The organism is Halosimplex rubrum (genome assembly GCF_013415885.1).
In the GTDB taxonomy this organism is placed as follows: Archaea; Halobacteriota; Halobacteria; order Halobacteriales; family Haloarculaceae; genus Halosimplex; species Halosimplex rubrum.
Window position 1 is genome coordinate 4403554 of the sequence record NZ_CP058910.1, and the last position, 57671, is coordinate 4461224.

The window sequence follows — 57671 nt, forward strand, 5'->3', positions numbered from 1 at the left end:
ACCTCGTCATGAACGGGCTCGTCCTGGGGGCTGGCGCATTCCTGCTATCCGAGCGCCTGTTCACACGTGCGTGGGCTTCACGGCTGTCGTATCGGCTAATTTTCACAGGCTCCTCGTTTCTGTCGTATCTCGTGTTGGTGTCCAATATCGGTGGCAACACCGTCGTTTTCTTCGGAGCATTCCCGATCGTGGTCCAGTGGATCGTGAACTACGTCATCAGTGTCTTCGGTCCCTATTGCGCTTTCGCGGTGTTATTCTCGAGATGTACCACTCTTGGCTCCCCCACAACTCGGGTTGCTACACTCCGGCTCTCTGCCGTTGTCCTCTCCGCCACGATGCTCTTCGGGACGTCATTCTTCGTTCTCGGAAATTTCCTGCCGGTCTTCGAACTGGTCACGGCGATCGGACTGCTCCTCGAGAGCCGGTACGGGAACAGCATCGCCGTCCTGGGGACTGTCCACCGGTTGGAGCAGTCCATCGCAACGATCACCCAGCATGCGACGACGAACATCCAATCGTATACCGATGCGGTCCTCGTCTATGCTGCGCTGTTCACGAGTTCGCTGGTCTTCACCCCGACCATTCTCGATTGGGACGTCCTCACCGTCTTCTTTCTGGGCGCAGTCGAGGCGATCGCGACCTGGCAACTCACGCTTGCAGCCTATCTCCTCTTGGGCGGGGTGAGTATCGTCGGTGCGGTCGTCGGCTCGGTCTACTTGCTCTGGTACTGGGGCCGTGTGCTGATTCGGCTGCCATCGCTTGGGGGCCTGATTTCGATCGACGAAACGCCAGTACGGCCACGGGTGGGGGTCGTACCGGGCGTGGTATTGATCAGCGGGGCGACGATCTGGCGGGATGCACAGGACGTGGGTGTGTATCGTGGGCGGTTGGGCATCGCGACACCAGCAGGTATTTCGGAGCTCAATCTGTTCGCGCTTGGTTTGATCGTGGGCCTTCTTGTCTGCATGCTGTACTGGTGTGTCGCCAATTACCGGGCAACGATGCAGTACCGGCCAACAGCCGACCGCGGTACCTTTGCGATCCCGCTCAGAGCTGTCGAGCACGAACGGGCGATGATCGCGTTGAGTTTCCTGTTTCAGCTCGTCGTGATTTCGACCTTTGTTCTCGAACCGACGATCGTCACGCTCACTATGCTCGGTCCGTTCTGGCTGTTTCTTGGCTGTTATCTCGTTGTGCAGGTTAGCGCCATGATCGACGACCGACCGTTCGCGCACGCGCTCCTCGTCGTCGGGCCGGTCGTCTTGGTCGGCCTGTTCCTCCGGTTCGGGATTCTCCCCTTTCAGACGCTTCCGATCATCTCGGTCACGATCGGCTCGACCGTGCTGTTGGGGCTCAGTTCTCGACAGAATCGGTGAATGGTGACAGTCCTCGGCGGGCTCGAGTGACTGCGACCGCACTCGACAGCACGCGGTGAAAGCCCTCGGCGCGCTCGCTGTCTCCGAAACTTGGAAAGCACCCTTATATCTCCAGACAGGCCCTGTAACCTACAATATACAGAAATAATCAATATGGAGTTCCAACTACAAACGAAACGTGAGTAATATCACAGTCCCTTCACTCCTCTTGAGGCTACTTTCAGAGCCAGAAGTCTCTGAGCAACGCTTGACCAGAATGCCCGCCTCAATGGTTCCAAAGGCGAGTTCTTTCGAGGAGTACCGATAGCTTCTGATATCCAGTATGGCCGGTGGCTCTTCAGCGGTGAACCTCAAAGAGATCGCTCCGCAATCCAACGGCTTTACTCTACATCAGTCCACAGGAGCGGTTCAGGGCTTTCTGGTTCACGTTTCGCTAGGAACGCGAGTTCCACATCCTGAAAGGAGAGTGCATTCACTCTAGAGAGAATAGCCTCAATGACCTCCATGTGTTCGGTCACCGTTGGCTCACTGTTGAATCGGGCAGTGACAAAGTTTGAGTCCTGCTCAATTGGTTTTAGACAGTGCTCATCAATGATTCGCTGCAGCTCTTCGAACTGTGTGTCTGAGAGCCCTGTAACATTGATATCGGTCGGATACGCCTGGTAGACTCCCATTACTGGTTCGAATTGGATTTCGAGGAAGGTTCGATGCTCCACACTGTATAATTCCTCTAAGAGTGCTTCTACTCTCTCTTTCTTCGTTTCCTCTGTCACCTCGTTGGTTTTTGAGTTCATGCATTCCACTCTCAGCGGCCCCATATACTTTAATCTTTTTTGTTATATTGCAATTTTTTGCACGAAATGAAGTAATGTAGTAGAATGCATAATAAGATGATGTGCAGACCGTGAGATTATTGAACGAAGTGTAGTGGCGTGATTTTCCGGGATAGTTCGAGCTTCTCGAGTTCGTCAACGGGGTTCTCAAGAAACCCAGATGTTCCCTCGATACAGCAGTCCGTGATACATCTCTCGATGCGAGAGAGCGTGATCTCGTGGAACTCGAGGAGACGCTCATACTGTTCTGTCCGATAGAATCAGCCACCTCTCTCCAGGCAGTACAACTACGACGGCGAAGTCCTAGCGAGTCCCATTGGAGGCGACTGCGGAGATCGTCCCTGTAACACGCTTCGTTTCCATGCATGATTTGCTTCAACTTCTGCCCTCGCGGCAAAATCTCGGACCCGTCACGACAGTCAGCGGGACGACCGGTAGTCAGTATGTAGGCAACGTGGATTTCAACTGCATTCACCGAACGACTGGGTAACGAGGACCGGACACGACAACGAGTGCTGAAAGCCCTCGGCGCGCTCGCGGTCGCTGCCCGGGATATCCGCGCTTTCGGCACTACCCGCGCGGATAGGGGTCGCTCAGGCGACTCTCAGCGCGAGCAGGGCGGTCGGCTGCGCCGACCGCCGCAAACCGTGGCGGCTTCTTGGCGCGGCTTCGCCGCGCCAACGGTCCGAGGGAGCTTCGCTCCCTCGCTATCGCCGCCACGCGCGCCTCGCCCGTTCAGTCCGCCAGGAATTGGGTTGGGTTCTCGGTCATTGCGGTCGGCTGGTCGGATAGTTTCTGACGGCCCGCCCCGCTCGCCGCGTGCCGTCCGTCGCTTCGGTCACGACAATTGAGCAATGTGTGGGCGAGAATAGCGTCGATAATGTAGTTGGAGATACTGACGACTGGTACAACAGAATGCCACCGCTCGATACTGACCACGAGCTGGTCTACGACCGCCACGAAGAGGCGATTTACGTCGAGACCGACGAGGACAGGTGGATACGCCATCCCGATGCAAGTCAAGCGGAATTCGGACACGTCTCCGAGATCGATGAGCTTGCAACGGATACCTTCGATCTGTTGGACTCGCTCCTACAAACGATCCAAAACCGTACGGAGCTAATCGACCGCAACCAGTATTTCTCTCGGTTAGACAAGTTCCAGCGACAGGCAGGGGGCTACTATGAACGGTGCCAGCGACTCCAGACAGTCGCCAAAGAGGGCGACTCCGCGATCCTCGCGGAGTGGCTGGATGTGCTATACAAGACAAACAAGCTTCTCACCCACTACTTCCGGCAACTCTCGATTGCACAGAGCATCGGGTTCTCTCAACGGCTGGTGTTCACGTATCTAGGCACGACTGACTATGTGTTCCTCTATGGTTTCGTCAGAAACGCGTGTTCTACGCTCGAATATCTGGGGAAGCTGATCGAGAGTAGAGGTGGCGCGAACAATATCGGACTCGAGAACCAAGGTGTGAATTTCAAAGCGGTCTACGAGGAACTTCAGGACCAAGGACTCGATGAGACGCTCACAGCGGAGGCGTGGGTGACGATCCCAACACGGGACAGCCGGATGCGGATGGGTGATGTCGGGCTGGATAGCTCAGAGATGGAGTTTCTGCGGACCAAGCGAAACGAGATCGTCCATCATTGCCCCATCGTGGTCGATGAAGAGACAACAGCGCATCTGCCGGAGGATATCCTCACCACGGCTGTACTCACTCAGTCGGATGCCGAGAAGCTTGTTCAACTGGCATCTCGTGTGCATCTCCATTCCATCGGTATCTTTCTGCAGTACTCGAAAAGTTATACTGAAAATCTCGTCGTCGAATCGTTTGAGGCAATGGGTATTGAGGACACAGGGAGTAGCTGAAATCGTCGGGAAAATCGGAGGAGATGGGGTGTCTGGGTGAGGTTCGTGTTGCCGATCTTGTAACACTCCTCTTTGAGTCGTTTCGATGTAGTTCAGGCGTTCGGTGCTATCAGCGGATGGAACTGCCGAGTCGAGGCGCTCCCCACCGACGAGGCCGCCCTAGCTGGCACTCCGTCGCACTCGGCAGGAGAATCCGGAATCGCTAACGATCCACGATTGGGGCCTTTGCGCATTGCTCCGCAACGTTGGGTGGCTAGGCTAGAAGGACTCACCTAGGTTTCAGGGGATTTGCCAAGGGGCGGGACCGAATCATGGTTCAATGCGGATAGGTCATCCAGCGCTTGCATACGCTGGAAAGCTTGAATCTTTGGAGTCATTCGAAAGAACCGACAATCAGCACGATGAGCATCGAGTTCCGGATTCCGAAGTGAACTCCGAACTAGATATCTTCCTGAGGTCCTACCGGAAACAGCTGATTCCTCGGGACGGATACTCTGCTAATCTGAAGAGTACTGCTCCAGTTTTGTCGGAGACGAATTGCCCGGCGATGCCGCTCCAGATCCGTTCAGAACGTTTAACTCCGAGTCATCATCGAGGTAGTGAAACGAGACTGGTGGAACGAAGTCATCGATTCGTTCTCTTGGATCGATCGCTTCGTCAAGCTCTAACACTTGATCGATTCCGATGGCGTATCCTTCTTCGGTGTCTTCGAAATACGCCATAAATCGGTCTCTGTCATCCATTCCAGATTGGTGCCCGAACTGTTCCCAGAGCTGGCGGGGACTACCTTCTGAGACCTCAGCCATCGTGAACGCACCGACAACTCGCTGAACAGGTGACGACGAGTAAAGATAGACTGTCTCGACTGCTTCAGGATGGCTGAACGTCGTCTTCCTAAACTCGTACTTCTTACTCCCCCGGAGAATCTTCTCTGCGAACTCCGGCTTAATCGAGAGCAAAACGTTCATTGATTCCTCCTTTCTCCCGAATGTACTTATAGTCTTCATCAGATATCTCCGACATCACTTGAAGCGGCGCCGTCAATATATCAGTATCTTTTAACTCTTCAAAGCTAATCGGACTCTCTAAGTCAAAATGCCACCGAAATAGAAGAACAGTGGTTGGTGACTCTGCCATCTCTTGAATATCTGTTCTAGCAAAAACTGACCGCTTGCCCACGACTCTCGAGATACTATCGGCGTTAGTCATTCCAAAGTGTACCTCTTCTAGTACGCCCAACGAGGTCACCTCTTTGTTATCATGTGACCGATAGAAGAGGAGAATGTCACCCGCTTCCAGTTTCTTGTTTTTCGCACCAGTTAGGTAGGCCTTCTTGATAGCGTTACCCTCCGACTGAAACTCTCCCACGAATTCGTGTAGCGGGATATCTCGACCAGAATACGCCGGAAATAGCTTGTTGTGATATTCCGGACGGACTGGAATCAGATACTTGTTAACTTCCGGCCCATCGACGAAAGAGGGATAGAATTTTCGGGCCGTTTCCAGTGGCGACGGGTTATCCCCTTGACCGGGAGTCAGTCGCTTCAGAAAAATCGACTCACCGTCTACCTCTCTCGAGACCTCTTCGAAGCCGTAAGTCTCTAACAGCTCTACGAGAACGTCATTCGATCCTTCCACGTAGTGGGTAAGATACACCTCCTCGTGTCCACTGTTGACCGCTTCTCGAATAGCGATCGATATCAGTAGTTCTCCAATCTTCGATCCCCACTTTCGCTCAGAAACCTTTAGCGTGGAGATCTTTAGACGGCGACTCCGCCCAAGTTCCGGTTCTGAACCGATATTCTCGACTTCGTTACTCTTCAGGATCAGTATGGCGCCCAAGGAATCGTCCTGATTGTAGTTGACCCACGCTGTCCTGTCCGACTTCGAGCGTGCCCACCCCTCGAAGTCGTATTCAGACTTCAGTGAGTCAAATATTGGGTCGCTAAGGTCCAGATCCCCTACGGTCGTCTTGCGAATTGCCCTTGGTCCTTGAATCGTAGCCGTTTCTGACTCGAAGAACTCCCGCCCTTCTTCGATCGAGAACACTCTGTCTTCCAGACCCAGCTCGAAGCCCTTGCTGTGAATTTCCTTGTCTTCCGTAATCAAAAAGTCCACATCGTCATTATACACGGAGTAGAGGAGCGCGTTATCAACCCGGTCGTTGCTCTTCGTAGCTAGTGGCACTTTCGATCGGAACTCCGTATCGTCTTCGTTTGGGTATTCAGGAAACTCCAGGACTACGTAGGTATCTATCCGTGATTCGTTCTGTTGCCGTCGCTCTGCGTCGTGGTCGTTCCTAATTTCCTTTTCAGATTGAGGATGAATGAGAATCCGGTGTCCCTCTTTCTTGAGAGAGTTTTCGAGCCGTCCCAGATCTTCCGGGACGATGGGGTCGTTTTCCCGATGGATGAAGATGTTAGTATCGAATAGAATGTCCATTTGAGTAGTCGCCCCTCAGTTCTATCGTCTATTTTTGTAGAGGAGTCAATAAAACCACAGGGCAACTAGAACATCTCGCATCAGTGTCGTAGTTCTCAAAATCCAGAAGACCGGGACTGGAGAGCAGTATAAACCGCAATGAGGAATGTGCCGAACAGGATCCACGTCTCGATGGAAGAAGCCAGCTCTACGAGATCAAGTGCCAACATGCTGTTGTGGAAGACAGACTCTTGCGCTTGCGCAAATTCCCCACCGTCTTCGATGTGCGCGGCCTGATACATTGTGCTACTGATTTTGCCGATAGCACCGAATAGAACTGCGACGAAAGGCGCTATGAGGACGGCCCGTAGCCACGCAAACCCAGACTCTGCAACGCTCATCTCTAATTCCGTATTTTTGGCTTGCTTAGGAACTCAATCCACTAGTGATCGCACCCACGGCAACGACGGCAGCTGCGGTATATTTTGGTGCATCATAGACCGCATGAGCGAGCGGATTGCCAGCCTCTGGGTTGTGCTGGTCTAACTCGATGGTCCACTTGCCTTCGTACTCCCGGACCTGAAAGCTGTCCGTCTTCTGTTGGTCTCGATAGACGGCCTGGGCACCGGCGCTGATCGACAGAGCCGATCGCTCGAACTCCGGTGGCAGGCTCGGTTCATCGGTTTTCGGCACCTCGATCTTTTCCCCGTATCCCTGTTTTCGTGCCAACTGCTTCGCCTTCCACCACGAATAGGCGCGATCGCCGTCATGAGTGCGTGCCATGAGTATACAAGGAGATCGTCACGAACTACAATAAAGGTTAGTTGACCAAAGTGAAAATGAAACAGGTCTCGTGTCGACCTCCCTTTAGGCGACGTAGATCACGACAGCGACGAGCCCGGGCTGAAGTACCGGCACCGGCCGGATACCGATCCCTGCTCAAGAACGACGAGGACCGGACACGACAACGAGTGCTGAAAGCCCTCGGCGGGCTCGCGGTCGCTGCGCGACATATCCGCGCTCTCCGCACCGCCCGCGCGGATAGTGGCCCGTGCAGGCAACTGTGGGCGCGAGCCCGCCTCGCCCTTTCAGTCCGCCAGGATTGTGATTGTGTTCTCAGTCGTTGCGGTCGGCTGATTGGGTAGTTTCTGACGCCCCGCCCCGCTCGCCGCGTGCCGCCCTCCGCTTGCTCACGGCTCCCTCGCGGGTCACTTCGTTCCCCGCTCGGTCCGAGGCCTCCCAACGGTCGGCCTCGCTGTCGCCGTTCGCATCGAGGCGCTCACGAGGCGCTCGCGGGACTCGCGCCTCGCAACGTTCGCGCCTCGCTTCGCTCGCGACCGACCATTCCGGGCATGCGGGCGCTCGCCGCACCGCGAGCGCCCGTTCCGGGCTAAAATGCATGTGCCTTCGCGCCAGCACCAAGCGCGCTTTCGGTTGCGTCTCCCTGCGGTCGACGGACGCGAAACCGGCTTGTGTGCTGGCCGCTCGCTCCGGGCGAGACGGCGCGCGGTGCTGGTTGTGGCGTGCTCGACAGCGCGTCTCGCTCGCGCCCAGGGGGCGCTCGCGAAGGCGCGAGCGAAACGCGCAGACGTGTCTGTCGGACATCGTCGTCGGAAAACCGCGATGTTAGGGCATCGCGGTGGCGGCGCGTGAGCGCCTTCGGTCTTTGGTGAGACCAATGTCTAGTGAAACGCGATTCGGTAGTAAAGTTTCGGACGCACAGGCAGATGACCAAGATGTCGAAGCACCGATCGAGGAGGAGCCGGAGCTGCGGCGGTCGGTCGACCAGGAGATCCAGGGCAAGGTCGATACGAACCACCCCGAGGCCAGGCCGGAGGGCATGACCCTGGAAGGTGAGGAGAAGTTCCGAGCGCGGGAGGCCGAGATTCGAAGCACTCGCCAGCGGCTGGACAGGCGTCAATCGCCGGGCCGTGAGCAGCGGACGCGCGAGGTGGTCAAGTCACAGACGCGCTACGCCCAGGAGGAACCCCCCGAAGATCCACGCACCAAGTTGAGCAAGGAGCAGTTGGCAGAAGTGAACGAGCGCGCAGCGCAGATCGCCGAGGAACTGGACGGGCGTTCCAGGGCTGGGGCGGCCTACCGACTCGCACAGAAGGTCGCCGAAGGCGTTGACATGCTGAACGCGGCGTTGCTGGTCAAAGAGGAGTTGCACGCCTCACCCGGCGTGGCTGTCCCGATCGGGACGCTCGAGGAGGTCCCACGGTCGACAGTCGATATTGAAGGGACAATCGTGCAGTTGTGGAATTCGGATAATCCCCGGATTCAGCAAGTGGGGTTGATCGAGGACGACACAGCGCGAACGAAGTTCACTGTGTGGGAGCGAAGCGACCAGCCGTGGGTCGAAGAGGGCCAGACGGTGCGGCTGCGCCACGTCGAGAAAAGTTGGTACGAGGGCCGCGTCTCGGTAGCCGTCACTGGCTGGAGCACCATTGAGTTCCCGGAACGCGGACGGTGGTGGGGCGAGTAGCGGTCACTGACTCCCCTTGTTTTTTGTTCGGCGCCGGACCGACCCAACCCCGCCTCCCCACCCTCCGCTCCGTGCTCGTACCTGCGCGCGCAGCCACGACCTCATTGTGTTTGTAGTCATCGTCGAGAATCTCTTGTTGGCTCGTGACATCCCTCATAATTTCATTCAGAATTCCTACCGGCGGATCTTGGATGCACTCTAACTGCCCGTTTCTGGACCAGCTAGTAATTTCTCTTCTGTAGAGTTGGTGGCTAGTGAAAGAATGATGTTTTAATGACTAACCGCGCCAATCATAGTGCTTTGAGTACTCGGCTCTCCGTTTCTCAACCATCTGTTGTGCCCAGCTGACTGCGTCTTCAAGCCGTTCTTGTGGGCGGAGATCGAATTCAAAGGATTTAATATAATTTACATCAACTAGTTCAGCCCCGCCAATCATTTTCGTTGAGCCTCCATCTTTTGGGGTTAGACGTGCAAGAACGGTTCTTTGTTTCTCAGCAAGTCGATACTCATCGATATGACCAGAAGCTTCTCGATCCACCATAATACAAAATCCTGCGAGCCGCATTGTTGTTGCGACACTTCCAGAGAGATCCTGTGAGGGGAAATCCGGAAGATCCTTATCAAGGTGCGCATCGTATCCCATCTCTTCTAATTCCTGCTTAATATCAATTAGTTCCGCTTCTCTTGCCCCAGTGTAGCTCCCGAGAACGTATACCGAGTTCTCACTCACCTCCATGACTTTCCCTAGAATATCACTAAATTCGGGTTCTGCAGGGAGATTTACTTTCCCTTCATAACTAGTCGAGTCAACTTTCCGGAGTTCTCGGTTTAATCCTGGGATTGCGGTTGGTTCGACTGCGGGGATATATTCAGAAAGATCAAGTGTATGTCCATTCTCTCGGATCTCCTCGATTGAAACTGTTTTTGCAATCTCGCTATCGTCATTCCACTCATCTAGTTCATCAATGACTCGTTCGATACCGTCTTCCGACAAATTATTCCTTGATTCGAATTCTGTGTAGAATTCCTCATCCATCGCGTGGACAAAACGAACTTCGTTCTGGCGACCGCTTTTTTTATCCTTATTTATGACTAATATCGCGACAGGGAGACTTGTGTTTGCATAAAGGTTTGGAGGAAGACCAATAACCGCTTCAACGAGATCGTTGTCAACTAAATATTCACGGTAAACGCGGTCAGACTGCCGGTAGAGAACTCCATGTGATATTAATATCACTCCCCTACCGCCCTCTGTATTCTCAGCGGGATCGCGAAGCTGGTTAAGAGCATGAAAAATAAAAGCATAGTCGCCCTGATCAGCACGGGGTAAAGGAAGCTCAGTTGATTGGCTGAATCGATGAAACCGGTCCTGTTCAAATTCCTCTTTTGCCCAACTTGGGGAGACGGGAAAATCTGCGAAGACGCAGTCAAATTGTTGTAATCTCCCATTTTCCGTAAACTGCGGGTTCCTGAGTGAATCTCCAATGTGAATTTCTCCATTAAGGCCGTGTGCCTCGAGATTCAAGCCAGCTAAAGAAGCCGTTTGAGGGTGAATCTCTTGGCCAGTTAACTCTAATCCCTTTCTATTTGTCTGGGTTTCAAAATTCTGGCCAGCTTTCACTAACAATCCCGCGACGCCGACAGTTGGGTCATGTACCGATTCTCCTTCTACAAAAGGCCCTGCTATCCTCGTACATAACTGTCTCACTCCACGAGGTGTCGAGTTCTGTGATCCCTGCTTTCCCTCAATGCGAGCTAATTGATCGAGGAGGTACTCAAACGCGGCCCCTAACTCAGCTGGGGCCGCACTATTTGAATCCAATTGACATCTACTAAGGTGATCTGTGAGTTCCTGAAGAGCCCCGTCGTGACCAAGTTTAGTGTAGTCCGGTTTAAAGGCCGTTGTCGGGGCTAATGGGTCATTCGGAACATTCGAGATCGCCTGATTCAGTCCTTCATCGAGGTGGCTCGGGATATTGACTGTCCCCTGCCATCTATTTTCTTTTGGAAGATGAGGAAGGCTTCTGAGATCTGGGTGGTTTTCTGTGGCTGTGGCATCTAATTTATCTCGTAGATTAGACTCATCTGATGCCATTTTGTAGTATAATAGAGGGATGAGGAATTCTCGGTATTCTGTAACGCTGAGGTTGCCACGAAGAATTTCGATCGATTCGTAGAAATATTCCTTGAGAACCGATTTAGAATACGGCATGTGTCTCAGTGCACGTCGATCTGTTAAATAGTTTCTCCGAACATTCAGGGCACTTTACGATAGAGACAATTCAACAGTGGAATTCTCTGGATATTCTTGCCAATCCAGACTACTATGGGGAGTCGTGTCCTGCTCGGAAAACCGCTATTGAAGCTACGACAACAGAATGACAGAACTCAGGTCGGTGAAACACTGTCCAAATATAGCGATCAGATCTAAGGCTTCCTTCAACCCGTGTGCCTAGCTTAGAGATTCTGTAGCGGGTCATAGAATACTTCGAGGAACTGCTCGGCGCGATCGATCATTCACTTGTGATACTCTTCCCAGGTTTCCTTCTCAGCAAGGGACCCGAGCGTCGAAGCATAATCTTCGCGCTATTACTATTTCGTTGGGCGCCCTCAGACGACTGCCAGAGCAACGTCTTGCCCATCTCGTGTTCCACCGCCTCTTGCTCCTGCGTCACAAGTGATTTTCCCACCGGCGTTCCGGTAGATCTGGGCATCCCCAAGTTCGAGTCCGAGCACGTCTTCGACTGGGGCCCGTTCGTCCATACAGGCGATCACGAGAAGATTCTTGTTCGTCGGGATGCCCTCGCGACGGCGGCGGGCCCAGTTGGACCGCTCTGCGACTGTCTCGTCGACGTGTTCGTGGTGGTTGTGGTCGTCTGCTATCCTTGGATAAAGGATTGGATCGCGAGGAATGTTTGGGTCCGATTGAGGGTGTCATAGAACAGTTCACACGGTGGTTGACTGGCGAAGCGGGCGTTCTCGATGTGGACAGATGTGAAGCAGGATACCGAGCGGTTCCGCTTTGTGGTGGTAAAGTGGCGCGGCCGGACGACGAGCGCTGCCGAGTGGACGCTTGGCGGCTGCTGGCGTAGCGGTCGCCCGCCCGCGGGTCGGCAGCGTCCCGGTCCGCAGGTAGTGGCGACACTCTCGATTCACGCAATCCTCTGGGGATTCCCCCTCACTATCGGGTTTCAGGCCGGGGTGACTAGAGTGAACGGTGGCGGGGAGTTGGTCGCGATGGCTATGGGCGATGGGCTGGCACTACCGCCTAAATGGAAACCCGACCGAGGTGGTCGCTTTTCCACTTTGGGGTGTGGCTAAGGCCACCTCCTCAGAATTCACCGCACATCAGTAGAAGCCATCACCTCGCTGAACCTGGGAGGCCAATCATCAACCGACCCAGTCTGCGGAGGTGAAGATGAGTTTATGACCCATCGATGAGGATTATCCACCATGCAGCGGCCAAGAGAGACTCTTAGGAGATTCGCAGACCCCGTCAAATCTATCGGCGATAGTTTGCGGTTTCAAGGGGTCGAATACTGGTTTCTCTTATTAGCACTTGTATCACTTATATTAATAAGTTTAGTAAATTATGAGTATAATTTAGATATATACCAAAATCTCATGGCGGGAATCGGCCTTGCTCAAGCCCTAATTACTGGATATCTATCATATAAAATATTCAAAATTAGTAGACGGGATTCGGTTCTCCCAAATTTAGACGTTTCACTATCTGATGCAACGTTCGATGAGGTTCCCATTACAGAACGGACTGATTGTGAGTGTGACGTTATTGTAAAGAATGAATCGTATGGAAGTGCAAAAATAAGAGATATTGGCCTGGTTCTGGAGTATGATCTAGAAGTAGTGAATTTTAATAAAGAACCACGGGGAGATGGTGGAATTGTGTACAAGAATAGCAGTGGACCTCCTTTGGTTTTGGATAGAGGCGAAGAGTTAACCCTCAATATATACATCCCGAGCTATCCTGAACTGGATCAGCTTGTCCTACAGATTGATGAGTCCGATTTAGGAGATCAACGGTATCAAATTTCAAAGTTCAATATTAGAACAGCCGCTTTAGCAAAACAGACTGACTTGTTTGAGAGGGTTTTAGAACAGCAATCAATTGAGAGAACTTAATTTCGAATATTCTCATTCCTCGCGTCTTATATATACACTCCGCCGGTACTGTCTAGTTCAGCGAGTTTGAGAAGCGAGGAGGCCGTAGCGAGAAGTGTCCATGCAACTCGCAGACCTCCTTAGAGAGCACTTAGACATCGAGAATCAAGACACTTGGGAGAATGAGCGCACGCCGACACCCGTGCGCTGTTTCGCGGTCCGACTTCATTCGATTGGGCTGTCACTCCGTGATGTCAAAGCTGTCTTAGCTTGGTTGGGTGTCGATCGCTGCTATCAGGCGGTCTGGAACTGGAAAGAGACACTTGCTGGGACGCAAAACGACCCTCCGACGGCGGAGCCGTCGCGGGTCGCGGTTGACGAGAAACAAATAGAGGTAGACGACGAGAAATGGCTCTACGCTGCGATCGACACGGACTCGAAACTTCTGCTCGAAGTCGATGCCTACAGCCGCCGCGGGACAGGCCCTGAAGCGGCATTTCTCCACCGTCTCACCGAGAAACACAACGTCTCTGAAACGGAGTTTCTCGTCGAGGCTGGTGGCTATCTGGCTCCCCTCGCTCGTCACGAGTTGAGCGGTCACCTTGACTATTCCGACCGAAACCACATCGAGAAATGGTTCCAAACAGTAGCGATGCAGATCGACCGGTTTCACTATTTTTGGCAGGGCAGTCAATCAAGCGCAAAACGGTGGTTACGGCGTTTCAGACACTACTACAACCGAAATCGACCGAACCAGGCATTAGATGGACCGACTCCCGCCGAGGAGGTGTTGAACTAGACATTGCCGTCGATAGCAACGAATCAAGCGGTCGAGATTGGAGAATCGTTGACGGGTTAGCGAGTCCTGGACGATAAAACCAGAGCACAAATCAAGTCCGCTATTCGTGGGCTCCTCACCATCACGGAACCACAGGACGACCTCGAAGAACTCACCGACAATCTCCCCCTAGACGTGAAGCCGCTCAACATCTCCTGCGCGCCGGAGTACCTCCTTGAATTCGACGTGTACTTGAACCACCCGGAAAGGATGATGCTCATCACCGAAGAGCCAATAGACTGCCCCACCACGAGAGCGGTGAACCGCTCTCGACGCTCGCCGAGCTGGCCGAGGACTACGCGGCCTAGAGAAGGATCTGCTCGAAGTTATCTGCCTGATGGCCGACCTGCCGGAGTTTCTGGACAACCGCGAGGGGTACGTCTTCGGCGACTTCGCGTTCACGAATCTGTTCTGCTACGACGGGACGCTGGCGTTCGCGTTCATGTGTCTGGTCAACTATCCGGCCAGGAAGATGTACCAAGATGGGGCGTTCGAACTTGGGCGGAAGGTTGGGTTGCCGGTTGAGCCGAGAACAGAAGATATTCTGGATGGATAGTGGGTTCCTACAACCACAATTACTTGTTATAGGAATTGAAAGATCGCCGGAAGAGGTACACCGAATGGAGCAGGACCGACTAATTCAACGAAGTACTGATCCAATCTACGTTTACTACCGCGAAATCCAGCAGACCGATCTTCATACTAAGACCATCGACGCAACAGATAGTATCTTGAATTTCAACGACGTTCTAGACGGATTTGAACGTCAAAGTGGCCTCCACAATTTTGAGGAGCTGGAAATGGCGCAGAATCCGAAGCTGATGCTGAATTCAATTTTTGACTCATATCCAGACCACGATCAACAGCAGTGTGCGATGCTTGTGAATGACTTTTGTCGGAGTATGCAGACCAGCGCGCGTCAAGAAGGAAAATATGCTGTTCTAATTGTAACCGCTGATTCTATCTTCGTTTGTCATACTGATTCTAAGGAAAAGTCGATCACGAAGAGCGTTGACGTTATTGAACGACTCCTTGACACAGACAATGTCAACAAATATGTGGAGTTCCGAAATCAGGATGATGGGGAGACTAATTCTGTACGTCATTTCGAACAACATAAAACGAAGTCACTGTCGGATTGGCTAGGAATTGAACCATTTGAGATCGCATACGAAGATGCAGGAGAAGTCAGTATATTCACCGAGATAGACGACTCAACGGCCGCATTTCAATATTCAAAGGAGGAATTCGAGGACAAGTTCCTCCATTCAGACTCTCAGTATGAACTCATTGAGGATGTGTTTAGGACCCCTCAGAATGAATACCCGATTAAGCAAATCCAATTTGGTCGGCGAAATTATGATTCAACTGACGACTTCCTTCAGGATTTCTATAGCCTATATTACGATGTTCGGACTTATAGAGAACATTTCAACCAAGTTTCGAGCTCAATGGAGCCTTGGCAATCGAAGGTATACGATCACGAGAACAAGGTAACTGAAGGTAAAGATGGAAAACGTCTCGTTGTCAAGAATCATGACCGATTCAATATTGTATTCGCAGGTCGTCAGATTGAATTGTCGGCCCAGTGGCGGATCGACCTTACACAGAAATTCTTGGATGGTACTCCTGTCCAATTGATGCACGCTGGTGAGCCGTTTAGCGAGGAGCCCGTCAATCTTGGTTGCTTTGAGATCTACAACGATGTAGAATTAGGTGATATAGGGGAGCTAAACCGTCTATACAGTACACTCCGCAAAGGTGGAACAGGCAAACACCTATCCGATATATTAGCTTATGTTATCTTTGTTGTAGCCGCAGAATGGTCTGATCCCCCGCTATCCCGTTTTTTCCCTCAGCTCGCTTCTAAATATGCAAACCGACTCGATGCAGAAGGCGTTGTTATCCGAGACGAAGATGATCTGATTGAGTTCAAATCCAACGAGTGGTTCGGGATTGATGATAACGATGAATTAGCGGAGCGAATCACGAAAGAGATTCAGGGTAATACTCAACTCTTGATCGGCGGGATTGATGAAGAAGATCAACGGATTAGGCCGATTAACCGGAATCGGTTTGATTCCGAACGGAATGCTGCGATACAAGATAAAGTTGAGAGTCTCAACGGAAATCACCACTCGATAGATCTGAAGTCAGTTAGGCTCGGCAACGGAGATTGCCTATTGTTCGTTTTTTCTGTTCAGGGTGATCAGACCTTTGGTCTTGATGCGATAGCATAGTTTCACATTCACTACTCTTTCCTTCCCATCATTGCTGAATACTTGTATCTCCCGGACTGAAAGCCAGAAATACGGAGTAAATTTTTACTGAGTCCGTCAGACTTAATCCTTTCACAAACCACCCCAAATTGGCCGAGCACCCAGCCGACGCCCCCTCCGAGCACTACAAAGTAGAATACTGCGCTGCGAGCGACCGTTGGCGCCCGGGTCCGAACGGCGATTTCCTGGCAAGTCGTGTTCCGGTATTTTTCTCGCGGGGACCGAATGAGTGGCCCCACACGTGGGCCGGGTCACGCAATGAATCTCGAAGTTGTCGACCCTCACAGTGAGGCATTGTTCGAGTTCCTCTGGTGTCCGGTCTGCGGACACGAGGTGTTCAGTCACATTCCCTTCGAGGTGGTGTTCTGCAAGGACTGCAACACACGGGTCGACCTCCGGGAGTCCCACGAGACACGCGGCTACGAGGAAGCGGTCCGCGTCTGCTTCGACACCGAGACGACCTGGAACCTACACGTCGACGAGAAACTCCGACGCGATCTCCCCGACGGGTCAGCGCGGGTGAAGATCATCGGTGCGTCAAGTGCCTACGACGTCGACTGGTGGAGTCCGGAGCCAGGCGAGGCGTGGCGGCCGGTCGAGCGTGGGGAGTTCAGCGATATCGAGAAACTGGACGAGGTGTCAAACCTGGCTTGAACGGCTCAATACCACAGCAACTCTGCGGACTTGGTGTTGCGCCGGCGGCGGGTGTACGATAACTTGCCTCGAGTCATCTTATGTAACAGTACCGCGCTTTATAGCTCGTCAATTGTTACATAAGGTCGTCGTAGTCGGTTGGAATGGCGCCTGTGGCGTCCCAAACTGATCCACCGGGACTCAGCTTCTGCCATGTCGCCACATGTTCTCGGTACCACTGCTGTTCGGGGACGCTCACGGTGGGTTTGTGTGCGCCCCGATGGGTGGGGCGCGTCCTGCCGGAGGCGCCTCGCAATGGAGTCGTAATTCATGGACTCGACGACCCAGTCGGTCTCGTTCGATGAGGCCGACACGCGAGACGCCGAGATGCACAGTGCGATCGACGAGTGGATCGACGATCTGGTCGGGGCGGTCGACGAAGCGCGAGCCAGCGAGGAGTTTCAGGATTGGCTCGACATGCAACAGCGCTTCCACGACTACTCGTATCGGAACACGCTGTTGATCAAACGGCAGTGTCCCGAGGCGACGAAGGTTGCGGGATATCGGACGTGGCAGGAGGAGTTCGACCGGCACGTGAAAGAGGGTGAATCGGCCATCTGGATCTGGGCGCCGATCGTCACGACGCGCTGTCCCGAGTGTGAGAACGCGCCCAGTTACCACGAGCAGATCGGGTGTGAGTACGACGAGACGCCACCCGAGGAGTGGTCGGAGGGACTGGTCGGGTTCAAGCCCGCATCAGTGTTCGACGTCTCCCAGACCGAGGGTGAGCCGTTGCCCGAACTGGAAACCGCGGCGACCGGAGAGACTGGCGATTTACTCGGCCGGTTGTTTGACATCGCAGACGCGGTCGGGGTGTCCGTACGTGTCGTGCCAGACGAGGTGTGGGGGCACGGGAACGCCGACGGTGTCTGTACGTGGCCAGATGGACAGGACCAGCAGCCGGTCGTCGAGGTACGGGATCGGCCGGATCGGGCTGCGATCGCTGGGACGCTCGTCCACGAGTACGCCCACGCGTTGTTGCATTCAGGGGAGCTTGACGTGTCCGAACGGGCCAAGCGTGAGGTCGAAGCGGAGGCCGTCGCGTACATCGTCGGCCGGCACTGTGGGCTGGATATGAGCGGGTCGGCGTTCTACTTAGCGGCGTGGGACTCGGACTCGGCGGACGCGATCCGGGACCGGTTGAAACGGATCAGTAAAACGGCAATGATGCTCCTTAGGTATCTCGGGGACTAACAATTCGACGTTCTGTGGGCACTCTACAGCGGATAGCAAGGCAACGAGGCCTTGACGACACAATGTGAGGTGCAGCTTCAATTTCCACCCTGCGACGCTCAGACCGTCAGCGTGTTTCCGTTTAGCCTGAGCCACTCACGACGATCCTCATAATCCGGGATGAGCGCACCAACTGTATTCCAGAACGAGTCAGAATGCTCCTCGTGTATTGAATGCGCCAGCTCGTGAACGATGACGTAGTCCTGGATTCGGACGGGTGCCAGTATCAGTCGCCAATTAAGACGAGCCGTACCGTCGTCGTATTCTCCCCATCGGCCATCGATCTCTCCAGCTTCAATAGACACTTCGTCGACCCCTAGCCTCGATTCGTACCGAGATGCCCGTTCCGGAAGTTCCGCTTCAGCCTGCTCAATGAACCAGTCGACAACTGCCTGGCGCTTTCGGCGAATACTGACCTTGTCACCGTCGGCATCGAACCGGTGGACACGGAGCGTAAACGTCTGCTCATCGAACGACAGCTCGGGTTGGGACACATCCGCCTCAACGACTTCGAGTGGATACTGCCGCCCCCGGTATTGGAGCTTCTCACCGCTCAAATACTCCTTCGGATACGGCGGCCCCGCTTGCTCTTTCAGGCCGTACAGTTTCTCCAAGATCCATTCCTGACGGGAGTCGAGTACTGACTCAACGTCGGTCATCGTTGCATCCATCGGGGCCTTCACGGCCAGCTCCAGAGACTCGTCGATCGAGAGAGTCATCGTCTCCCGGTTTTCGGACCAGTCGATCGTGTACGGAACGACTGTCTGGCCGATGTGGTGGTGGCGTTGGAGTTGCTCGCTCATTGGTAGTGAGCGCGCGCCAATTCGATGACGCGGCTGGTAAGTTCCCGGCGTTCCTCAGCTGAGAGCTCGATCTCAGACCGGTACAGTTGGCCAGTCACTTCCTTGCGCATCTTGTTCTGCAGATGCGTTCGTTCCTTCCACTCGACCTTGGTCACGAACTCCTCAACGGTCCCGACCAACTCAGCAGTGAGTTCGACGAAGTCCGCTTCTTCGATATCGTGTTCGCCCAACACGTCCTCGACCGCGTGGTAGAACGATAGGTCGGTTTCGTCACGGAGACCCTTGTTGCGGGCTCTCTTGTCGCGCGACCGGATCTCGTCCATCAGCGTCCGCAGCTCCTCGATGGTTTTCTGTTCGCTAAGTCGCCCTTCACGGTACTTCTCAATGAGCTCCTCCAGCCGTTCTTTGAGAGACCCGTATTGGACCGGGTCCTCGTCCAACCGGACGTTGATCTCGTGCTCGATCGCATTCTGCATCTCACTCGCACGGGCTTCGTCGCTCTCTAAGTCTTCAAGTTTCGCACCAAATTCGACCTCGTCCATGATCGAGACCGGCTCGTCGTTCAGGATCTCGATGCCCTGTGAGGTGATGTGGTCTTGGATGAGCTTTCGCACCTTCGCCCCTGCTCCTTCGAGGTTCATCGTCTCGTCGCGGTAGCGTTCCTTCGCCTTTCCGTAGATGGTGCTGAGCTGGTCCAAATCGTCGCGGTACGGGTTCGCCATCGGGTCCGGGAGGACAATGTCCATCAACTGCGAAAAGCGCTTGAACGCGTTCTTGAACTCGATGCGTCGGTCCTCGGGTTCGAGCGACTGAACACACGCTTCGACATCGTCGAGATCCTCGAAGAACGAGACCGCCTTGTTGTGGGCTGCCTCAAGATCTCCCTGTTTGTCTTTAACCGGCACCATCGCCCGCTCGACGTCCTTCGAGCTGAACATCGCCAGCGCCTCCTTCAGTTCGTCCGAGACGCCGTAGTAGTCGATGACGAGCCCATGGGTCTTGTCCTCGAACGGACGATTCACGCGAGCGATCGCCTGTAACAGGCCATGTTCACGCAGCGGTTTATCGAGGTACATCACCTGGGCCACCGGTGCGTCGAACCCCGTCAGGAGCATATCGCAGACGATGAGCAACTCGACCTCGCCATTGGGATCGACGAACGACTCCTTGTACTGGCTCTTCTCGGCGTCGCTTGGCGTCCATTGCTTGATGTGCTCCTCGTCGTTGTGCCCCTCAGAGACGATCACTCGCGACTCCGGCCCGTTCAGGCTGTCGAGGGTTTCCTTGTATCGGATCGCCGCCTCCTTGCTGGTGGTGACGACCATGCCCTTGAACGGGGCCGGAACGTCGTTTTCGAAGTGCTCGACAATATCCAGCGCGACCCGGTCGATGCGCGGCTGTGCCTCCGCGAGATCCTGCGTACGGGCGTAGCGCTTCTGAATCTCTGCTTTTTCTTCCTCGGTCTTCTCCGAGAAGATACGATCGAACAGTCGGTCCAGCGTTTCGCCTTCGAGGTGGATGTCGGCGAGACGGCCCTGGTATAGAATTTCCACCGTCGCGCCGTCTTCCAGCGACTGGTCAATGGTGTACGTGTCGATATAGTTTCCGAACGTCCTGCGAGTGTTGACTTCGTCTTTCTCGATCGGCGTACCAGTGAACCCGACGTAGAAGGCGTTCGGGAGCGCAGTCCGCATATTATTCCCGAGATCCTTGTCCTGGGTCCGATGGGCCTCGTCAGCCATGACGTAGATGTTCTCGTTCCGGGAGAGCACGGGGAACTCATCTTCTTCGTCGTCGGTGGTCTGGAACTTGTGGATGAGCGTGGTGATCGTCTCGCCGGCGTCGTAGCTAAGCCGATCACGGAGGTCCTCGATGCTATCGGCCTTCTTCGGGTTCGGGAAGCCACAGCGTTCGAAGGTCGCGTGAATCTGGTCGTTCAGCGCCCGCCGGTCGGTGACAAGCACGAGCGTCGGATCGTCCTTGAGTCGGCGGAGCTTCAGCGCGAGGAACAGCATCGTGAGCGATTTCCCCGAGCCCTGGGTGTGCCAGACGACGCCGCCGTTGGCTTCGCGCTGGCCACGCTTGTCGATCCGCTCGAGGGCCTTCCGGACCGCTCGATACTGCTGGTAGCGAGCGACCATCTTGATCGCCCCGCTCTGGCGGTTCTCGAACACCGTGTAGTGGCGCAGTTGGTCGAGCAGGCGTTCGGGCTCGAACAGCGCGTAGAGCATCCGGTACTGGTCGGGGAGATAGCCGTCGAGATCGAACAGGCCGATGAGTTCGTCGTCTTCCAGCGGGTAGGCGTCCCGCCAGGGCTTGTACTGGTCTTTCGGTGTCCCGTATGTCCCCATCACCGCACCCTCCATCCAGACGGCGACTGAGAATTGATTATACCGGAAGAGTTCCTCAGCGCCTTCCGACTCACCCTCCCGTTCGTTCTGGTACCGGGTGAGCTGATCGAGCGCCTCTGAGCGTGGTTCTTTGATCTGGGGGCTCTTGCACTCGACAACCCCGAGTGGGATGCCGTTGACGAACAGCACGATGTCGGGCTTGACGACATCGACTGGTCCCGCGACCCGGAACTGATTGAGCGCGAAGAAGTCGTTGTTCTCGGGGTTCTCGTAGTCGATGTACTGGACCGTCTGATGTTGCTTCCCGTGGCCGCGGTCCTGCTCGACGGCGATGTGACGGACGAGTTTCTCGTGGATCTGCTCGTTCTCGTCCATCGTACTCGTCCCGGCGACCTGCTGGATCTCCCGAACGGCCTTGTTCAGATTGTTCTCGTTGAGCCAGGGGTTCAGGCGCTCGACGGCGTTACGCAGTCGGGATTCGAGTACGGCCGAGGATTCCGTCTCGCGGGGGTCGGCCCAGGTGGTCTGTTGCTGGTCTAAGACCACCCAGCCGAGTTTCTGGAGAGTTTCGAGGGCGGGTCGTTCGGACTCGGCGTACTCGTCAGGCATAGTTAGTCGGTGTCAACGCGAACTTTGCCAGTGAGGAGATCCTGCATGAGGCCGCGTTTTAGTTGTTTTAGCTCGATCTTCCGTTCCTTCTCTATTGATACTCTCTGGTCAATAGTAGATAAGATGTCGACGATTTCTCGCTGTTCTTCGGTAGATGGAACCGGAATGCGAAGTTCATTAATCAATCCAGTATTCAACCCGTCCATTATCGCTCCGTGGCTGAATGACTCGATTTGGTGCTTGACAATACGTGAACTTCGCAGAACTCCACTCAGATACTCCGGAAGACAGAATGAAGGATCAATACGAATCCTGAACAAATGATAGTCCATTATTCCTTTTCTTGCATCATCAGGAAGTACAGCAGCATCTCCTATCGTTCCCATCCGTGTTAAGAGGACATCGTCAGGCACAACCTGATATTTTTCTAAATCATGGTATTTCTCTTCCGTCACATACTGGCCTCCTTTCTCGAAATCTCCAGAATTGATGTTCGCTTGTCGATATATTTTGTAGCCCGAGTCGGTGAACTCTTCCTTTTGGAGTTTACTTCCGTATGGTCCGGTTTGAACCACACTGGACGCTGGAGTGGGAAAGTTTTCGAGCCGTCTCAATTCCCATGACTCAGGTAGGGGTATTGAGAGTGGCCCGACCACTACATCACTTTTAGATTCGCTTCGAGCCCCATTATCAAGGAGCCGGTGGGCGATTCCCTTTTTCAGTTCCTCGAACTTCTCGATAATCTCGTCTGTCTGTTGAATCTGCTCGTCGACCGTCGAGAGGATGTCGACGACTCGGCGCTGTTCGGGGAGCGGGGGGAGCGGGATAGTTAGATTCCCTTTGAATACGTCACTCGGAACCCGTTGGCGTCCAGTCGAACCTTCCATCAAGGAAATAGTGACCGACCGAAATTCGGGGAGATTGGAGAGGTAGTAGACAAATCGCTCCTCAATCACGCCCTCGCAAGGGTGGAAAACGAGGAACTCTGTAGAGCCAGAACCGACCTCGGTACTCATTCCGTCGATGAATGTGATCTTCCCGTTTTCAGTACATGGCGTGATTTTAGCGTAGACGGTATCTCCGTTCTTGAACCACGTCGTCGTACAATCGTCTTTCTCCCGCTGAGTCCAGTATTCGATGGTCTGCTTTTCTTCATCAACAGCGTCCATCGGGAGGTAATCGAACGGGCCGTTGTCGGGCTTATCGTATTTCGGGTTAAGCTCTATGGCCTCGTCGAAAGGAACGATATCCCACTCATCCGGTATCGGAATCTCACGAGGTCCGAGTTGGACGGTTTTGTAGCCTTCTTGCTGATCGGACTGTTCCAAGGCTTCACTCATCGATATTCTAACTCCTCCATGTACTCCTGCAGTTCCTCGTCGCTCTCCTGACGCTCCTCAGCAAGCCGATCCAACTCCCGTAGCTTCTCGCTCACGTCGATGGGTTCCTCTGGCTCGGTCGTATCGACGTAACGCGGCACATTCAGGTTCCAGTCGTTCTCCTCGATTTCCTCTAGGTCGACGAGCCGACTATGATGGTCCTCTTCGCGCCCCGTCTGGAACGTCTCAGCGAGGTACTCAACACCCTCATTAGTTAGTTGATTCTGATTCGAGAGCTCTTCGAACACCTGTACGTCCGACTCTCGAAGCGTCTGATCCTCGGCGTAAATGAAGTGGACCTTCTCAGCTCGCTCCGCGGGCTTGTCCTTGTTCAAAATAAGGATACAGCCCGGCGAGGAGGTGTTGTAGAACAGGTTCTCCGGTAGCGCGATCACAGCCTCGACGAGGTCGTTCTCCAGAATCGGCTTGCGGATCTTCTTTTCCGAACGCGAGCGGAATAGCACCCCGTTGTCCATCACGACACCCGCCTTTCCAGTCTCGTTGAGCGAAGCGATCATGAGCTGAATCCAAGCCCAGTCGCCGCGGTTCGACGGCGGGAGCCCGTACGGGAAGCGGTTGTACGGTTCGTTCTCTTCGACCCACTCCTTGCTCCACTCTTTCTGGTTCCACATCGGGTTCGCGATGACCCTGTCGAACACCTCCAGCTCGTCATGCTTATTGACGCGCTTCGGTTCGGTGATAGTGTCGCCCTTCTCGATCTTGGCGTCGTAGAGTTCATGCAGCAGGACGTTCATTTGGCCGATGGCCCACGTGTTCAGGTTTTTCTCCTGACCGTACAGCGAGATGTCCTCCATATCGCCGCCCGACTCACGGATGTGCTCGGCGGAGTAGATGAGCATTCCACCGGAGCCACAGCAGGGGTCGTAGACGCGATGCCCGGGCTCGGGATTGACGCATTTGACGATGAGGCGGACGACTTCCCGTGGCGTGTAGAACTCACCGCCTTTCTTGCCTGCGTCGTCGGCAAATTCGCGGATGAGGTACTCGTAGGCCCGCCCGAAGATGTCGGGGTCTTCGAGGTCGACGTTCCGGTACCGGTGCTTCGAGAAGTGCGAGACGAGATCCGAGAGGAGTGAGTCGGGCAGCCGTTCCTTGTCGTTGAAGTCGACCGTCGTGAGCACACGATCTTCGATGGGGTCGTTTTCGTCTTCGATCGCCGCGAGCGCCTTGTTCAGCGCAGCCCCCACGTCGGTTTCCTGAGCTTTGATGTGATCCCAGCGAGCGCGCTCGGGAATCCAGAACTCCTCGTGGATGTCTCGATCCTCCCGGGCAGTTGCTTCGTCGATCCCATATTCTTCGGCGACCTCCTCCGTCTCCTCGTCGAAGCGGTCGTTCGCCCGCTTGAGAAACAATAGACCGAAGATGTAGTTCTTGTAGTCCGCGGAGTCGATGCTCCCGCGCAGCTTGTCGGCAGCCGCCCATAGGTGGTCTTCGAGCGTTTCGAGAGTGAGTATATCGGGTTCCGTTCCAGGCAGCGTCGCCTGGTCGCCGTCAGACATACGTCAGTAGTTCTGCTCTGGTGTAATAACACCAACGTCGTGGGGGCGCCAGCTTGACCGACCGGCGTCGCATCAAGGACTCGCGACTGTGAGGACTCGAAACTGTGAGGAGAGAGTCTCGGGCGGATTCCCTAGGTTGGCTCAGTGGAGACGAATATTCCGGACTATCTCGGTACGATGTATATCACGACGAACCTGGATAGACCCGGAGCCAGTGCTAGGCGTGCCGGTGATTTGTCTCTGTGCGATTGGTTTCTCGCCCCCTGGGAGCGGTGCGGGGGCGCCCGATCCCCCGCGGAGTACAATGGGACATCGCGCACTCATCGCGTACGAACGACCGGACAGCACGTACAACATACACTACTCACACTGGGGTGCCCAGGACCTTAGACTCAAACCTGCCATCACCGCTAAGACGCCCTTTGGCGGTGACGACTCAGATCGAACCCTCCGTACCGTTCACCGGCGTCTGCGAGAGACCACCTCCAAACGTGCCGTCGATCGACTCCTGGACGGCCGAGAACTTCCCGCCCGACAGATCGACATCGAACCGCGGGCGATCCAACTCACCGTCGACGAGATCATCGACGAACACCTCGATTTCCTGCACCACGAAGCGTGCTACGTCGTCGACACCGACTGCCGAGTCACCGCCTATCGCACCCACTGGTTCGGCCTGCAGCACGACTGCGAGACGATCGACGACGCCCCCACGGTCGGCAACGGCGCCCTCCGAACCGTGCGGTGGCACGACGGCGAGCCCGTCGGCGACGGCTTCGCCCAGGGGGAGTTCCGCGGGCTGAAAGCCACCGTCGGCGACATGCTCGACCGCGATGTCTTCACGAGAGCGGAAGCCATCGAGTACATGGCCCGGAAACTCGACGAGTGGACCGACGACACTGAGGCGCTGATCGTTCGCAGGCCGCGGCTCGTCGAGGACGAGCACGAGTACTGAGTCGAATCCCGGCGTCTCGCGACGGTCGGGTTTGTCGCCCCCGAGAGGAGTGCGGGGGGCAGGACAGACTCGCCTCGCGCTGACTTTCGATGGCGACGACAGATCCCTACCAACGTGACTTCGACGAACAGCCCGACGAATCGATCCCGGCCGACGAGTGTCCCGAGTGCGATGGACGGCTCGCCACAGACGGCGGGGAGACCCGCTGTACTGACTGCGGGCTCGTCGTCGAGGCGTGTCGGCTCGACCGACGCGGCCCACGCACCTTCGACGACGACACCGACCGGCGGCGAACGGGCGCGCCGATCACCGAAGCGCGCCACGATCGCGGGCTCTCGACGGAGATCGGCCACACGACCGACGCCAACGGTAACCAGCTCTCCGACCGGAAACAGCGACAACTCGCTCGGCTCCGCCGTGAACACACCCGCGCGAAGTGGCGCTCGAAGGCCGAACGCAACCTCGCCCACGGCTGTACGGAGATCGCCCGGATGGTCGGCGCGCTCGGCCTCGACCACCAGCACCGCGAGCAGGCGAGTGCGTTGTTCCGCTCGGCCCAGAACGAGGAGCTTCTGCACGTTCGCTCCATCGAGGCGTTCGCCGCCGCGGCCGTCTACGCGGTCTGTCGGTGTACGACCGCGACCAGAACCCTCGGTGAGGTCGCAGCGGTCGCGCAGGTCGACCGCGACCGCGTCGCCAACGCCTACGCCGTCTGCAACGACGATCTGGGCTTACTGGCGCCGCCACAGCGACCCCGGGAGTACCTCCCTGGGCTTGCGTCGGCGATGGACGTTCCAACAGAAACCGAGTCCCAGGCACGGTCGCTCGCCGAGCGGGCGTGGGACGCCGAGGCCAGCATCGGCACGCATCCAGCGGGGTTCGCGGCGGGCTGTCTCGCCGTCGCCTGTCGGGACCACGGCGTGGACATCACCCAGCTCGACCTCGCCGCTGCCGCGGACGTGAGTCCGGTGACAGTTCGTGACCACCGCGACACGGTCGCGGCCAACAGGGCGGCGTGGGCCCGATGAGAGTCGGCTGGCTCCGTGACCGCATGCTCGGTCTCGATCCACGAGTCGAGCGCATCCGCGAGTGTCGCCACTGCGGGACAGCGGTCGACGTGTCGACAATCTCGTGTCCGGCCTGTGGGCGGTCGGCCATCGCGACCTACGAGATCAGATAGGCATGCACCGCACGGTTGGGCTGTCGGCGCCCCGATGGGCGGGGCGCTCGGATTCGGGCGCTCCGGAGACCAATGCACCCACTCGAACGACTGGCGTTTCCGACCCGCGTCGTAAAGCGTGCCCAGTACGAAGCCTTCGAGTTCTCGCTCGTCGACGATGGCGTCCTCGTCCGCAACGAGAGTCACGCCGACCCCAGCGACCACGAGTATCTCGTCACTGTCGCGGACGGCCTCCCCACGGCGTGTACGTGCCCGGCCGACGACCACTACGAGGGCGCGTGTAAACACCGCGTCGCCGTCGCGATTCGACGGCCACTCCTCGCTGCGGCGACGGCCGCGGCCGACGCCCAGTCGGTCGCCGCGGACGGCGGTCGCGTTCCGTCGTCGGTCGCTGATACTCCTGATTCACCGTCCGCACAGGACGAACCCGCGGCGCCTACCGACGAGACGTGCGCGGACTGCATCGGCGAGTTTCCCTGCTGGGAGTGCGTTCGGACCGGCCGCAAGGAACTGCCCGACTAGCTGATACCGGTCGTCGTCGTGCCGACCGCGAAGCGATAGTTCGCTGCCGTCGTGGTTTCGTTGCTCGCAGCGCACGAATCGTCTGTCAGCGGCATGTGGCGGACGATGATTGCTCCCCAGTAGTGGCCCTGGTGGAGTCCAAGCCGATACGATCCTGTCCACCCGTACCCCGCCGCCCCGCCCACCGCTCCGTGCTCGCTGCGCTGCGCGCGCAGCCACAACCCGGTGTGGCCAACAGATGGCCGTGCTTGACCACAGAGACCTATACAGGCGGTGCGACATCGTCGGTACTTGACGGCGTCGAGATCGCCGGACGTCCCTCGATCATCTCGGAGGGAACGAACGGGCACGTTGTGCGTCCGGCCTACTCGAAATGACCGATGTCGTGCCCACCGCGGATGTGGGTGTCGCCACCACTCGCTTGCACAGTGGGATCCCAGTGTAAAACCGAACGTCAGGATCGGCTGTCCTGCGGTCGACGGGACGGGGCCTAACCCTCGTCGTCACATTGGCGGGGCGACCGCTCGACTGTCTCGGCGGCTCGCAGTGGGTACGCCATCGTGCCTCGGCCGACGGTCGCGACCCTGACCAGATACGTTTCGCCCGGGGTGACGTCGGTCACGCGGAGCTGCTGTCCATCGCTGGTTCGCGCCGAGTAGAGCCCATACGACGGCTCGGTGTGCTGGGCGACGGTCACCCAGTACTCTTCGCCGGGCGCGAGGATGTTCGGGTGGGCGACCCTGACGAATCGCCGGGCCACCCGGGCGAGGACCACAACCAGATTCGTCAACATGTGGAGGGCGATCGCAGCGTCCCCCTGTCCATGGAGCCACAGGTACAACAGGAACAGTCCGCTGAGGAGATGTGGGAGGATGTACGGCGTTCGACCGAAGTAGACGTGCAGGGACGCCCAGCCAGCCGTCGCAGCGATCGACACGAGGAGGAGAACTGCGGTGGAGTCACTGGCCCGTCGGCTCGCAACCACCGGAATCCCCCGGAAGAGTATCTCTTCGATGATGGGGACCAGAACGACGGTATCGAGCGCCCGCAGCAGATCACGAACGGTGACCTGTGTGTTCGCCGCTTCGGCCTCTTTGAGTTGGGCTGTTGTCACAGGTGACGGTTCGGACGACCGCTCGCCTGACCGGTCGGTCCGCAATCCGTCGTCTCGGCACAGTAGCCTCACCCGAGCGTGAAACGTTGGCAGTATCCTGATTAACAGGAGTTTGCAGCCACCCACAAGCGCCCAGGCCAGCAGGAGACTCCCGGGATCACCGCTGCGGATCTGTGCGACCCAGGTCGTGACCACCTGCCAACCGGTGGTCGCGATCTCGTCGAGCACCATCGGTACTGTTTGGACTCTTATCGTCGTGGTCTCGCCGCGGACTGTCGGCTGGTTTCGGTGTCGAGTCCGTCGCGGACGCTCTTTCGCGGGGGCGAACTGTCCCGGATCGATTCCAGCTGTCGGTGGCGTGTTGCGATCATCGTTGAGTGGTCTCGGCTGCGATTTGGGTTCGGGGGGGTCCGGGCGTCGTGGTCAGCGGTCTCCCCGTTCGTGTCGTCACTAGTCGGTCGGGAAACTCGGAGACCGGGTCCCTGGAAATCCTTTTTGTTCGTTTGGATATTACAACAACCGATCAACATATCGAACTTATTCGAGTAGTGTGTCCCGCACGTACTCGGCCGGATAGATCGCCGTCATGCCCGGCCGGTCGATCCGGAACTGCTGTGGTGGGGTGTTGGGACTGTAGGTCTTCTCGACGCGAGGGTCGCCCTCCGGTGGGTCGTTCAGGACCGACAGCACCTGGTGGCCGTCCGTGCGGGACATGACGATCCAGATCGCTTCCTCGGGGTCGCAGGCGGCCATCTTGTCGTAATCTTCGGGGACTGCCCGGTGGACGTCGTTGTTGATGCGTTCGACCTCGACGGTGACGACGACGTTGCCCTCGCTGTCGAGGCCGGCCACGTCGAGGCGGCGTCGGTCGTAGCCCCCGTCGTCGGCGTCGAGATCGGCGCCGTCGCCCATGAACGCCGCTGCCGGGAGCGACCCCTCCTGAAGTTCGTGGTAGGGAGAGACCGTCTCGACGGCCGACTCGGGGTCGTCTCTGTACTGTTCTTCGAGTAACTCGATCCCCAGTTCGACGCCGAAGACGTGTTCGCTGGACTCCTCGAGGTCGCCCCGGCCATGACCGTAGTCGACGCCCCGTCGATAGGATTCGCCGATAGCGTCCCGTCCGGCGGGCGAGACAGAGTACATGCGGTGTGGATGGTCGGTGTCGTGTCGCACTAGATCCGCGTCCAGCAGTGGCTGGAGCTGCTCCCTGTCGATCCCGACGTATTCCTCCAGACGGAGCATCGAGTCCGTCTTGAGGTCGTACTCCGGTGGGTCGTAGCGGCGCTGTTCGGCGTTGTAGACTGTCTGGACGAACAGCAGCTGCGTCAAGGACCATTCCGAGGCGAGGATCTCTTCGGCCGAGAGCTTCAGGTTGCACTCACAGACGGGGATGTCGTCGGTGTCGACCACCTCAAGAGTGTGACAGCACTCGATGGCCCGGATCATCCCGTCGATGGATGGGTCGTAGCGATTGTCACACCGGTCACAGCATAGCGCATCGGCCCGGTCGTTGTAGGCGACACAGTCGGGCATGCGCCGCGTATGTGGTAGGAGTGTGTCGGTACGGAGATCCGGATGGATCGGCTCCGCGGATTGGGCCGTCTCAGCGTCTGTTGTGTCGGCCTCGCCGTCGGCCTCGTCGGACGCCTCGTCGTCCGGAGTCGACTCGACGGCGTCGTGCTGTCGAAGGCCCGCCGTCTCGGCAGTCCGCTCACGGACTTCCGCGAAGGCGGCCTGGAACGCGCGCTCTTCGGCCTCCGAGAGCGGGTCGTCGCTGGCCGGATGCCCTGCCGGGGCCGCGAGCGACTGTGCCAGGAACGGTCGCACCGTTCGCTCGCCGAACTCGGTTCCGGGACGGACGAGCCACTCGCCGCGACTCATGCCGGTAAGGCGCCTGTCGACCGCCTCAGGCGACATCGCGTCCGTCGCGAGGACGCGCGACAGGTCCGTATCGACCGCGACGTTCCCGACGACGAACGTCGCCGTCTCGTTGAGCGCTTCCTGGTAGGTGTCGCGGTCGGGATCGGGCGAGTCCAGCTGTTCGAGAAACTGCAAGCCAAGCGCGAGCGAGAGGCCGAAACTGCGCCCCTCAGAGAGCAACGTGTCGAGCAGTTTCGTCGCTCCGATATCGCGCGCCTCTTCGAGATAGAGATTGACCTGTGGCGGATCCTCGTCGGCGTAATCGCGACGCTGCTCGCGGGCTTTGAGCGCCGTCCAGCAGTTCGAGAGGATGACCAGTGTCAGCGTCCGCTTGACCGTCCCGTCCATCCCCGCGAAATCGAAGATGACGACCGTGTCCTCGTCGATGAGTTCGGTGAAGTTGAAGGATGGCTGGGTCGATTCCGGCCCGTCGTCCGCGCCCTCGGCGGGGGTGTGTTCGAAGACCGGGGCGAGTCTGCCGTCCGTCGCGATCGTCTCGACGCGGCCGACCGCACCGCCGAGGATGCTGTTGAAGACGTCGCGGTCACGCTCGTCGAGGCCGTTGAAGTAGTCGGTCAGGGTCTCGTCGGTCGTCGACGGCATCGCCTCACCACGCTGGGTCCGCTGGAGCGCGTCGTACAGGTCCGCGTGGGAGATCACGTCGCTCCCGTGGACGGGGTCGTAGAGCGCGCGGATGTGGTTGCGGATCGCCTTGACCGACTCGGCAGCCTTGCCGTAGGCCTCGGCACCCATCACGCCCTTGAGGATCTCCGCGTAGTGGTTGGCCTTCCGCGAGCGGGCCTCTTCCCTGGGGACGCCCGCCTCGAGAAGCGGTTCGATGTCGAAAAAGGAGAAGGCGGGCAACACGCGCGACAGATCGAAGTATCGCACGTCGTCGAGGTCGCCGTATTCGGCGTAATGGGCTCGGAGATACTCCTCGGCGGTGCCACCCCCCTTGTAGTCGAAGAGGATCTCGGGGCCGTCGGTCGCCGCGGCGTTCGTGACGATCCCGCCTTCGAGGAGGACGGACTTCCCGGAGCCGGTGTCCCCGACGACGACGAGGTGGCGGTCCTGGTGGCTCGGCCGGAGATAGAACGGCTGGCCGTAGGGCTGGCGGTCGTGTGTCAGTGGCATACACAGCGCCATCCCCGGTGGCGTGTACCGCATGAGCTGCTGTGGCGGGGGAAGCATCAGCGCGGTCTGTTCTATCGGCCGCGTCGCGAGCGCGCGGGTGCCATCGGGTGTGAGGTCCGTCCCGTCGACGAGACACAGTCCCGGGAGTTCCGCTGGCGCGACGACGATCCCCCGGCTCCGGAACTGGTTACACGGGAGCTTGTTCGCAACCGATTCGTAGGTCTCCGGATGGACCGTGCGTTCGAGCAAGTCCTCGAACAGCGCCGTCCCCGGTGGCGTCTCGCCGAGCGGCTTGAGATCCGCGTCGGTGACGACCTCGCCGCGTATCTCGTGATACGGCCCGTCGACACCGCTCAGAGCAGTCGTCAGCTGCCGAGCGACTGTCTCGGCACGCTGTTTGTCCGTCCGCGTCAGCGCGACGGCCCGCGCAGAGACGCGGAGCGTCCGCTGTGGATCACGCTCGTCGATCGCCTCGATGCGCTTGCGGTTCGACGCCGGCGGCGTGTATCGCTCGCGCTCTTCCTCGGTCCGCGGAGAGACGGCCTTCCAGAACCGGCCACCCAGCGAGGCCGTCCCGTCCTCGAGTTCGGCACGATACTCGTCTGCTTGCCCGCTCCAGTCGCCGTAGGACTGACAGACCAGCTGGTAGACGACCGGGACCGATGCGTTGCTCATCGTCTCAATCAGCGCCGCGAGTGACGGTCCATGGGACCCGTCGTGCTCGCTCCCGGACCGGTTCGATCGACGAGACGATGACTTCGAGCGACGCGTCGACGCTGTCCGGTCGGCAAACGGCGTCAGCGGTGTCTGCCAGTCTCGACTCCGCTTCGTCTGGCCGTAGTAGTCGACGCCCGCGACGTACGGTGTGACCGTCGTGTCGAGCACTTCGCCGGTCGGAAACGTGATCGAGTGGCCGCCCGTTTTCGGGTCGGCGATCGGCAGGAACTCCTCGACGTATCGCGGATGCCACGTGACATCCCGCAGTTCGTAGGTCGACGGGAAACACTGCCGGAGGAGCCCGCGCAGGTCTTCGATCAGCTCGGCATCGTTCGTCCCGACGAGATACCGGAGCTGCGGGTCGGGGCGACCGTCGGAGACGATCACCCATTCGACGAGCGGCTCCCGTCGCTTCCCCCGGATCGTCCGGAGCACGCCGGTCTGTGTCCGGTCGGCGAGCAGTGCCTCGATCCGTCGCATCGCTCGCGTCACAGCGGTCGGGTCGACTGATGTCTCCGCGGGCCGGATCTCGATGTACGGACGAGGTTCGATCCTGTCGGCCATCGATGCGGACTCGTCGGTCCGTATCTCGTCCGCGACCGGAACCGGAACCGCCGGCGTGGTGTCCGTGGCTGGCTGCTCGTCCCCGCCATCGGGCGCGTCACTTGCCATCTGGCCTTTCCCCCCTTCGGACTGCTCCGAGCGACATTCCTTCCCCTCGACTGTGATCGTGATCGCACGCTCGACTGATGAACCGGTCGACTCCCCACGACAGGGACTCCGAATGGCCCGAGGCCTGGCGGTCCCCCCATGGCGCGGTCGTCACCTGACCAGACGCTCGCATACCAGGTCCTGATATCCTCATGCCATATTAATGTAGTTGGATCTGAATATGTAGGCGATTGGTTCCGGGGTGAATCGCGCGACGTGTTTTTCGCGCCCGCGAGGGGTGGCGGCCGCGAACAATTGGCCGTATATCAATGACTGAGAGCAAACCAGCAACGCCGACGGCACGTCTCGGCATCTACAAACAGCTCGACGCGGTTCCCGAGTCGTTGCGACTCGGCAGCTACGCCGACCGCTACGATGGCACCGACATCTGGTCGACGTGGGCAGACCAGGCGACAGCGACGCACACCAGTCAGCGATACACCACTCACGTCGACCGGACTGCGCGGACGTGGAAGCAACACATGGCCGACCGCGGTCGACACCACGCACTCGCACGCCCACTGGACATCGAGACCTGGGCGGAGACGATCCTCGACCGGTGCCAACCGCTCTCGGCCTACCAGATCTACTTCACGAAGCTGGAAGCGTTCTACGAGTGGCTACGGTACCACCCCGACCACGTCCACTGTTACAATCCCGTCCTGATGGCGGCCGCACAGCACGACGCCGTCGCGACGATCTGGGCGGCGAAGATCGCGCGGAGGGAGTGCTGATGGCACCGCGTGACCCCGCGCAACTCCGGGCGACCCTTGCCGACGGCTTCGACTGCGAGGTCGACCCGCTCGAAACGTACGAATCGACCTTTCGAGAGGTGACCGCTGACCCGTTCGAGTTATTCGTCACTGATGTGCTCCGTGGTGGCGATATTGCCGACCGAACCGTCACGCAGTATCGGATCGCGTTTCAGCAGTGGCGAACCTACATGGCCGACGTCGGTCGCCACCCGGCGTGTCCGAACGCTGCCCATGTTCGTGGGTTCGCACGGTGGCTCCAGGTCGAACAAGGGAACGACGCCGTCGCGACGATCCGGCAGAAACTGCAGAAACTCGACCGCGCGTTTCGATTCTGGCAGCGAGACTCGGCACTCCCACACACCGAACGGTACAATCCGGTTGCTCTGGCGCGCGATCAGATCGACTGGGAGACGTTCGACGACACCGCGGACAAATCTCCCCCGCCGATCTCGCGTGCGGAACTCCAGGCCCGAATTGGGAGCATCACCGACCTCCGAACCCAGGTACAATTGGCGACGCAGCTCAAGCTCGGGCTGCGGGTAGGCGAACTCTGTAACGTCCGGCTACAGGATGTCAACTTGGTGGACGAGGAACTCACCGAGTACTATCCGTTGGGGACACACGAGCGCCTCGCTGGCCGGCCGAATGCGATCTACATCCCGTCGAAACACGAACGAGACGGCAACAAGTCCCACGTTCCACGGATCCTGCCACTCGACGCCGAACTCCAATCACTCCTCCGTCGATATCTCCGCGTGCGGCCGACATGGATCGACGACTGGCTGTTCGTCTTGTCCGGTGGCGGGCCAGTCGGTACGAAGACTGTCAATCGAGCGTGGAAGGAGACGTTCCATCCAGCGTTTGCCGAGACGGCAGAGTACCGAGCGATCACCTCCCACTTCGGGCGTCATTACTTCACGACGTACTGGCGGACGGAACAGGATCTCCCGCGCGAGCTCGTTCAGTACATGCGTGGCGATGTCGTCGGTGATCCAGCCGCAGATGACTCTGCGATGCATCACTACCTCCACACCTATTACGAGGACATTGAGGAGCCGTATCGACGTGAGATATACAGTCTCGATGTCTCGGTGCCACAGCTCAGCTGACGTCAGCGTCGCTGTCGTCGAGTTGCTCCTGCCAGGTCTGGACTTTCGCCATCAGTTCGACGGGTGATGTTTCGTTGACATCAATGTTCCCGAGTTCGTCGAGGATGGCTTCGGTCTCCGGATCGAGCGACTGACCGTTCTGTTCCTCGGCGGGCGCCTCTATCTGGCTCCCGTCGGTCGCGACTTGCTGCTGGGAACCGTTCGAGTCACCGGCCACGAGCTCGCCAGACCCCAGATCGAACACGACCTGTTCGGTCCCGCCGCCGTCTCCCCCGTCGCTCCCCTGGACTTCGATCGCTTTCTCCTCGCGGAGTCTGTCGAGCACGTCACGTGACCGATCGACGACGGGGTCGGGGACGCCGGCGAGATCCGCGACGTGGACACCGTAGGACCGGTCGGTCGGCCCGTCCTCGACGGTCCGCAGGAAGGTCACGTCACCGTCGCGTTCGTCGGCTGCAACGTGGACGTTCTCCACTGTCGGCAACTCCTTACCCAGTGCCGTGAGCTCGTGGTAGTGCGTCGCGAAGAGGGTCTTGGCCTGGATCTGGTTAGCGAGATACTCCGTCGCCGCCCACGCGATGGAGATGCCGTCGTACGTCGCGGTCCCGCGGCCGACCTCGTCGAGGATCACGAGCGACTCGTCGGTCGCCGAGTGGAGGATATTGGAAAGTTCCTGCATCTCGACCATGAACGTCGACCGGCCCTGCGCGAGTTCGTCCAGCGCCCCCACTCTCGTGTAGATACCGTCGACAAGCCCCACCCGCGCCGAGCGGGCGGGGACGAAGCTGCCGACCTGGGCGAGTAGCGTGATCAGCGCCGCCTGGCGCATGTACGTCGACTTCCCGCTCATGTTCGGGCCGGTGACGACGAGGAACTGCCGCTCCTCATCCATCCGGAGGTCGTTCGGGACGAACTGCGTCGTCTGCTCGACGACCGGATGTCGTCCCTGCTCGACCGACAGTTCGCGCCCGTCGGAGAGTTCGGGCCGGGTCCAGTCGTTGCGGACGGCGTGGGCGGCCAGGCTCGCCAGCGCGTCGCACTCGGCGAGCGCCCGCCCGGTCTCCTGCAAGATCTCGGCCCGCGCGGCCACCCGGTCGCGCAGTCGCTCGAAGATCTCCCGCTCCATCTCGTGGCGCCGTTCCTCCAGTCGGAGGATCGCCCGCTCTTTCTCCGCGAGTTCGTCGATAACGTACCGTTCGGAGTTTTTGAGCGTCTTTATCTGCTCGTACTCCTCGGGCACCTGGTCGGTCTCGCTCTTGCCGACCTGGATGTAGTAGCCGTCGGTCTTGTTGCGGTCGACCGAGAGGTGGGTGATGCCGGTCTTGCGCTTCTCCCGCTCGGGCAGTTCCTCGATCCAGTCGAGCGCCGACTCGTGGTCGTCGACGATCTCGTCCAGTTCGGGGTCGAACCCTCGCCGGATCAGCCCGCCCTGCGTCACGGTTCCCGGCGGGTCCTCGACGAGCGCCTCGTCCAGGTCGGCGGCGAGTTCGGCGGCGGCCGCCCGATCCGGGCGGTCGAGCACGTCCGCGAGCGGCGAGTCGGCGAGTCGCTCGGTCTCGGCGACCAGTTCGCCGACCGCCGGTAACAGCGCGAGCGTCGTCTGCACCGCGCGCAGGTCGCGGGCGTCGGCGCTGCCCGACGCGGCCTTCGAGGCCAGCCGTTCGAGGTCGTAGGCGTCGCCCAGCGTCTCCCGCAACTGGTCGCGAGCCATCGCCGACTCGGCCAGCGCCGCGACGGTCGACTGGCGCCGAGTGAGGACCTCGCGCGAGCGGCGCGGGCGCTGGAGCCACTCCCGGAGGAGCCGCCCGCCGGCGCTCGTGACGGTGTGGTCGACCGTGTCGAACAGCGACCCCGACCGCTCGCCCTGCATCGTCTCCGTGAGTTCGAGGTTGCGCTGGGTCGTCGCGTCCAGGTCGACGTAGGCGGACTCGTCGAACGACTGCAGACGCGTCATCGACGCCAGCACGCCCGCGCCCGTCTCGTCGACGTAGGAGACGACCGCGCCCGCCGCGCGGACCGCGGCGTCCGCGTCGGCGATGCCGACGCTCTCCAGGGTCTCGCCGCCGAACTGCTCGCGGACGCGGTGGCGAGCGCGGCCCGGCGCGAACGCTTCCGTGGTGTGCAGCGACAGCGAGGCGTCGGTTCGCTCGCGGACCTCGTCGAGGAAGCCATCGTCCGAGCGGATGTCGGGGCCGGGCAGCACCTCCGCGGGGTCGAACTTGTACAACTCGGTGAGTGCCGCGCTCGTCGCGTCCGCCCCCGACTGCTCGGTGACGAGGAACTGCCCGGTCGTCACGTCCGCGACGGCGATGCCGTAGGTGGCGTCGTCGCCGTCTCCGTCCTCGCGGACGACCGCCGCGAGGTACTGCGCGTCGTCGTCGCTCGTTTCGAGGTGGGTGCCCGGGGTCACGATTCGCGTGATCTCCCGGGCGTGGCCGTCGTCGGTCTCGTACTGGTCGGCGACGGCCACCCGGTAGCCCCGCTCGACGAGCGCGGAGAGATACGGCGTCAGGTCGTCCAGCGGCACGCCGGCCATCGGATACGACGAACCGTGGGACCCTTTCTGTGACACCTTGAGATCCAGCTCGTCGGCGACGAGCTCGGCGTCCTCCGCGAAGAACTCGTAGAAGTCGCCGCACTGCATCGCGAGAATGTCGGCGTCGGTCTCCTCCTTGAGCGAGAGGAACTCCCCGACGATACCCGTCGCCTCTGTCATACAGGGTGGTGTGTCCGAACCGAGGTAAAAGGCTACGGGTCCGCGGCGAACGTGGTCGACCGGGAGGACGGGGTCGCCGTCCATGTTTCCGAGTCCATCTCTTCTGAAAACAGTTTGCCTGGGATCACTCGTAGTCGACGCCCGCCTGGTCGAGTTCGAGGAGTGAACGGGCGCAAGGTATTCTCAACTCGAATACATCGTATGCAACATGAGCACGTCCATCCGCATCTCCGAGGCGACGAAGCGAAAGCTCGAGGCGCTGAAACGAGACGACGAGACGTTCGACGACCTGCTCGATCGACTGGCCGTCAGTCGAACCGAGGCCGAGGTCCGCGAGATGGCTGGATTCGGTGGCGACGGTGTCGCGGACGGGATGAGTGACGCTCACGGGGATCTGAACGAGTCGCTCGAAGCGCGTTCGAGCGAGTGACGATGCTCTGTCTCGACAACGACGTCTTTCGGAAGTACACCAATGAGCCGCCCGACAGGCGGGGGCGACCCTCGCGACGGCGAACGCGAACGATTTCGACAAGCGCCCGATCCACGAACTGATGGACGTCGACATCGTCGACACGTAGATCTGTCGACCGCCGCCCCGTTCGACGCTACTCGTAGGCGACGCCCGCCGACTCCAGTTCCCCTTTCAGCGCCTCGGCCGCGGCCTCGAACCCCTCGGGGCCGCTGTAGCCGTAGTCCGAGCCCGCGAAGGCCAGATGGGGCTCCAGCGACAGCGCGCCGTCGAAGCCCCGATCACGGAGTGCGGCCACGGTCTCGCCGATGCGGCCGTCGCCCTCGCCGGCGGGTCGGATCCCCCCACGCTCGCCGAACTCGGCGTCCTTGACGTGGACCTGTTCGACGTACTCGACGACCTGCAGCAGCGCGTCGGGGTACGGTCGCACGCCGATTTCGAGGTAGTTCGCGGGGTCGAAGACCGCACGGAGGTGCGGTGAGTCCACGGTCGTCAGGAGATCCCGCATCCGCCCGGGCGTGTCGCCGTAGATGTCCTTCTCGTTCTCCAAGAGGAGTGTCACGCCCGCGTCGTCGGCCTTTTCGACGGCGACCTCGGTCCGGCGCAGGACCTCCTCGCGGTGGTCGGCGGGATCGTCGCCGTCGGGAATGTAGTAGGAGAACACGCGCACCCCGTCGGTGTCGAAGCGGTTCGCGAGTTCGAGCGCGCGGTCCAGGCGCTCCATGTGGGGCTCGAAGTCGTCTTCGATCCCGATCTTGCCGGTCGGCGAGCCGATGGAGGTGACCGAGAACCCGCGGTCGTCCAGCGTCGCTTCGAGGTCGTCGATGCGGTCCTCGGAGAGGTCCAGCGCGTTTTCGTTCCAGACGCCGCGCAGGTCGAGGTGGGAGATGTCGAGCGATTCCAGGGTCGACAGCTGGTCGTCCAGATCGTCGGCGATCTCGTCGGCGAACCCGCTGATCGGCAGGGGGTCGGTCATGACTCGCGGGTCGAGGCGTGGGACCGTCTGTCTTGCGCCCCCGGAGAGGTGCGCCCGTAGTGGCGCCGGTCAGACCGACCGTTCCGTGACGGTGAACGCCGTCGGGCCGACCTCGTAGACCGTGTCGTCCGACGTGGGCGCGCCGGCGGCGTCGAGCCACCCCAGCGGCGTCCGAAAGAACCCCCGGTCCTCGGTGTGGACGCGGACGGTCGACACCCCCTCCCGCCGCAGGCACGCGATGCATCGGAGTTCCCACTGCCCGTGGCACACCTCCGGTGGGACGGCGACCGTCTCTTCGGCGTTCGGTCTGGCGCTGAAAGTGGTCGTCAGCGAGTGGTCGCGCTCGTCGAACCGCTCGTCGCGGATCTCGATCGCCGAACCGGACCGCGTCGTCTTCGCGTCGCCCGGCGGCGAGAGCGTCATCGATTCGCCGTCGACGACGAAGCGTGCGACCGCCAGGACGTCCGGGTTCGACGCCCAGACGCCGTAGGCGAACTGGCCGGCGCCGTAGGCCTTCCCGGCTCCCCAGTCGACGTCCTCCGGTATCGACCCCCTCCCGTTGGCCAATCCGAAGCGCATCGACTCACCCTCCCCGAGATCAGCCGACCCGCCCTGGTCCTGGCGTCGGTCGGGGAGCCGGAACCAGCGCCCCTCGAACAGTCGATACACTCTCGGAAACGTGAGCGAAACGCGAACGCCCGTGTTCAGGCCGTTCTCCAGGGTAAATGCGACCGGCTCCGAGGGCGCCGGGACCTGTTCGCGGTCGGGCACCAACACCAGGTCGCCGTTCCGGTTCGCGACCCCGTGGTAGCAGGTCGCGTCCCCGCCGAACGCGCTCGTACACGGTTCGCCCGCGAACCGCGAGTCGGGGTTCGAATCGGGGCCGGTGTCCAGCAACCCACCGCAACCGGCCAGCGCGGCGCTTCCGAGGACGCCACAGAAGTCGCGTCGGCGCATACGACGACCGATGTCCGTTACCACATAGTTCCTGTCGGACGATAAACCGGTCGTTTGAACCTGGCTACGCGACCCCCACCGGCTCGCCACGTTCGGCGGACTCGTAGATGGCCTCGATGATCGCGACGGCCTTCCGGGCCTCGCTCGCGTCGAGCATGTACGGCTCGTCCGTCCGCCGGGCGTCGAGGAAGTCGGCGATGTTGCGCCGGTGGTTGGCGTAGTCGATGCTCATCGGGTCGGCGGCGCCACCTCCAGACTCCGTCTCCCCGAACTCCGCGCGGACCGCCTCGTCGTCCTCGCGTTCCTCCCGGAACCGCCAGGTGACGAGTTCGTCCTCCTCGATCTCGGCGGTGCCGTCCCGACCCGCGATCTGGAGCCGTTTCAGCGACCCCGGGTACATCGAGGTCGCGCCCAGGATCTGTCCGAGCGTCCCGTCGCGGTAGCGGAGGACCGCCACGGCCGAGTCCTCGACCTCCACGATGTCGTCGTCGTGGGCGCGTCGCGCGGTGTAGGCGAACACCTCCTCGACGGGGTTTCCGTTCGACTCGCCGCCCGCGCCGCCTGCGCTCGCGATCCACTGGATCGCGTCGATGCCGTGGATCGACTGGTTCATCAGCGCGCCGCCGCCGTCGAGTTCCTCGGTGCCCTGCCACGCGCCGTCGTAGTAGCCGTCGTCGCGCCACCACGGGACGTAGGCGTTGGCGACCGAGAGGGAGCCGAACCGGCCATCGCTGGCGGCCTCGCGGAGCTTGCGGACGACGGGGTTGTACCGCTGGTTGAAGATCCCGCCGAGCCGGATCCCCGCCTCGTCGGCCGCGGCGACCATCTCGTCGATGCGGTCGGTCGTGATCTCGAGGGGCTTCTCGCAGAGCACGTCGACGCCGCGGTCGGCCGCGGCGAGGGCGGGTTCGAGGTGGGCGCCGCTGGGCGTACAGACCGAGAGCACGTCGACGGCCTCGGCGTCGAGCATCGCCTCGGTGTCGGCGTACCAGGTGCAGTCGTACTCCTCGGCGAACTCGCGGCCCCGTTCCTCCGTTCGGCAGGAGCCGGCGACCAGTTCGGCCCCGTCAATGTCGGCGACCGACTCGGCGTGCATCGCCGCGACGGCACCGATCCCGGCGATCGCGATGCGGACTGTCATGTCCCGCGGGTTCGCGACGCCCGAGGAAAAAACCATCCAAGCGGGCGAACCGTTCCCCGAGTCGACCGGCGCGCCCGTCGGCGGCCGGTTCGTCCCCGGTGTACCGGTCCCGCCGCCCGGTGGTAGCGGCCACCTCTCGGCCCGAAGGCGAGTCGTTTTTACCCCTCCCACTGGTCCAGTTGGGACGAACAGATGGCCCTCCTCGATCCGTTCCGGCGGGCGAAACGTCAGGTCGGCGACGACCTCCGCGCCGACCCGTACCTCCCGTACATCCTGCTGGCCGCCCTCCTGCTGTCGTCCTTTTGGGTCTGGCATCGCTTGCCCAACTTCGCGACCCGGGACGAGCGCTGGCGCGTGGTCGACCCCGTCGAGGTACTGGCGACCGTCCTCGACGACCCGCGGCTCGGCTCGGTCTCCGAGGGCGTCGGCTACTGGCGGACCTACGGCTCGGCGATGTATCTCGCCGCGATCGCCCTGGTCCCGGTGCTGGTCGTCGCCCTCGCGACGGACGCGTTGCCCGCCTTTGCCGACATGGGTCGCCACCTCGACGTGGGCTTCTGGACCCACTGGCTGCGGACGCCCGGGTGGATGTGGACCTGGGGCGTCCTCCTCGTCCGACTGGCCAACGTCGCGATGGCCGTCGGCTGCGTCTACGTCGTCTACCGCATCGGGACGACGCTCCGTGACCGCCCGACCGGCCGGCTCGCCGCCGCGCTGTTGACGGTCACCTGGGCCCTCCTCATCCTCGCCCACGAGGGCGGCGAGGACGTGCCCTCACTGTTCTTCCTGCTGCTGTCGCTGTACTTCGCGATCCGCTACGTCGAGACCGGCGTCGACCGGCTGTTCTACTGGGGCGCGCTCGCCGGCGGCGTCTCTATCGCGTTCAAGCTCTCCGGCGGCGTCAGCGCGGTGATGCTCGGCGTCGCGCACCTCCAGCGCGCCCGCCGCTCCGAGGCGGGGATCGTGAGCGGGTCCGTCCGGCCGACGTTCCTCGCGACGGGCGTCCTGATAGGGGTCGCGACCGTCGCCGCGGGGTATCCGAGCATCCTCTTCGGCGCCCCGGCGGAGTTCGCCGGTCGGCTCGCCCGCGCGTTCGGGTCGAAGTCCGAGCCCCACGGCTGGCTCGTCCGGCCGAGCTGGTGGTGGATCCTCCGGAGCTACCTCCACGGCGTCGGCCTCCCGCTGGCCGTGGCCCTCGCCGGCGGCGCGCTCGCGGCCCTGGCGCGGGTCCGCGAAGATTCGCTGCCCGCCGACGGCCTGCGGCTGGCGCTGGTCGGCGTCGCCGTCTACCTCGCGGTGTTCTCCTCGTGGCGCTACGTCCGCACGCACCACCTCCTGCCGGTGGCCGCGCTGCTGGTCGTCGTCCTGGCGGTCGGGCTCGCCCGCCTGCGCGAGCGCCGACCCGCGGTCGGACGCGCGGTCGTCGCCGTCCTGCTCGTCACCAGCGCGGCCTACGCGGGCGCGGGGACGCTCGCCTACGCCTCCCAGCCCCGCGACCAGGCGGTCGACTACCTGCGAAGCGAGGCCGGCGCGAACGGCACCATCGAGACCTACACGCTCGACCCGCAGGACGCGGCCGTGCCCCACACCGACCGCGTCGACGCCCGCTTCGGCGTCGCCCCCGACACCTTCGAGTTCCGCTGTCCCGCCTTCGTCGTCCTCAACTACCACAGATCGGTCCTCTATCTCGCCCCCGACAGCTGGGGCAAGCGGGCGGCGGTCCTCTCGAACGACGCGACCGAGGAACACGTCCGCGCCCTGCTCGCCGAGGACACCTACCCCTACGAGGTCGCCGGCGAGTACGGTCGAACCCCGCGATTCCTCGACGGAAAGGGTCGCGCACCGATGTCCCAGCGACTCCTCAGGGTGAGCCTCCGCCCGCGGACGATGCAGTACGGCGACCCCCAGGACATGGGCGTCGACCAGTACACGGTCGTCCTCCGGCGGACCGGCTCCTGCGAGACGTGACTCCGGTCGCCGGGTCGCGCCGACCCGTCGCCGGTCGGACCGCCCGAGGCCGACCCGTGCCGCCGCGAGTGTGCGCGGTCACCGCTATAACGGGGTTTAAGCGGGCTCGTTCGCTAGCGGCGGGTACATGAGCGACAGCGAGTACGACGTGGTCGTGGTCGGCGGCGGACCGGCGGGGCTGACGGCCGCGCTCTACACGACGCGGCTCGGGCTGGACACCGCCCTGGTCGACCGCGGCGGCGGCCGCGCCGCGATGATGCAGGACACCCACAACGTCATCGGCGTCACCGAGGAGACCAGCGGCGTCGAATTCCTCGAGACCGCCAAATCGCAGGTCGAATCCTACGGCGCCGACGTACGCCGGGACTTTATCGAGGCGGCCGAGCGCGTCGACGACGGCGACGGCCCGCGGTTCCGGCTGGAGGGCGAGGACGCCGAATACGGCGCCGACAGCGTCGTCCTGGCGACGGGCTTCTCGGACACGCGGCCGGACCCGCCGCTGCCGCCGACGGGTCGCGGCCTGCACTACTGTCTGCACTGCGACGCCTACATGTTCGTCGACGAGCCGGTGTACGTGATGGGCACCGGCGATTCGGCCGCCTACGTCGCGATGATCATGCTGAACTTCACCGACGACGTGGACGTGTTGCTGCGGGGCGACGACCCCGAGTGGAGCGACGACACGGCGGCGATGCTCGACAATCACCCCGTCGACGTGGTCGAGGCGGAGATAACCGCCTCCAACCGCGACGACGACGGGTGGCTCGAGTCCTTCGAGTTCGAAGACGGGACAGTCCGGGAGTACCGCGGCGGCTTCCCGATGCTCGGCTCGGAGTACAACACCGACCTCCACGAGTCGCTCGGCTGCGAGATCGACGGCGACGGCACCGTCGCCGTCGACGACCACGGCCGCACCAGCGTGGACGGCGTCTACGCCGTCGGCGACGTGACGCCCGGTCACAACCAGATCCCCGTCGCGATGGGCCAGGGCGCCAAGGCCGGCATCGCGATCCACATGGACACCCGGCCGTTCCCGCGTTCGACGGAAGACATCGACGAACTCGGGCCGGTCTCCTCGGGTGACGTGCCCGCAGTCTCGGAGGAACTGCTCGCGACGGCGGTCGCCCACGAGGGTCACGCCGCTGGCCCGCGGGTCGAAGCGGCCGAGGAGACCGAGAGCGAAGAACAGCCGGCGGACGGCGACTGAGCACCGCCACGCCGTCGACCCAAAGTTTGAATTGTGTCGTCGAGAGTGACATCCGTATCATGGTACAGACCGCGCCCGTCCTCGTTGCGACGGCCGGAACCGCTCCGCTCGACCCGACGACGGCCGGGTCCGCCCGGGGTGAGTAGTGTATGCCGGCGAAGACCGGGGCGTCACACGCGCTCGCCGCCCTCGTGAGCATGCTGGCCGGGACCGTCCTCTCGAAGTACGTCTGGGAGTTGCTCCCGCCGCTGGCGTCCGTCGGGGAGTCGGTCTCGGCGGGCCTCGTCGCCGCCACCGGCGTCGCGCTCCCGCGGCCGCTGTCGGGGTCGCTCGTCGTCATCCTCGGGCTCTCGTTCGTCTGGGGCACGATCTACCACTACGCCCGCCACTGACGCCCCGGTCGGGTGGCGTCGACGCCGGCTCGGCGTCAGGACTCGGAGTCGATCCCGTAGACGTGGTCGACGCCGAGGTAGACGAACCACACCATCCAGACGGTGAAGATGACCAGCCACGCGCCGTACTGGACGTAGGGGTGGGGGACGAGGACGTAGGCGACGAACAGCAAAGCGGCGGCGGTGACAGCCGCGGCCACGTTGTACCGCGTCGGTGCCAGGGCGTCCCGGAGGAGGTCCCGCATCGAGCGTAGCGTTCGGTCCCGGGCCACATTACTGTTGGCAGCCGTCGAGAGGCGCCCTCACCGCGTTCACCCGCACTGGGCGTCGGCGACCAGGTCCAGCAACTCCCGCACGTCGCGCTGGTCCCCCAGCCGGTAGTCCGCGGCGGTCTCGCGCTCGCCGACGAGGACGCCGAGACCGTCCTCGCGGTCCGCCAGTTCGCGGAACGCGTCCTCGTCGGTCACGTCGTCGCCGACGTAGAGGGGGTGCCAGTCGTCGGGTGCCTCGTCGGCCAACTGCTCGACGGCGCGGCCCTTGTCCCGGTCGACGGCGGGGCGGATCTCGCGGATCGCCTTGCCGTCGCGGACCTCCATGCCGGGACCGCCGGCGTTCGTCGCCTCCTCGACGGTGTCGCGGACGATGTGCTCGACCTCGGGGACGCGCTCGTCGGGCACGTCGCGGACGTGGACCGTCGCGGTGAGGTCCTTGTCCTCGATCTCGACCCCGGGGACGTGCGCGAGACGGTCGTCGAGGCGGTCGCAGACACGCGCGACGGCGTCGCGGCCCCGGCGGGCGTCGGGCGCGACCGACCGCCGGCCGTCGACCCGGCGTTCGAGGCCGTGGTTGCCGGCGTAGGCGATCCCCTCGACGGCGACCCGCTCCCGGAGATCGGCGAGTTCGCGGCCGCTGACGACGGCGACGCGGACGGACTCGCAGTCGCGGAGGGCGACGACGCGCTCGCGCAGCGGCGGGGGCATGGCCGCGGCGTCGGGGTCGTCGACGATGGGGGCGAGCGTCCCGTCGAAGTCCAGCGAGCAGACGACGCCGGGGGCGGCCGCGAGGCGGTCGGCGACGGTCTCGCGGGCGAGCCACAGCGGCGTGGCGTCAGTGGTCTGCACGGGTGGGGACACCCCCGTCGGGGCTGGCGACGCTGGCGACCGCGCCGAGCACGTCGGCCAGCCACGAGTCGAGGTCGTCGTCCTCGACGCCGTCGGCCAGCGCGTTCGCGCGCCGGCGGCGCTCGCGCTCGGACATCGACAGCGCGTCGTCGAGCGCGGCGGCGAACCCTTCCGTGTCGTGCGGGCGGACGGAGACCGCGTGCTCGCCGAGGACGTCGTGGACGCCGGCCTGGTCGCTCAGGACGAGGACGCCGGGGTCGTCGCCCCCCGCGGCGACGAACTCCTGGGCGACGAGGTTCATCCCGTCGCGGACCGGGCTGACGACCCCCAGGTCGGCCTCGCGGTACAGCCCCGCCAGCCCCTCGTCGGAGACGTAGTCGGTCGTGTAGACGACGGGGCGCCAGTCGTCGGTCGCGAAGCGGTCGTTGACCCGCTCGACGGCCGCCTCGACGCGGTCCTGATAGTCGGCGTAGGCGGGGATGGCCGAGCGGCTCTCGGTGCCGACCTGGACGAAGGTGAACTCGCCGCGATAGGCCGGTCGCTCCGCGAGGAGTCGCTCGATGGCGTCGAGGCGCTGGACGATACCCTTGGTGTAGTCGAGGCGGTCGACGCCGACGCCGAGCCGGGTGTCGCGGTCGATGCCGCGGTTCTTCCGGAAGGCGGCGCGGAAGCCGGCCGCCTCCGCGCTGTCGGCCTGCTCGCGGATGCGGTCGACCGGGACGCCCATCGGCGCGGCCCGGACCGTCGTCGTCCGCCCGCGGTAGTCGACGGTCCCGGCGTCGAAGTCCACGGCGGTCCCGTCGAGCCCGCGGTCGGCGCTCCGGAGGAAGGCCTCACAGTACCGGGGAACGTGGAAGACGAGCAGGTCGTTACCGAGCAGGCCGTCGAGGATCGCCGCCCGGTTGGGACAGGCCCGGAACGTGTCCCAGCCGGGCCACGGGATGTGCCAGGTGTGGGCGAGCGTCGGGTCGGCGCTCGGTCCGCCGACGTGACGGCTCTCGCCGCTCCCCTCGGCGCCGGTCCGCTCGCGCACCTGTCGCGGCGCGAGCGCGAGGTGGTAGTCGTGGAGCCAGACGAGCGGGTCGCCGTCGGCGTCGGCCGCGGCGTCGGCCATCGCGTCGGCGAACTGGTCGTTGACCCGGCGGTAGTCCACCCAGGCGTCGCCGCAGCTCTCGACGGTGCCCAGCGCGGCGTGACACAGCGGCCACAGCACCTGGTTGGCCACCTCGTAGTAGTACCCCTCGACCTCGTCTTCGTCGAGCCACAGCCGGCGGAGGGCGTAGGAGTGCTCCGCGTCGTCCGGCGGGACCGAGACGGTGTCGTCGCCGTCGACGACGGCCGCGTCGGCCTCGCCGTCGCCCCAGGCGATCCACGTGCCGTCGACGCGGCGCATGACCTCGTCGAGGCCGGCGGTCAGCCCCCCGGTCGGCCGGTCGACCGTCACCTCGCCGTCGTCGCCGTAGTCGTGCCTGTACGGTTGTCGGTTCGAGGCGACGACGAGTCCGTCGCCGACCGCCGCCAGCAGTCGGTCGAGGTCGGTCTCGACTCGGTCCGCACGCAGATGTGTGTTCGGCATGTCGAGCTACCCGTCTTTCCCTCGCCAGGGGGGTATGGCCGCGGCTTGCACCTGCGGGGACACGCCGCGTCGTCTGCGGGCCCGTGTTACGGCGGTAGGATCCCTCTAATCGGCGTTCGCTGCGGGGGTATCGTCGCCGTCGCTGGCGGCCGCGCCGGCCCGCCGACGGATGTCCCGCACCCGCTCGGGGATCGGGGGATGGGTGTAGTGGAACGTCTCGTAGAGGGGGTGGGGGAAGGGGTTCGAGAGGTTCTCGCTGGCGAGGCGGGTGAGCGCGTCGACCATCGGCTCGCCGTCGCCCATCACGTCGACGGCGAAGGCGTCGGCCTCCCGTTCGTGGGCCAGCGAGAGCCGGTTCTCGACGGGGCTCGTGAGCCGCGAGAGCGGCTGGAGGACGAGCGCGGCCAGAGCGAGCCCGGCGTAGACTGGTTTGCCCGCCCCCGTCGCCAGCCCGAACAGCTCGTAGAGCCAGGGGCCGGTAACCAGTTGATAGGCGACGAACAGCAGGACGCCCATCTGGACCGCCGAGGCGCCGACGCGCTTCCAGATGTGAGCCTTCTTCCAGTGGGCGAGTTCGTGGGCGAGCACGCCCTGGAGTTCGTCGGTCTCCATCTGTTCGACCAGCGTGTCGAACAGCACGACCCGCTTGGTCGCGCCGAACCCGACGAAGTAGGCGTTGGAGTGGCCGCTGCGGCGGCTGGCGTCCATCACGTAGATCTGCGAGCACTCGAAGCCGGCGCGGTCGAACACCTCGGTGACGGCGTCGTGCAGCTCCCCTTCCTCGACGGGCTCGAAGTCGTTGAACAGCGGCGCGATCACGCGGGGGTAGATCACCATCATCGAAAGGGAGAAGACGACGAACAGCGCCCAGGCGCCCAGCCACCACAGGCCCGGGAACGACTCGACGACCCACATGACCGCCGCGGCGATGGCCGCGGTGAACACCAGCGCGACCGCGAGCCCGACGAGTTTGTCGCGAACCCAGAGCCGCGGCGACTGCTCGTTGAACCCGAATATCTCCTCGACGACGAAGGTGTCGAAGAACTCGAACGGGAGCGAGGAGACCTGGAGGAGAACGACGACGCCGAGGAAGAAGACGACGCCCGAGGGCACGGTCCCGAGCCCCAGCGACTCGACGGCGGCGACGGCGTCGGCCAGCAGGCCGGAGTACAGCACCAGCAGGATCAGTCCGAGGCCGACCCACGCCTCCAACTGGGAGGCGCCGGTCGTCGCGCGCTGGTAGCCCAGCAGCTCGTCGGTATCGTCGACGTCGAGCCGGTCGTCGAACCACTCGGCTTCGCGGGTGACCGCCTCGGCGCCGTACCGGACGTTCAGCGCCGCCAGCCAGGTGAAAAACGCCTCCGTCCCGACCAGCAGGGCGAGGAAGGCGACGTGGAGTGCGAGCATACCGGCCGATACGGAAGCGGCCCATTAAATCCCCTCGCTGGTCGTCTCGCCGACCCGCCCCGGGCGAGTCGCCGCGGCTTCCGCTGGGTCGCGAGATCCGGCCGTTCGGGCGGTCGATCGACCCGTTCGTGTCGGGCACCGATTCGGGGGACCTTACCGGATTGTTCCTATCCAAAGGAAGCCTTATGCAACAACAACACTGCTAGAACAATGACTAATGAGCAACAAGGACCCGAACCCGCAGACACGGAAGCGCAACCGTGACTGGTGGCCGAACACGCTCGATCTGAGCATCCTCGACCAGAACGCCCGCGACAGCGGGCCCTACGGGGACGACTTCGACTACGCGGAGGCGTTCCAGGAACTCGACCTCGACGAGGTGAAATCGGATATCGAGGAGACGATCACGACCTCTCAGGACTGGTGGCCGGCCGACTACGGCCACTACGGCCCGTTCATGATCCGCATGGCGTGGCACAGCGCTGGGACGTACCGCGCCTACGACGGTCGCGGCGGCGCGGCCGGCGGCCAGCAGCGGTTCGCTCCGCTCAACAGCTGGCCCGACAACGCGAACCTCGACAAGGCGCGGCGCCTGCTCCAGCCGGTCAAGCAGAAGTACGGCCGCAGCCTCTCGTGGGCCGACCTGATCGTCCTGGCGGGCAACGTCGCGATCGAGTCGATGGGGTTCAAGACGTTCGGCTTCGGCGGCGGCCGCGAGGACGACTTCGAACCGGACGAGTCGGTCGACTGGGGCCCCGAAGACGAGTGGGAGGCCGACGACCGCTTCGAGGAGCCCGGCGAGATCCAGGAGGGGCTCGGGGCGTCCGTCATGGGACTCATCTACGTGAACCCCGAGGGCCCGAAGGGCCAGCCCGACCCGATGGCCTCGGCGAAGAACATCCGCCAGACGTTCTCCCGGATGGCGATGGACGACAGGCAGACCGCGGCGCTGATCGCCGGCGGCCACACTTTCGGGAAGGTCCACGGCGCCGACGACCCCGACGAACACCACGAGCCCGAGCCGGAGGCGGCCCCCATCGAGAACATGGGGCTGGGCTGGCAGACCGACGGCACGAAGGGCGGCGAGATGATCACAAGCGGCATCGAGGGGCCGTGGACGTCGGACCCGACCTGGTGGGACATGGGCTACGTCGACAACCTCCTCGACTACGAGTGGGAACCCGAGAGGGGCCCCGGCGGCGCCTGGCAGTGGACGCCCAAGGAGGGCGAGGACGTCGAGTCCGCACCGGACGCCGCCGACCCCGACGAGGAAGTCACGCCCATGATGCTCACGACGGACGTCGCGCTGAAGCGCGACCCCGACTACCGCGAGATCATGGAGGACTTCCAGGAGAGCCCGATGGCGTTCGGGATGGCCTTCGCGGAGGCGTGGTACAAGCTGACCCACCGCGACATGGGGCCGCCCGAGCGGCTCCTCGGTCCGGAGGTCCCCGACGAGACGAAGATCTGGCAGGACCCGCTGCCGGATCGGGACTACGACCTGGTCGACGACGAGCAGGTCGCCGACCTCAAAGCCGAGCTCCTCGACAGCGACCTCTCGCGGTCGCAGCTGGTCGAGACCGCCTGGGCCTCGGCGTCGACCTACCGCGACAGCGACAAGCGCGGCGGCGCCAACGGCGCGCGGATCCGGCTCGAACCCCAGCGGAGCTGGGAGGCCAACGAGCCCGAGAAACTGGAGACGGCGCTGTCGACCTACGAGTCGATCCAGGCCGAGTTCAACGACCGGGACGACGACACCCGCGTCTCGCTGGCGGACCTAATCGTGCTGGGCGGCAACGCGGCCGTCGAGGAAGCCGCGGCCGACGCCGGCTACGACGTCGAGGTGCCGTTCGATCCGGGTCGGGTCGACGCCGGCGAGGAGCAGACCGACGTCGACTCCTTCGAGGCGCTCGAGCCGAAGGCCGACGGGTTCCGCAACTACCTCGCGGACGACGTCGACCGCCCGGGTGAGGAGTTGCTGGTCGACAAGGCCGACCTGCTGGACCTGAGCGTCGAGGAGATGACGGCACTGGTCGGCGGCATGCGCGCGCTGGGCGCGACCTACGGGGACTCGAACCTGGGCGTGTTCACCGACCGGCCCGGCACGCTGACCAACGACTTCTTCGTGAACCTGCTCGATATGGGCACCAAGTGGGAGCCCGCCGAGAGCCGCGACCAGGTCTACGAGGGTCACGACCGCGACACGGGCGAACTGGAGTGGGAGGGGACCCGCTTCGACCTCGTCTTCGGGTCGAACTCCCGACTGCGCGCCGTCTCGGAGGTCTACGGCTCCGAGGACGGCGAGGCCGAACTCGTCTCTGACTTCGTCGACGCCTGGAGCACGGTCATGCGGGCCGACCGCTTCGACCTGGCGTAACTCGCAGGTCGGCCCCTCCCACGGCTTTTCGGTGGGCGTATTTTGGGGCTGTCGCCCGTAGGGCGAGTATGCTGAGCGAAGCCGACCTCTACTGTGGGACCTGCGAGCGGTCGGTCCGCCGCGAGGAGACCGCCCGGCGCGAGCCGGTCGCCGACCTCGACCCCGACAAGTTCGTCGGTCGGCAGGCCGGCCTCGGCCAGGAGCGGTTCGGCGTACTCGGCGGGGTCGTCCACCGGGGAGAGCCTGACGGCGGGCGGAGCCATGTGCGTCCCGTCGGCCGGCGCCGACAAGGAACTTGCCCGTCGAACCCCCCGTGCAGTTCCGCCACCCTCACCGCTTTGTGACTGGAAGCCCCAGCCGTGTCTGCTATGGCTGACGACGTATACAACGAGAGTGACACGTTCGATATCGGCGGGGAACTCACGGTGAAACGGCTCGGGTTCGGTGCGATGCGACTCACCGGTGAGGACATCATCGGCCGCCCCGACGACGAGGAGACCGCACGGAACGTCGTCCACCGGGCGACGGAACTCGGCGTCGACTTCATCGACACCGCCGACTCGTACGGGCCGGGGACGAGCGAGCGCATCCTGCGGGAGGCGCTCGGCGAGATCGACGCGGACCCGGTCGTCGCGTCGAAGGCGGGACTGCTCCGCCACCGCGACGGCGAGTGGCCGACACACGGCGACCCGCAGTTCCTCCACAATCAGGTGCTCGCGAGCCTCGACCGACTGGGCGTCGACAGCATCGACCTCTACCAGTTCCACCGGCCGGACCCCGAGACCGACTTCGAGGACTCCGTCCACGCCTTCGCCGAGATGAAAGACGCCGGCCAGGTCGACCACGTCGGCCTCTCGAACGTCACCGTCGAACAGTTGGATCTCGCCCGCGACATCGTCGACATCGCGACGGTCCAGAACCAGTACAACGTCGCCTACCGCGGCGACGAGGACGTACTCCAGGCTTGCGAGGAGTACGACGTGGGCTTCATCCCGTGGGGACCGCTGTACACCGTCGACGACGACGGGGTCGCGGGCGTCCTCGACGAGGTCGGCGAGGCCCACGACGCCAGCCGGCGACAGGTCGCGCTCGCGTGGCTGCTCCACCACTCGGACGTGACCCTGCCGATCCCCGGCACCTCCAGCGTCGACCACCTCGAGTCGAACGTCGCCGCCTCGCAGGTCGAACTCACCGACGAGGATCTGGCGGCGCTGAACGATATCGACCCGCAGTAACGGCGTCGCTCGCCGTTTTTGCCGTTTCGCGTTCGACCGGTGAGCGACGGCGTCGCTCGTCGACGCGTGATCTGGGGAACCGACGGCGCCGTCGCTCGTCGGTGTGAGAGTGGTAGAATTCGGAGTCAGCCCGTCGCTGACGCCGTAGTCGGAGTCAGCGACTTACAGTCGGGTGAGGTTCGACGCGCGCGGGCCTTTGTCGGCCTGCTCGACGTCGAACTCCACTTCCTCGCCCTCTTCGAGGTCGGGGCCGCCGACGTCTTCCATGTGGAAGAACACGTCCTCGTCCTCGTCCTCGGCGTCGATGAAGCCGTAGCCACCGGTGTCGTTGAAGAAGTCGACCTTGCCTTTCGCCATCGTTAGAGGCGCTCCAGGTTGGTCGCTCGCGGACCCTTGTCCGCCTGCTCGATGTCGAACTCGACTTCCTGACCTTCTTCGAGGTCGGGGCCGCCGACGTCTTCCATGTGGAAGAAGACGTCGTCGTCCGCGTCCTCAGTCTCGATGAAACCGTAACCGCCGGTGTCGTTGAAGAAGTCGACCTTTCCGGAGGCCATTAGAGGCGCTCCAGGTTGGTCGCTCGCGGGCCCTTGTCGGCCTGCTCGATGTCGAACTCCACTTCCTGTCCCTCTTCGAGGTCCGGACCGCCCACGTCCTCCATGTGGAAGAAAACGTCGTCGTCAGCGTCCTCAGTCTCGATGAAACCGTAACCGCCCGTGTCGTTGAAGAAATCAACCTTACCGGATGCCATTGCAACTATACACAGACGCGGGGGATGTATAAGGATTCCGAGAGAACCGTTACCACGACCCGTCGCGTCCGTGAGAGTTTCTCGACGGCCGGCAGCTCGCCGCCATCGACCGGTTCGGGGCCGCGGGCGAGGGGTTTTAGTCCGGGGGCACGCAGGTTCGAGTGATGAGCGATGTCGCCGAACCGCTGTACGTCGGCGCGGCCTGGTCGGAGGGATCGTGGTTCGCGGTGGCGTTCGACCGTTCGGGGTTCGACCACGCCGCGGTCTTCGACGAGGTCGGGGACCTGTGGGTCCGCTACGAGGAGCGCGCCGAGCGCGTCCTCGTGGACGTGCCGGTCGGCCTCGTCGAGGAGGGCGAGGAGGGCCGGCGCTGTGACGACCTCGCGCGGCGCGTGCTGGGGCCGATGAGCGACGCGGTCGTCACGCCGCCGGTCAGGGAGGCGACGCGCAAGCGCCGCTACCCCGCCGCCCAGCGCGTCAACGAGCGCAAAGCCGGTCGCGGCATCTCCGAGCGGGCGTTCGCGATGAGCGACGGGATCGTCGCCGTCGACGAACTCCTCCAGAACGTCCCCGAGGCTCGGGCGGCCTTCGCGGCCTCCCAGTCGGAGGTCTGCTTCCGCGCGTTCGCGGGCGAACCCCTCGAACACGACACGGCCTACGCCGCGGGGTACGCCGAACGGATGCGGACGCTCGCCCAGCACGACCGCGACGCGCCGCCGGTCGTCCAGGCTGCCGCCGCGGCCACCGAAGGGTACGAGGTCGCCGTCGCCGACGTGCTCGACGCGGTCGCGCTGGCCTACACCGCCGCCCCGGGCGACGGCACCCTCCGGACGCTCCCCGCGGACCCGCCGACCGACGCCGTCGGCCTCCCGATGGCTATCACCTACCGCGCCGACGCCCCGCTCGTGGCCGAGTAGCGGGCTCGACCCGCCGGGGCCGAACCGCCACGCGCGGGGCGCCGGATCGCGGACCGCACGGCGTCCCGGGCGCTTTTCCGGCGCCCGTACGGATCGATTTCATGGCCTACACGTGGCAGTACTACGACCTGATCCTGCTCGGCGTCTTCGCGAGCATGGGCACGGGATTGGCCGTCGGGACGTTCACCGAGGTCGCGGCGACCACGGCCGTGCTCGCCGCCGGCGTCGTGGCCGTGGCGCTCATCGGCCACGCGCTGTTCGTCAACGGTCCCGGCGACGGCGCCGACGACCTCACCGACGAGGTCGACGCGCTGAACTGATCGGGATGTCCATCTGTAGAAACTATGAAGTCATGACGTCGGTAAATCGACCGCGTCTCACACGTCGACCTTCCGAAGCGCGGACGAAGACCGTGTGACAGGCGAGAGGCGTTGGGCGTCGAACGACCGGTCCGTAAGGCTCAGTCGGTGAATTCGAGCGTCGCTTGTTTCGTCGGTCCGCCGATCGCATCGCGCCGTTCTCGGAATTGTTCGACCGGGAGCGCCCCGGAGCGGATGGTTTTGATCCGGTCCCGGTCCTCGTCGGTCGTCTCCATCTCGTACACGGCCTCTTTGAGATAGTAGCCCAGCGCCTCACCGAGATACGGCGGTACCGCGTTCCCGATCTGTTGTCGAATCGAGACGAGTCCGCCGGTGAATCGGTACGAATCGGGGAACGTCTGGAGCCGCGCGCCCTCGCGCGGCGTGAGCCCGCGGTCCTGGAACGGATGGATACACCGAGCGCTCGACGGCTTGGACATGTTCGAGGTGATTGCCACGGCGGGCTCCCGAGAATCCAGACGGGAGTACGAGTTGTGATACCCCGACGACGGCTGGAGTTCGTCCGGGATCTCCGTCCGGTTCCCGCCGTCGGAGATGTGAGCGATCATCTCCACCATGTCCTCGTCGTGGTTGGCCGCCTGATGCATCGTCAGCTCGTCGTTGTCGCCCCGGAGGTCGTCCTGAATCACCGTCTCCGGAGGTTGATCGTACTCGGTCGCTTCCTCCCCAGCCGTTACTTCCGGGAGGTCTCCGATGCCGCCGATGACACCCGGTGTCCGGACCGGGTCCATCTCGAATCCGTCGATGGAGTGCTCCGGCGCTTCACCCCTGAACGCGAGTACGATCAGCCGTCGTCTGTGCTGTGGGACGCCGAAGTCGGACGCCGTGACGACGTTCGGCGTCACCTCGTAGCCGATGTTGGCGAACGACTCCTTGACCGCGTCGAGGAACTTCCCGTCGGCGGTGTTCTCCATCCCGCGGACGTTCTCGAATATCGCTGCGTCCGGTCGCAGTTCGTCGACCCACCGGATGAAGTCGGTGAACAGGTGATTCCGGTCGTCCGACCCGTCAGGGCTCACGACTTCCGAAAAGCCCTGACACGGCGGGCCGCCGGCCACGAGATCGACCGAGTCCCGGCCCACTATCTCGGGGATCTCGTGGGAGTCGACGTCCCGGATGTCTTCGGTCAGGTCGTCCGGTTCGAACCCGTCCCGATTTTCCGCGTACGTCGCCCGGGCGTCGTCGTCCACTTCGACGGCGTGGAGCGGCTCGAACCCCGCGTTTTCCAGTCCCTCCGAGAGCCCCCCGGCGCCGGCGAAGAGATCGACGTACTCGATATCCTGACTGCCCATCTGGTTCGGAGATTAGTCGATATCGCACTTAATCGTTCGTACTTCCGGGGGTGGCGGACTGCCGAATGCTCGCGGTTCGATGCGTTCGTCCGCAACATTGAACCCGGTCGTCCGCTAGTCGTGTCGCGTATGACTGTCGTAGGGCCTGTCTCGGCGGATCCGGTGGTCGCTTTCGTCTGCTCGCACGGGTCGAATCGGTTCTTCAGCTCCGGAGGCACGGAAGATGGGGCGTGAACGGTCAGAGCGGGAGCGAGAGGTGATATCCGAGTTTCTCTCCGACTACTTTCCGGAGCGGTGCGGGAACGGCACACAGGGGAAGCTCCGCGAGGCGGACGGTGAGAGTTCCGACGAGATATCGGATTCGGAACTGGGAGAGATCGAGTCGATGGTCGACCGGGTCGAGGACGCGTTCAGTACGTCGAAGGGGACGCTCGGGCTCGCGATCGACTTTCTCATGGTTGCGGAACAGCTGTCCCGAGTCGACGACCGCCTCTCGGGGTTCGACGGTTCCATCGATCGGGTTCAGATCCTGGACTGGTACGAGAACACCGCGAAGACGACGCTCACCCCGAAGTACGACGGTGAGCGGTTCTCGATCCGGTCGGTCCACAACGACGTGATCGACCTGTTCCGCGAGGATCTCGAGCGGACGAACTTCCCCAGCTCACCCGGACACCACACGGGAGAGTGGGAGCGGTACGACGACCTGCTGGAGTCCAGTTTCCGACTGTCGAGCGCGGGCCGGTTCGAAGCCGCGCAACGAATCTTCGACCTCGGGCTAGAGGAACTCGCGGCGCGGGCGTTCGACACCCGAGAGCCGCCGTTCCCGGATCCACTGAGGGAGATATTGAACGACTACGAACGGAGCCACCCCGAAGAGGAAGGCGGACTCACCTATCAGGCACTCTGCTACGGGTACGTGAAAGCGAAGTGGTCACATCTGTCCTTCCGGGCGAGCAAAGTCCGGACGGGATCGTCTCGACAGCACCGGCACGGCGATATCGACGGATACTACGGCCCCGATCTGATGCTCTCCGTCGAAGTGAAGGACCGAGACATCCTCACCACGAACGTCGACAGCGAACTCGGAACGATGATAGAACTGGCCGAGCGGACGAACGTGGTGGTCGTCGCGGTCTGCAAACACGTAGACGAGGGGGCTGCGAACATCCTGGATACCGCGGGTGTACGCGTCGTCACCGACGAGGATATCGACGCAGAACTGCCACTCTGGGACTATCACAAGCAGAACCGAGCGATCCAGGGGATGGTCCACTTCCTGGCGAGCATCGAAGAGGACCCCGCGGCGGTTCAGCGACTGCTTCGATTTATCCAGACGGTGGACCCGGAGAACCCGGCGTTGGCACATCTCTCGGGTGACGAGTAGGTGAGACGGACATCGTTCCGACCACGACTGACGAGCCGGCAACAGAGATATCGTGTCGGCGAGCCAACGGGGCGGATATGGAGCACGAGATCTCCCACAGACCTTCCTACGCACAGTTGACCCTCGACCTCGGCCCGGGCGAGTCCGTCCGGTCGGAGGCGGGCGCGATGGTGAGCAAGTCGCCGTCGGTCGACGTGGAGACGAGCGCCGAGGGCGGCATCTTCAAGTCCATCTCGCGGTCGCTGTTCGGCGGGGAATCGTTCTTCATGAACACCTTCTCGGCGCCCGACGGCGGGCAGATACAGCTGGCGCCGGCCCTGTCGGGCGACGTGCAACACCACGACCTCGGCGACGAGACACTGTACGTCCAGTCGTCGTCGTTCCTGGCGTCGGACCCGACGGTCGAGGTGGACACCGAGTTCGGCGGCACGAAGACCTTCTTCGGCGGCGAAGGGCTCTTTCTGCTGC

Annotated in this window: 49 protein-coding genes and 1 pseudogene (2 of these 50 only partly in view); 25 read left to right on the forward strand and 25 right to left on the reverse strand. The window is 61.9% G+C overall.

Annotated elements, in window-relative coordinates:
• Window positions 1–1376, forward strand: partial view of a hypothetical protein gene (locus HZS55_RS22025; protein ID WP_179909670.1) — the 3' portion only. It extends 148 nt beyond the left edge of the window; only the last 1376 of its 1524 coding nucleotides appear in the window; its start codon lies beyond the left edge, outside the window; the stop codon is at window positions 1374–1376.
• A gap of 380 nt (window positions 1377–1756) precedes the next feature.
• Here HZS55_RS22025 and HZS55_RS22030 read toward each other — a convergent pair whose 3' ends face one another.
• Window positions 1757–2170, reverse strand: a complete 414-nt coding sequence (locus HZS55_RS22030) for a hypothetical protein (protein ID WP_179909671.1) — start codon at window positions 2168–2170, stop codon at window positions 1757–1759.
• Window positions 2171–3067: 897 nt separating this feature from the next.
• On the opposite strand from HZS55_RS22030, the gene HZS55_RS22035 reads away from it, so the two are divergent.
• Window positions 3068–4084: a hypothetical protein gene (locus HZS55_RS22035; protein ID WP_179909672.1), complete on the forward strand. Its 1017-nt coding sequence runs from the start codon at window positions 3068–3070 to the stop codon at window positions 4082–4084.
• A gap of 497 nt (window positions 4085–4581) precedes the next feature.
• Here the strand turns inward: HZS55_RS22035 and HZS55_RS22040 are convergent, their stop codons facing one another.
• The 4 genes from HZS55_RS22040 to HZS55_RS22055 form a co-directional block, all read right to left on the reverse strand.
• Entirely contained in the window at window positions 4582–5052 is a 471-nt protein-coding gene (locus HZS55_RS22040; RefSeq protein ID WP_179909673.1) for a hypothetical protein, read from the reverse strand.
• Entirely contained in the window at window positions 5030–6526 is a 1497-nt protein-coding gene (locus tag HZS55_RS22045) for a PIN domain-containing protein (RefSeq protein WP_179909674.1), read from the reverse strand. Before HZS55_RS22045 ends, HZS55_RS22040 begins: the two co-directional genes overlap by 23 nt.
• Window positions 6527–6621: 95 nt before the next feature.
• Entirely contained in the window at window positions 6622–6906 is a 285-nt protein-coding gene (locus HZS55_RS22050) for a hypothetical protein (RefSeq protein WP_179909675.1), read from the reverse strand.
• 25 nt (window positions 6907–6931) lie between these two features.
• The gene (locus HZS55_RS22055; protein WP_179909676.1) at window positions 6932–7288 is read right to left on the reverse strand and encodes a hypothetical protein; all 357 of its coding nucleotides are present in this window, start codon (window positions 7286–7288) and stop codon (window positions 6932–6934) included.
• A gap of 895 nt (window positions 7289–8183) precedes the next feature.
• Between HZS55_RS22055 and HZS55_RS22060 the strand changes: the two genes are divergently transcribed.
• Window positions 8184–8993 carry a DNA-binding protein gene (locus tag HZS55_RS22060; protein ID WP_179909677.1) on the forward strand — a complete coding sequence of 270 codons (810 nt, stop codon included), beginning with the start codon at window positions 8184–8186 and terminating at the stop codon, window positions 8991–8993.
• A 277-nt stretch (window positions 8994–9270) separates the two neighbouring features.
• Here the strand turns inward: HZS55_RS22060 and HZS55_RS22065 are convergent, their stop codons facing one another.
• Together HZS55_RS22065 and HZS55_RS23085 are read right to left on the reverse strand one after the other, a co-directional pair.
• Complete coding sequence (locus HZS55_RS22065; protein WP_179909678.1) at window positions 9271–11205, reverse strand: class I SAM-dependent DNA methyltransferase; 1935 nt, start codon at window positions 11203–11205, stop codon at window positions 9271–9273.
• Window positions 11206–11663: 458 nt separating this feature from the next.
• Window positions 11664–11891 (reverse strand): annotated as a pseudogene (locus tag HZS55_RS23085) (carbonic anhydrase); the annotation flags it as partial.
• Window positions 11892–12446: 555 nt separating this feature from the next.
• On the opposite strand from HZS55_RS23085, the gene HZS55_RS22070 reads away from it, so the two are divergent.
• From HZS55_RS22070 to HZS55_RS22095, 6 genes are all read left to right on the forward strand, one after another.
• Window positions 12447–13136 (forward strand): hypothetical protein, encoded by a 690-nt coding sequence (locus HZS55_RS22070; protein ID WP_179909679.1) that lies wholly within the window; start codon window positions 12447–12449, stop codon window positions 13134–13136.
• 100 nt (window positions 13137–13236) lie between these two features.
• Window positions 13237–13914 (forward strand): IS6 family transposase, encoded by a 678-nt coding sequence (locus HZS55_RS22075; RefSeq protein WP_179909680.1) that lies wholly within the window; start codon window positions 13237–13239, stop codon window positions 13912–13914.
• 376 nt (window positions 13915–14290) lie between these two features.
• Window positions 14291–14509: a hypothetical protein gene (locus HZS55_RS22080; protein WP_179909681.1), complete on the forward strand. Its 219-nt coding sequence runs from the start codon at window positions 14291–14293 to the stop codon at window positions 14507–14509.
• A gap of 64 nt (window positions 14510–14573) precedes the next feature.
• A complete protein-coding gene (locus HZS55_RS22085; protein ID WP_179909682.1) occupies window positions 14574–16193 on the forward strand; it encodes a hypothetical protein in 1620 nt (539 codons plus the stop codon).
• Between the two features lie 297 nt (window positions 16194–16490).
• A complete protein-coding gene (locus tag HZS55_RS22090) occupies window positions 16491–16886 on the forward strand; it encodes a DUF7567 family protein (RefSeq protein WP_179909683.1) in 396 nt (131 codons plus the stop codon).
• 309 nt (window positions 16887–17195) lie between these two features.
• Window positions 17196–18119, forward strand: coding sequence for a M78 family metallopeptidase domain-containing protein (locus HZS55_RS22095; protein WP_179909684.1), 924 nt, complete (start codon window positions 17196–17198; stop codon window positions 18117–18119).
• Between the two features lie 98 nt (window positions 18120–18217).
• On the opposite strand, the gene HZS55_RS22100 is transcribed toward HZS55_RS22095, so the two are convergent.
• From HZS55_RS22100 to HZS55_RS22115, 4 genes are read right to left on the reverse strand one after another with little or no spacing between them, the layout of a single operon-like run.
• On the reverse strand, window positions 18218–18961 hold the full coding sequence (locus HZS55_RS22100) for a M48 family metallopeptidase (RefSeq protein WP_179909685.1): 744 nt from the start codon (window positions 18959–18961) through the stop codon (window positions 18218–18220).
• Window positions 18958–21921: a type I restriction endonuclease subunit R gene (locus tag HZS55_RS22105; RefSeq protein WP_179909686.1), complete on the reverse strand. Its 2964-nt coding sequence runs from the start codon at window positions 21919–21921 to the stop codon at window positions 18958–18960. The genes HZS55_RS22100 and HZS55_RS22105 overlap by 4 nt, the downstream gene beginning before the upstream one ends.
• A gap of 2 nt (window positions 21922–21923) precedes the next feature.
• Entirely contained in the window at window positions 21924–23261 is a 1338-nt protein-coding gene (locus HZS55_RS22110) for a restriction endonuclease subunit S (RefSeq protein WP_179909687.1), read from the reverse strand.
• Window positions 23258–24820: a type I restriction-modification system subunit M gene (locus HZS55_RS22115; RefSeq protein ID WP_179909688.1), complete on the reverse strand. Its 1563-nt coding sequence runs from the start codon at window positions 24818–24820 to the stop codon at window positions 23258–23260. The genes HZS55_RS22110 and HZS55_RS22115 overlap by 4 nt, the downstream gene beginning before the upstream one ends.
• 304 nt (window positions 24821–25124) lie before the next feature.
• On the opposite strand from HZS55_RS22115, the gene HZS55_RS22120 reads away from it, so the two are divergent.
• The 3 genes from HZS55_RS22120 to HZS55_RS22130 all read left to right on the forward strand — a co-directional run bounded on the left by HZS55_RS22120 (window position 25125) and on the right by HZS55_RS22130 (window position 27477).
• Window positions 25125–25775: a DUF6735 family protein gene (locus HZS55_RS22120; protein WP_179909689.1), complete on the forward strand. Its 651-nt coding sequence runs from the start codon at window positions 25125–25127 to the stop codon at window positions 25773–25775.
• An 89-nt stretch (window positions 25776–25864) separates the two neighbouring features.
• Window positions 25865–26803: a transcription initiation factor IIB gene (locus HZS55_RS22125; protein ID WP_179909690.1), complete on the forward strand. Its 939-nt coding sequence runs from the start codon at window positions 25865–25867 to the stop codon at window positions 26801–26803.
• 224 nt (window positions 26804–27027) lie between these two features.
• A complete protein-coding gene (locus tag HZS55_RS22130; protein ID WP_179909691.1) occupies window positions 27028–27477 on the forward strand; it encodes an SWIM zinc finger family protein in 450 nt (149 codons plus the stop codon).
• Between the two features lie 490 nt (window positions 27478–27967).
• Here the strand turns inward: HZS55_RS22130 and HZS55_RS22135 are convergent, their stop codons facing one another.
• Both HZS55_RS22135 and HZS55_RS22140 read right to left on the reverse strand, forming a co-directional pair.
• Window positions 27968–28822 (reverse strand): CPBP family intramembrane glutamic endopeptidase, encoded by an 855-nt coding sequence (locus HZS55_RS22135; protein ID WP_179909692.1) that lies wholly within the window; start codon window positions 28820–28822, stop codon window positions 27968–27970.
• Between the two features lie 306 nt (window positions 28823–29128).
• Window positions 29129–33034, reverse strand: coding sequence for a hypothetical protein (locus HZS55_RS22140; protein WP_179909693.1), 3906 nt, complete (start codon window positions 33032–33034; stop codon window positions 29129–29131).
• A 308-nt stretch (window positions 33035–33342) separates the two neighbouring features.
• On the opposite strand from HZS55_RS22140, the gene HZS55_RS22145 reads away from it, so the two are divergent.
• Together HZS55_RS22145 and HZS55_RS22150 are read left to right on the forward strand one after the other, a co-directional pair.
• Window positions 33343–33807, forward strand: a complete 465-nt coding sequence (locus HZS55_RS22145; protein ID WP_179909694.1) for a hypothetical protein — start codon at window positions 33343–33345, stop codon at window positions 33805–33807.
• Window positions 33807–34937 carry a tyrosine-type recombinase/integrase gene (locus HZS55_RS22150; protein ID WP_179909695.1) on the forward strand — a complete coding sequence of 377 codons (1131 nt, stop codon included), beginning with the start codon at window positions 33807–33809 and terminating at the stop codon, window positions 34935–34937. Before HZS55_RS22145 ends, HZS55_RS22150 begins: the two co-directional genes overlap by 1 nt.
• On the opposite strand, the gene mutS is transcribed toward HZS55_RS22150, so the two are convergent.
• A complete protein-coding gene (gene mutS / locus HZS55_RS22155; protein ID WP_179909696.1) occupies window positions 34930–37653 on the reverse strand; it encodes a DNA mismatch repair protein MutS in 2724 nt (907 codons plus the stop codon). The two genes, HZS55_RS22150 and mutS, sit on opposite strands and share 8 nt — an antisense overlap.
• Window positions 37654–37861: 208 nt before the next feature.
• Here mutS and HZS55_RS22160 point away from each other — a divergent pair, with 208 nt between their 5' ends.
• Window positions 37862–38083: a DUF7557 family protein gene (locus tag HZS55_RS22160; protein WP_179909697.1), complete on the forward strand. Its 222-nt coding sequence runs from the start codon at window positions 37862–37864 to the stop codon at window positions 38081–38083.
• A 175-nt stretch (window positions 38084–38258) separates the two neighbouring features.
• On the opposite strand, the gene HZS55_RS22165 is transcribed toward HZS55_RS22160, so the two are convergent.
• The 3 genes from HZS55_RS22165 to HZS55_RS22175 all read right to left on the reverse strand — a co-directional run bounded on the left by HZS55_RS22165 (window position 38259) and on the right by HZS55_RS22175 (window position 41196).
• Window positions 38259–39098: a sugar phosphate isomerase/epimerase family protein gene (locus HZS55_RS22165; protein ID WP_179909698.1), complete on the reverse strand. Its 840-nt coding sequence runs from the start codon at window positions 39096–39098 to the stop codon at window positions 38259–38261.
• 69 nt (window positions 39099–39167) lie between these two features.
• Window positions 39168–40055 carry a hypothetical protein gene (locus tag HZS55_RS22170; RefSeq protein ID WP_179909699.1) on the reverse strand — a complete coding sequence of 296 codons (888 nt, stop codon included), beginning with the start codon at window positions 40053–40055 and terminating at the stop codon, window positions 39168–39170.
• 64 nt (window positions 40056–40119) lie between these two features.
• The gene (locus HZS55_RS22175) at window positions 40120–41196 is read right to left on the reverse strand and encodes a Gfo/Idh/MocA family protein (protein ID WP_179909700.1); all 1077 of its coding nucleotides are present in this window, start codon (window positions 41194–41196) and stop codon (window positions 40120–40122) included.
• A 192-nt stretch (window positions 41197–41388) separates the two neighbouring features.
• Between HZS55_RS22175 and HZS55_RS22180 the strand changes: the two genes are divergently transcribed.
• The 3 genes from HZS55_RS22180 to HZS55_RS22190 all read left to right on the forward strand — a co-directional run bounded on the left by HZS55_RS22180 (window position 41389) and on the right by HZS55_RS22190 (window position 44763).
• Window positions 41389–43164: a glycosyltransferase family 39 protein gene (locus HZS55_RS22180; RefSeq protein ID WP_179909701.1), complete on the forward strand. Its 1776-nt coding sequence runs from the start codon at window positions 41389–41391 to the stop codon at window positions 43162–43164.
• Between the two features lie 127 nt (window positions 43165–43291).
• Window positions 43292–44371, forward strand: coding sequence for an NAD(P)/FAD-dependent oxidoreductase (locus HZS55_RS22185; protein ID WP_179909702.1), 1080 nt, complete (start codon window positions 43292–43294; stop codon window positions 44369–44371).
• Between the two features lie 149 nt (window positions 44372–44520).
• Window positions 44521–44763, forward strand: a complete 243-nt coding sequence (locus HZS55_RS22190; RefSeq protein WP_135365478.1) for a hypothetical protein — start codon at window positions 44521–44523, stop codon at window positions 44761–44763.
• Between the two features lie 35 nt (window positions 44764–44798).
• On the opposite strand, the gene HZS55_RS22195 is transcribed toward HZS55_RS22190, so the two are convergent.
• The 4 genes from HZS55_RS22195 to HZS55_RS22210 all read right to left on the reverse strand — a co-directional run bounded on the left by HZS55_RS22195 (window position 44799) and on the right by HZS55_RS22210 (window position 48867).
• Window positions 44799–45008, reverse strand: a complete 210-nt coding sequence (locus HZS55_RS22195) for a hypothetical protein (RefSeq protein ID WP_179909703.1) — start codon at window positions 45006–45008, stop codon at window positions 44799–44801.
• 66 nt (window positions 45009–45074) lie between these two features.
• Window positions 45075–45884, reverse strand: a complete 810-nt coding sequence (gene otsB, locus HZS55_RS22200) for a trehalose-phosphatase (protein ID WP_179909704.1) — start codon at window positions 45882–45884, stop codon at window positions 45075–45077.
• A complete protein-coding gene (locus tag HZS55_RS22205; RefSeq protein WP_179909705.1) occupies window positions 45871–47460 on the reverse strand; it encodes an alpha,alpha-trehalose-phosphate synthase (UDP-forming) in 1590 nt (529 codons plus the stop codon). Before HZS55_RS22205 ends, otsB begins: the two co-directional genes overlap by 14 nt.
• Window positions 47461–47565: 105 nt before the next feature.
• Window positions 47566–48867: a M48 family metallopeptidase gene (locus HZS55_RS22210; RefSeq protein ID WP_179909706.1), complete on the reverse strand. Its 1302-nt coding sequence runs from the start codon at window positions 48865–48867 to the stop codon at window positions 47566–47568.
• 217 nt (window positions 48868–49084) lie between these two features.
• On the opposite strand from HZS55_RS22210, the gene katG reads away from it, so the two are divergent.
• From katG to HZS55_RS22225, 3 genes are all read left to right on the forward strand, one after another.
• A complete protein-coding gene (gene katG, locus HZS55_RS22215; RefSeq protein ID WP_179909707.1) occupies window positions 49085–51244 on the forward strand; it encodes a catalase/peroxidase HPI in 2160 nt (719 codons plus the stop codon).
• A gap of 68 nt (window positions 51245–51312) precedes the next feature.
• A complete protein-coding gene (locus HZS55_RS22220) occupies window positions 51313–51588 on the forward strand; it encodes a hypothetical protein (RefSeq protein WP_179909708.1) in 276 nt (91 codons plus the stop codon).
• A gap of 24 nt (window positions 51589–51612) precedes the next feature.
• Window positions 51613–52479, forward strand: a complete 867-nt coding sequence (locus tag HZS55_RS22225; RefSeq protein WP_179909709.1) for an aldo/keto reductase — start codon at window positions 51613–51615, stop codon at window positions 52477–52479.
• Between the two features lie 162 nt (window positions 52480–52641).
• Here the strand turns inward: HZS55_RS22225 and HZS55_RS22230 are convergent, their stop codons facing one another.
• From HZS55_RS22230 to HZS55_RS22240, 3 genes are read right to left on the reverse strand one after another with little or no spacing between them, the layout of a single operon-like run.
• Window positions 52642–52836 carry a cold-shock protein gene (locus HZS55_RS22230; protein ID WP_179909710.1) on the reverse strand — a complete coding sequence of 65 codons (195 nt, stop codon included), beginning with the start codon at window positions 52834–52836 and terminating at the stop codon, window positions 52642–52644.
• Between the two features lie 2 nt (window positions 52837–52838).
• The gene (locus tag HZS55_RS22235; protein ID WP_006883278.1) at window positions 52839–53033 is read right to left on the reverse strand and encodes a cold-shock protein; all 195 of its coding nucleotides are present in this window, start codon (window positions 53031–53033) and stop codon (window positions 52839–52841) included.
• Complete coding sequence (locus HZS55_RS22240) at window positions 53033–53227, reverse strand: cold-shock protein (protein WP_006883278.1); 195 nt, start codon at window positions 53225–53227, stop codon at window positions 53033–53035. The genes HZS55_RS22235 and HZS55_RS22240 overlap by 1 nt, the downstream gene beginning before the upstream one ends.
• 164 nt (window positions 53228–53391) lie before the next feature.
• Here HZS55_RS22240 and HZS55_RS22245 point away from each other — a divergent pair, with 164 nt between their 5' ends.
• Together HZS55_RS22245 and HZS55_RS22250 are read left to right on the forward strand one after the other, a co-directional pair.
• Complete coding sequence (locus HZS55_RS22245) at window positions 53392–54144, forward strand: DUF429 domain-containing protein (RefSeq protein ID WP_179909711.1); 753 nt, start codon at window positions 53392–53394, stop codon at window positions 54142–54144.
• 101 nt (window positions 54145–54245) lie between these two features.
• Window positions 54246–54464 (forward strand): hypothetical protein, encoded by a 219-nt coding sequence (locus tag HZS55_RS22250; RefSeq protein WP_179909712.1) that lies wholly within the window; start codon window positions 54246–54248, stop codon window positions 54462–54464.
• Window positions 54465–54604: 140 nt separating this feature from the next.
• Here HZS55_RS22250 and HZS55_RS22255 read toward each other — a convergent pair whose 3' ends face one another.
• Window positions 54605–55816, reverse strand: a complete 1212-nt coding sequence (locus HZS55_RS22255; protein ID WP_179909713.1) for a DNA cytosine methyltransferase — start codon at window positions 55814–55816, stop codon at window positions 54605–54607.
• Window positions 55817–56039: 223 nt separating this feature from the next.
• Between HZS55_RS22255 and HZS55_RS22260 the strand changes: the two genes are divergently transcribed.
• Together HZS55_RS22260 and HZS55_RS22265 are read left to right on the forward strand one after the other, a co-directional pair.
• Window positions 56040–57203, forward strand: coding sequence for an acyl-CoA thioesterase family protein (locus tag HZS55_RS22260; RefSeq protein WP_179909714.1), 1164 nt, complete (start codon window positions 56040–56042; stop codon window positions 57201–57203).
• A 77-nt stretch (window positions 57204–57280) separates the two neighbouring features.
• Window positions 57281–57671 carry the 5' portion of a TIGR00266 family protein gene (locus tag HZS55_RS22265; protein ID WP_179909715.1) on the forward strand. The gene runs 296 nt beyond the window's last position, so 391 of the gene's 687 nt are visible here — the first part of the coding sequence; the start codon lies at window positions 57281–57283; its stop codon lies off the right edge, out of view.

Bases quoted from the DNA above. Each gene is read 5' to 3' on its own strand.
- HZS55_RS22030 (WP_179909671.1), bottom strand. From the start codon at position 2,170: ATGAACTCAAAAACCAACGAGGTGACAGAGGAAACGAAGAAAGAGAGA.
- HZS55_RS22040 (WP_179909673.1), bottom strand. From the start codon at position 5,052: ATGAACGTTTTGCTCTCGATTAAGCCGGAGTTCGCAGAGAAGATTCTC.
- HZS55_RS22045 (WP_179909674.1), bottom strand. From the start codon at position 6,526: ATGGACATTCTATTCGATACTAACATCTTCATCCATCGGGAAAACGAC.
- HZS55_RS22050 (WP_179909675.1), bottom strand. From the start codon at position 6,906: ATGAGCGTTGCAGAGTCTGGGTTTGCGTGGCTACGGGCCGTCCTCATA.
- HZS55_RS22055 (WP_179909676.1), bottom strand. From the start codon at position 7,288: ATGGCACGCACTCATGACGGCGATCGCGCCTATTCGTGGTGGAAGGCG.
- HZS55_RS22060 (WP_179909677.1), top strand. From the start codon at position 8,184: ATGTCTAGTGAAACGCGATTCGGTAGTAAAGTTTCGGACGCACAGGCA.
- HZS55_RS22065 (WP_179909678.1), bottom strand. From the start codon at position 11,205: ATGCCGTATTCTAAATCGGTTCTCAAGGAATATTTCTACGAATCGATC.
- HZS55_RS22070 (WP_179909679.1), top strand. From the start codon at position 12,447: ATGCAGCGGCCAAGAGAGACTCTTAGGAGATTCGCAGACCCCGTCAAA.
- HZS55_RS22075 (WP_179909680.1), top strand. From the start codon at position 13,237: ATGCAACTCGCAGACCTCCTTAGAGAGCACTTAGACATCGAGAATCAA.
- HZS55_RS22080 (WP_179909681.1), top strand. From the start codon at position 14,291: ATGGCCGACCTGCCGGAGTTTCTGGACAACCGCGAGGGGTACGTCTTC.
- HZS55_RS22085 (WP_179909682.1), top strand. From the start codon at position 14,574: ATGGAGCAGGACCGACTAATTCAACGAAGTACTGATCCAATCTACGTT.
- HZS55_RS22090 (WP_179909683.1), top strand. From the start codon at position 16,491: ATGAATCTCGAAGTTGTCGACCCTCACAGTGAGGCATTGTTCGAGTTC.
- HZS55_RS22095 (WP_179909684.1), top strand. From the start codon at position 17,196: ATGGACTCGACGACCCAGTCGGTCTCGTTCGATGAGGCCGACACGCGA.
- HZS55_RS22100 (WP_179909685.1), bottom strand. From the start codon at position 18,961: ATGAGCGAGCAACTCCAACGCCACCACCACATCGGCCAGACAGTCGTT.
- HZS55_RS22105 (WP_179909686.1), bottom strand. From the start codon at position 21,921: ATGCCTGACGAGTACGCCGAGTCCGAACGACCCGCCCTCGAAACTCTC.
- HZS55_RS22110 (WP_179909687.1), bottom strand. From the start codon at position 23,261: ATGAGTGAAGCCTTGGAACAGTCCGATCAGCAAGAAGGCTACAAAACC.
- HZS55_RS22115 (WP_179909688.1), bottom strand. From the start codon at position 24,820: ATGTCTGACGGCGACCAGGCGACGCTGCCTGGAACGGAACCCGATATA.
- HZS55_RS22120 (WP_179909689.1), top strand. From the start codon at position 25,125: ATGGGACATCGCGCACTCATCGCGTACGAACGACCGGACAGCACGTAC.
- HZS55_RS22125 (WP_179909690.1), top strand. From the start codon at position 25,865: ATGGCGACGACAGATCCCTACCAACGTGACTTCGACGAACAGCCCGAC.
- HZS55_RS22130 (WP_179909691.1), top strand. From the start codon at position 27,028: ATGCACCCACTCGAACGACTGGCGTTTCCGACCCGCGTCGTAAAGCGT.
- HZS55_RS22135 (WP_179909692.1), bottom strand. From the start codon at position 28,822: ATGGTGCTCGACGAGATCGCGACCACCGGTTGGCAGGTGGTCACGACC.
- HZS55_RS22140 (WP_179909693.1), bottom strand. From the start codon at position 33,034: ATGGCAAGTGACGCGCCCGATGGCGGGGACGAGCAGCCAGCCACGGAC.
- HZS55_RS22145 (WP_179909694.1), top strand. From the start codon at position 33,343: ATGACTGAGAGCAAACCAGCAACGCCGACGGCACGTCTCGGCATCTAC.
- HZS55_RS22150 (WP_179909695.1), top strand. From the start codon at position 33,807: ATGGCACCGCGTGACCCCGCGCAACTCCGGGCGACCCTTGCCGACGGC.
- mutS (WP_179909696.1), bottom strand. From the start codon at position 37,653: ATGACAGAGGCGACGGGTATCGTCGGGGAGTTCCTCTCGCTCAAGGAG.
- HZS55_RS22160 (WP_179909697.1), top strand. From the start codon at position 37,862: ATGAGCACGTCCATCCGCATCTCCGAGGCGACGAAGCGAAAGCTCGAG.
- HZS55_RS22165 (WP_179909698.1), bottom strand. From the start codon at position 39,098: ATGACCGACCCCCTGCCGATCAGCGGGTTCGCCGACGAGATCGCCGAC.
- HZS55_RS22170 (WP_179909699.1), bottom strand. From the start codon at position 40,055: ATGCGCCGACGCGACTTCTGTGGCGTCCTCGGAAGCGCCGCGCTGGCC.
- HZS55_RS22175 (WP_179909700.1), bottom strand. From the start codon at position 41,196: ATGACAGTCCGCATCGCGATCGCCGGGATCGGTGCCGTCGCGGCGATG.
- HZS55_RS22180 (WP_179909701.1), top strand. From the start codon at position 41,389: ATGGCCCTCCTCGATCCGTTCCGGCGGGCGAAACGTCAGGTCGGCGAC.
- HZS55_RS22185 (WP_179909702.1), top strand. From the start codon at position 43,292: ATGAGCGACAGCGAGTACGACGTGGTCGTGGTCGGCGGCGGACCGGCG.
- HZS55_RS22190 (WP_135365478.1), top strand. From the start codon at position 44,521: ATGCCGGCGAAGACCGGGGCGTCACACGCGCTCGCCGCCCTCGTGAGC.
- HZS55_RS22195 (WP_179909703.1), bottom strand. From the start codon at position 45,008: ATGCGGGACCTCCTCCGGGACGCCCTGGCACCGACGCGGTACAACGTG.
- HZS55_RS22205 (WP_179909705.1), bottom strand. From the start codon at position 47,460: ATGCCGAACACACATCTGCGTGCGGACCGAGTCGAGACCGACCTCGAC.
- HZS55_RS22210 (WP_179909706.1), bottom strand. From the start codon at position 48,867: ATGCTCGCACTCCACGTCGCCTTCCTCGCCCTGCTGGTCGGGACGGAG.
- katG (WP_179909707.1), top strand. From the start codon at position 49,085: ATGAGCAACAAGGACCCGAACCCGCAGACACGGAAGCGCAACCGTGAC.
- HZS55_RS22220 (WP_179909708.1), top strand. From the start codon at position 51,313: ATGCTGAGCGAAGCCGACCTCTACTGTGGGACCTGCGAGCGGTCGGTC.
- HZS55_RS22225 (WP_179909709.1), top strand. From the start codon at position 51,613: ATGGCTGACGACGTATACAACGAGAGTGACACGTTCGATATCGGCGGG.
- HZS55_RS22230 (WP_179909710.1), bottom strand. From the start codon at position 52,836: ATGGCGAAAGGCAAGGTCGACTTCTTCAACGACACCGGTGGCTACGGC.
- HZS55_RS22235 (WP_006883278.1), bottom strand. From the start codon at position 53,033: ATGGCCTCCGGAAAGGTCGACTTCTTCAACGACACCGGCGGTTACGGT.
- HZS55_RS22240 (WP_006883278.1), bottom strand. From the start codon at position 53,227: ATGGCATCCGGTAAGGTTGATTTCTTCAACGACACGGGCGGTTACGGT.
- HZS55_RS22245 (WP_179909711.1), top strand. From the start codon at position 53,392: ATGAGCGATGTCGCCGAACCGCTGTACGTCGGCGCGGCCTGGTCGGAG.
- HZS55_RS22250 (WP_179909712.1), top strand. From the start codon at position 54,246: ATGGCCTACACGTGGCAGTACTACGACCTGATCCTGCTCGGCGTCTTC.
- HZS55_RS22255 (WP_179909713.1), bottom strand. From the start codon at position 55,816: ATGGGCAGTCAGGATATCGAGTACGTCGATCTCTTCGCCGGCGCCGGG.
- HZS55_RS22260 (WP_179909714.1), top strand. From the start codon at position 56,040: ATGGGGCGTGAACGGTCAGAGCGGGAGCGAGAGGTGATATCCGAGTTT.